This window comes from Helicobacteraceae bacterium, assembly GCA_031258155.1.
Taxonomy (GTDB): domain Bacteria; phylum Campylobacterota; class Campylobacteria; order Campylobacterales; family SZUA-545; genus JAIRNH01.
Genome location: JAIRNH010000001.1, coordinates 1 through 48769, shown reverse-complemented (window position 1 = coordinate 48769; position 48769 = coordinate 1). Strand labels below are relative to the sequence as shown.

Genomic DNA, 48769 nt, shown 5'->3' with positions numbered 1-48769 from the left:
AGATGCTTAATTCTTAGCGACGATGGATTACCTCTTTATCGCGATGACAATCACTTATCCATCAATGCAGGCGGGCGTTTTTTGGTTGAAAAAGTATTAAAGCCGTATTTGGACGAGTAAGCGTCGCGTCGTTTTGCCCTTTGCGCGGTAGGCCGGGGGAGGGAGGGGGAGTTTTACGATCGTATTTACATAAATAAGCGCCTTTGCCGTAAAGAGCTAAGGTGGCGCGGTATAACGCGCATTGAAGCGCTGTCGGCGGTTGCCTTGCCATTTGGCAGTTTTGTCGCGCTCTTTAATGATCGCGTTGCTTGTCATACCCGCGAAAACGGGCATCCATATACGCCGAAAGTGCGAGAAAGTCCGCTTGTGGTATCTGTGTCTTATCGCATACAAATGTTGCAAAAGACGAAATAAAAAAGAAAATTGCAGAGAGTGGATTAGGCAAGGAGTTGCTAAAATACCCTCATTTTATAGGAGCAATCCAAGAATTTGTTGATAAATATCTAGCGTATCCAGCGCTTCGTCATCTTGGATATAAAATGCGAATTGTAGATACAGAACTGGCGAAAGAAAAAATAGAATACTCTTTAATGCCCGGCACAAAAACTTGGCTTTCAAACCAATATAAAGCGTTCGATTTAACACTAACTTCGCTTATTCCACTCACATTTAGAATGCCAAACAAACTTGGCAATACGACCGCAACATATCAAGACTTGTACAATAAAAAGAAAACTTCGTTGGGAAACGGATATTTCTTTTATGACGACATGTATGCTTGCGCAAATCACGCTATTGAAATGTATCCCGATTATGTCCGAAATGTGCGGGGGCGTTTTCCATTAGTGTTCATTGACGAGGCTCAAGATAATAACACACAGGATGTCCTGATAGAGCGCCTTTTCAATGATATATCTTGCATTTATCAGCGTTTCAGTGATTCATATCAAGCGATTTATGACTTTCATAACGCGAACGGCCAAAATACCTTTGGAAATGATGCAAATAGACGATCATCAATAAATATAGGCGACAGCAAAAGATTCCCAGCGCAACACCTTGGTTTAATAAATCAATTCAAACTTTCAACGATAAGCATGACGGCTTTGTCGTCTAATCCGAAATCACCACTCCAGATTATAACTTATTCAGAAACAACAAAATCACAAATTATCTTACACTTTTTAGGTTTGGTAGACACCCATTTTGAACGAGAAGATAATCCCATTGTAAAAATTGTTGGGTTTGTTGGTCAAAGTGATAATCCGCAAAATCATATTGGAAGTTATATTGAAAATTATAAAAAGACGCGCAAATCAGAGAAATCAGACGCTTTGATAGAATTAGTGCATACTTTACGAGCTAATCCTAAACTGAATATGAACAAAGCATTTTATCAAATCCTAGGTTTTATAATCAAAAAACACGAAATATCTTATGAAAACGATACTTTGCGTTTACAGAAAAAATCTTCAATTGGTATTGGAAACAACATATAAAACAAAAAAAGATGTTTCCTGCTGTCTAACCGATAGTCTTTCTAAAAATAAGAAAAAGTTTAAGAAACAGCTCTATGTCGCAACCACTCGTGCAAGATCTTTATTATGTATTGCAGTGGATAACACCATAACATTAAATACCATTAACAATACGCAAAGCATTGCATTCTAAACCACTTCCCATGAACAAAGCATGATTTCCCTCTACTTCGGCGGAGCGCTTGAGGGCACATTTGCGGTCGAAGATGAGAGCGGCGGCTTTTTTATTGATTTCACCCTACTTTTCAAAGGTGTTTAATTACAGGTCAGCGACTTTGGCTTCAGTTTCCTTTATTTCCATACCGACTTGCTCTTTTGCTGTTAAATTCTTTTCTGTATTGAAACGCCTCTTAATATTGCTACTCTTTTTTATTAAGAATAGTATATTTTCTCAAAAAGTATAATTGGTAAAAAGAGAGGGATTTTGTAGTTCTAGGGGCGGCACAGCCCGCTACATATTCACTACATAGAAACTAAAAAGAAAAATTAAAAGCCCACAAACCTAGGCAGTCTGCGGGTTGTCGTTTTTACGCTAAACTATTTTTTATCTTTGCCTGTTTCTCGCAAGCGATCTATTTTTAAACCTATAGATTGTCCGTAGCCTTTTGTTTCGCTTGTCGTAAAACGAGATCTTTACGCTTGTTTAAAAAGAACTTTTCTACGCCGCCTCGCATAGTTTTAGAAGCGTCGTTAAAAGCGCTCTCTTAATCTAACAAATCGACTATTTGCCTTAGCGTCTTTTAGCGCGTTGTTTCCATAACTTTTCAACGACGAGAATGCAAAAGAGAGAGATATGCGGCGGGCTAATTGATCGCCTCTTTGATCGCCGTAGTTTCATCGCGCGCGCGCTTGATCTTTTCGCTTTTTGATAGCGTTTCATCAAGCAAGATTTTAATAAAACAGCTACCGGCAATCACGCCGTTCGCGCCTTTGACGCGCGCTTTCGCCGTGTCGCGATTAACGCCAAAACCTACGAAAACCGGCGTTTGAGAGACGGCTTTGATAGCCGCTAGAGTCTCTTGCAAATCCTCGTTTTGTGCCGCGCCCGTTACGCCCGTATAAGCTACGAGATAGATAAATTTTTTCGCGTTTTGTAAAATTACCGCGACCCGCTCTTTGGGCGTGGTCGGCGCTACAAATTCGATAAGATCGATTTTGTTTGTTTCAAAAATCGCGCGGTATGTTCGCGCCTCCTCGTAGGGCAGATCGGGGATAATAAGCGCGCTAACGCCAAGCGCTTTAGCCTCCCGCGCCGTCTTTTCCATTCCTCGCCGAAAAAACGGGTTTGCGTAACCCATCCATATCAGATCGCGCCCCTTTAACGCGGCGCTAATAGCCGCTAGATCGCTAAAGACAAAACCGTTTTTTAGCGCTTGATGAGAGGCTTTTTCGATTGTCGCGCCGTCGGCTACCGGATCGCTGAAAGGAACGCCAAGTTCTAGCGCGTCCATTCCCGCGTCAAACATCGCGTTAGCTAAATCGATCGTAAAGGCGCAATCGGGCAGTTTTGGAGTCAGATAGCCCGTCAATTTTTTCATAACGCAAACCTCGCGTAAAGTGCGGTATTTTACAAAAACTTAGCCGCGCCGCTACCGCGCGAAAGTTCCAACAAAGCGATCCGCCGCCGTTTTATTTAAAAATTCTCGCCGCCGATCGCAAAACAAAGATCAATCTCTTGCGCAAACAACGCCAACGCCCGCAAACGCGGCGGTTGCGCGCCGCGTTGTTTCGCGAGTAGCTTTTTGGCTTACACCTTAAACTTCGACATCGTTTCGCGCATAGTAACGGCGAGTTTAGCGATGTTATCCGCCGCCGCCGAAGAGCTTTTTGCCGCTTCGGAGTTCTCGTCGGTAGCCTGCGCGACTTTTTCCACCTGTTCGGCTATCTGATGGCTAGCGCTAGATTGCTCTCCTAAAGCCGCCGTAATATCCGCCACTCGCGCTTGCGCTTGCGAAGCGCCTTGAGCGATCTTGTTGATCGCCTCGCCCGCCTGTTCCGCCAGTGAAACGCCTTCGCTTACCATCGACGCCGCGTGCGTCATCGAGGAAACCGCCGTATGCGAGCTTTCCTGAATAGCGCTGATCATAGCTGCGATCTCCGTCGTAGCGCCGGTGGTGCGTTCGGCGAGTTTTCTAATCTCGTCCGCGACGACGGCAAAGCCGCGTCCCTGTTCGCCGGCTCTAGCCGCTTCGATCGCCGCGTTCAACGCGAGTAGATTGGTTTGATCGGCTACGTCTTTGATCGTCTGAACGATTCCTGAAATCTGCTCGCTTTGTTTGCCAAGCTCCGCTATTGTCTCGGACGAGCTTTGCACCGCTTTGGACATATTTTGCATTTCGACGACCGTTTTATTGACGATTGTCGCGCCGCTTTGCGAAAGCTCCATCACGCCTTCCGCCGCTTTGCTTGTTTCTTTGGAGTTTTCGCCTACTTGAGTAATGCTTGCCGTCATCTCTTCCACGCTTGCCGCCATATCGGAGCTGGAATCGCTCGTTTTTTCGGACGCTTTCGCCACTCTAGCGCTTAACTCGGCGAGTTCCGCGCTGGCTTTGTCTAACTGCTCCGTGTTCTTTAATAGCGAAACAAACGCCATTTGCAACGAGTTTAATAGATTGTTGATAGTATCGCCCGTCTTACCCACTTCGTCATGCGCTCTAATGTTTATACGCTTCGTGAAATCTCCCGTTCGCTCTATTTCCGCCGTCATCGCTTGAATTCTGCTAAGCGGTTCTGTGATAGAGACTGCGATTATGAATGCGACGACGCTCATCAACGCTAAGCCGATACAGATACTTACGATTATTTTAACGCTTGTTTCCGAGTATGTAACAGTCGTCTCTTTGTTCATCTCCTCGGCGATATCCTCTTGCATAGCGATCAGTTTTGCCACAGCGTGTTCGACGTTTTCCGCGTGAGCTTTGAATCCCGCTATAAGTTTAATGTTGCCTTGCTCGTCGAAGTCGCCGCGTTTTAGTTGATTAACGATAGGCGTATATACGTCGTTAACAAACGCGTTGTAGTGCGTCTCTATCGTTTCAGAGAGCTTTTTTTCCTCGTCGTTACGCTCTGTTTTTTTATACGCTTCCCAACCTTTGTCAAACTTTTTGCGCCAACCTTCGGCGCTATCAAGATGAACCGACAAGGGGTGATCGGCATGCGCGACCGAAAATCTGCTTCTCGGATCGTGCTGAAAAGCAAGCAACATATCCGCTACTATTTTACCCAAAGCGCCGTTCATCGCGCCAAGCTCCGTCGCGGGCAGAGCCGCCATCTTATACATATTTTCGGCTTGCTCGTCCATCGTTTTAACGCCAAGACCTCCAAACGTTCCTACGGCGATTATTGTCGTTAAACTTACCAACGCCAAGACGATAAGTCGTATCTTCACATTGATTTTTCTAATCACAATATGATTCCTTTTTAGTTGGTTTTAACTTCTATTGTAGCATAATTAAATCCCCAAACTTAAAGAGCGGAGGCGTTTGGTGACAAAAACTACCGTTGAAACGATAAAGGCGGCGAAGAACGCTAGAAAACTCGTCGCGGTTACCGCCTATGACGCGTTGTTCGCGAGGCTGATCGCGCCCGAAGCGGATATTTTGCTTGTAGGCGATAGTTTGGCTATGAGCTTTGGCGGACATAGCGACACGCTCCCAATCACGCTTGAGGAGATGATCTATCATACAAAGGCTGTTTGTAGGGGCGCGGCTGACTCGTTCGTCGTTTTTGACATGCCTTTTGGAAGTTGCCCGAACGCTAAAACCGCTTTAGAAAACGCGATCCGCGTCTATAGGGAGACAAATGCGAGCGCCGTTAAGATCGAGGGAGGCGTAGAGAAAGCCGAAGTCGTAAAACGGCTGACGGACAACGCGATCGCGGTAATAGGGCATATCGGCTTAACTCCGCAATTCGCGCGTCAAAGCGGAGGCTTTAAAGTGCGGGGCAAAGACGCGGAGGCGACTCAAAGGCTAATAGAGGACGCCGAAGCGTTAGAGAACGCGGGCGCGTTTGCAATCGTGCTAGAGGGCGTAAAAGCGTTAGCCGCCGCCCATGTTGTTAGAAGCGTGAAAATCCCCGTTATCGGTATAGGCGCGGGAAAAGAGTGCGACGGGCAAGTGCTAGTCTGGTCTGATCTGTTGGGCTTTTTCGAGGCGTTCAAGCCTAAGTTCGTAAGACGCTATTTAGAAGGCGCGACGCTTGCGAGAGAGGCGATCGCCAAATTCGCCGCCGACGTGAGATCGGGCGCGTTTCCAAACCCTGAAGAATCTTATTAGCGCGTTCGCGCCGCCGCCAAAAGTTATTATCTCTATAAACAATCTTGATAAAATATCGTCAAAATTGATAACGGGGATAATAAAATGGATTCGGTTTTCTTATGCGCGATCAGCAATATAGCAAGCGGCAGTTGTAACGAGGATTGCGGTTTTTGCGCGCAGTCGGCGCGGTATCAGACAAAAATAGAGCGTTTCAAATCCAAGCCGATCGAGCGTATATGCGAGGAGGCAAAATCGGCGGCAAAAGCGGGCGCGGTGGGCTTTTGTCTGGTTACGGCGGGACGCGCTATTACGGATGAAACGCTTGAATACGTCTCAAGAGCGGCGCGGGCGGTCAAAGCGCTTGAACTCGATCTGAAAATTATCGCCTGTAACGGGACGGGGACGAAAGATCGCTTTACGCAGCTAAGGCAAAGCGGCGTCGATCTCTACAACCATAACCTCGAAACCAGCGAAAGGTTTTTTCCAAATATATGCTCGACGCATAGTTGGCGCGAGAGATACGAAACCAACGAAGCCGCCGCGAGCGCGGGGCTTGGACTGGTGCTAGGCGGCATTTACGGCATGGGCGAAAGCGACGACGATCGCGTCGATCTGCTGAAAACAATCGCGTCGTTTAAGCCGATGAGTTCGCCGATAAACTTCTACATCGCCAATCCGGCGTTGCCGATCAAACAACCCGTGATCGATACCGACGAGGCGCTAAAGTGGGTGCGCAAGGCGCGCGAAATCTTGGGACCTCAACCGCGTATTATGCTCGCTGGCGGCAAGGAGCAAGCCTTTGGCGATCGCCTGATGGAGGCGATCGAAGCGGGCGCGGACGCGATGGTGGTTGGCAATTATCTAACCACCGAAGGAATGGACAGCGCGAAACTGCGAGATACGATTATTGGCGCGGGCTACAAGGTAGCCACGCCCGCCGAGTGTAAAGCCGCTTTTGCGGCGATGGGCGCGTAATGACGCGGTGCGGCTGGCATGGACAAGACGAGCTTTACGCCCGCTATCACGACGAGGAGTGGGGCGTTCCCGTATTCGACGATCGCAAGCGGTTTGAGTTTTTAGTCCTAGAATCCGCTCAAGCGGGGTTAAGTTGGCTGACGATTTTGCGAAAACGCGAAAATTACCGCGCCGCTTACGACGGATTCGATCCGCAAAAGGTCGCGCTATACGACGAAAACAAGATCGCCGAGCTAATGGCAAACGCCAAAATCGTTCGCAATCGTCTTAAAATCGCCGCGTCGATTACAAACGCCGCCGCATTTTTAGCCGTTCAAAAAGAGTTCGGTAGCTTCTCTAACTATATTTGGGGATTCACAGACGGCAAAGTCATAACTAACGACGTAAAAACGCTCGCCGATATTCCCGCTAGATCGGAGCTTTCCGATCGCGTAGCCAAAGATATGAAAAAGCGCGGATTTCGTTTTCTAGGAAGCGTGATTATTTACTCTCATATGCAAGCGACAGGGTTAATAAACGATCATCTCGTCGATTGTTTTCGCTATAAAGAGATAAAAGCGTTAAACAAATAGATGCAAGCAGCAAGATCGCGATCAAGCGCCGCTTGCTTATAAACGCTTTTTGGCGCGGTTGCAATGAAAACGCGCCGTCTTTTTGCGGCGGGAGCGCCCGTTAATATCCGTTAGCGAAACGCCGCCTCTACTCGTATTGCTTTACGGCGAAAATACCCGCGTTTGATTGATTGCCCTCCGAATAGCATTTAAGGAAATACTCGTCTTTTATCTCTTTGCTATCGCATATAGCTGAATTGTTGTAAAAATACTTAATAATTCGATTGCGCTCGGTAGTATTACACTTACTTTTGCCGATAAGTTTGCAGGCGTATTACGCTAACTTCGTTTATTCGCGGCGGCTCGGCGCTAAAAAACAGGAGATCGACGCGGCGATGAAAAAGATCGGCAAGGGCGATCTAAGCGCCTACGCCATATAAACGGCGGCTACGGACGCGACGCTTTTTTTTGGTTGCGAGGGTTCTTGCAAAAAGAAACTCGGCGCGTTCTTTCGCGGCTGCCGCCCGCAATTAGCCTCATCAAAAAAAGTCGCGTTTGATCTATTTTTCTTGATCGCCGTCGCTTTATCTCGCGACTAGCCTTATCGCAAAAAAGTAGCGTTTTACGCGCGGTTGTCTAAAACCGCTTTAACCGCCCGTTTTCGCTAGGTAAGCGTTAACCGAGCAGATAGTCCAGCGCCGCCTCAGCCGCAAGCCTAATCGCCTTATAGTTTTCCGTCGGGGCGTTTAGGATTTCGCGTTCGCTTTGAATATAGGGCGCTTCGACTAGTTCGTCGCGGCAGTTTTCCACCAGCAGTTTCGCGCTCTTTGGCGTGGTTTCAAGGTGAAATTGAAGCGCGACTACATGCTTGCCAATCGTAAAAGCCTGATTTGCGCACGCCGCGCTAGAGGCGATACGCTTTGCGCCGTTTGGCAGATCGAAAGTTTCGCCGTGCCAATGAAAAACAAGCGCTTGATCGGGCAAAAACGAGCCGCTAACGGCGGTTATCTTATGCCATCCGATCTCTTTTTGGGCGTTTTTATACACCTTAGCGCCAAGCGACGAGGCAATTAGTTGCGCTCCTAGACAGATTCCAATCGTTTTAACGCCGTTTTGTATCGCTCGTTTTATAAAGGCTTTTTCGGGCTTTAGCCAATCGTATTTATCCTCGTCGTTCGCGCTCATAAAACCGCCCATTATCACAAGCAGATCGATCCCCTCGATCGGCGCGAGCGCGTCGCCTTTATCAAATTGCGTAACCCCTATCTCAAAGCCGCGTTCGAGCAATATCTCGTTGATTGCGCCGCCGTCCTCAAACCAAATGTGTTGCAGAATATGCGCTCTCATAAATTGCGCCCTCCAAAGCGCTCAAACGCGACTATACATAAAAATTAGGTCAAAAAGGCGCTTATTTTATAGCGCCTGCCACTTTTTTATAAAGGTTTCGTCAAACTCCCACAGCCCTTTTTCGCGCAGTTTTTCAATAACGGCGCGGTCGCAATCGACGTCTTTTGGCCATTCGCGATAAAAGCCGTCGCGCTCGTCTTTCGTCGTCGCGTCAAGTAAAATAAAATCGTCGGCGGCTATAAGATCGCGCGCTACGTCGATATTATTGCAAACGCGCCAAAGAGACATATAGGCGTTGTTTACGTCGTTGTTTTTCTCGTCTAAAATTATCGCGATCGATATATGGCTTTTTAGCTTTTCGAGCGCCGCCGCAAACGTTTTGACGGGACGGCTCTTGCGAATTTGAATTAGCGCGATCGGATTTGCGCTGTCTATCCCGTATTGCTTTAAGGCGATCGCTTCGGGGAGCGCGGATTTGATTTTGTCAAGCAATTCAAGATCGCCCAGCGTAACGATCTTCTTTTGCGCTTTTTCGCCCGTAAAATCCAGCCCTAGTTTGCCGCCCGCAAGCGGTTTTGGCGAGCTGTGATCCAAAGCGTCCAAAACGCCGCTTGAAATAAGCATACGATCGGGGGAAAAGCGATCTAAACAGTATTTAAGCAAAGCCGCGTAGTCGTTTAGATCGGGCGCGTCCTCGCCTACAAATACCGCGTGCTTAACGAAGCTCATCTGCCCCGCGCCCCAAAAGGCGTGCGCGGCTTGAAGCGCGTGCGCGTCGTAACATACGCGCAGCTTGGCGATAATCAGATTGTGAAAAACGCCGTTTTCAGGCATTCTGTAGTCGATCAGCTCGGGACAGCTCGTTCTAAATAGCGGCAAAAAGATTCGCTCCGTAGGATAGCCCATATACTTATCCTCGATAGGCGGCTTTCCCACTACGGTCGCCGCGAAAACCGGATCGCGTTTGCTCGTTATCGCACAAACGCGCATAAACGGATAGGCTTCGGGCAACGTGTAATAACCCGTATGATCGCCAAACGGTCCTTCGATGCGCCTTTGGCTGGGATCGTCGATAAAGCCCTCGATGGTAAAGTCCGCGTCGGCGGGGACAAACAGATCGTTCGTAAGGCATTTGACGAGTTTTGCCGGTTTATCGCGGATAAAGCCGTAAAGCATAAGCTCGAAAATACCTCGCGGAAGCGGCGCGGTGGCGCACCACGTATAGAGCGGATCGCCGCCGATCGCGATAGACACGGGCATAGGAACGCCGGCTTTTTCATACTCTCGAAAAAACATATTGGAGTCTTTGTGAATCTGCCAATGAAGCCCTAGCGTATGATCGTCGAAAACCTGAAGGCGATACATGCCCAAATTGCGCGCTTTGCCGTCGAGCGATCGCGTATATACCTGTCCCATAGTAATAAACGCGCCGCCGTCCTCTTTCCATGTCGTCAGGATTGGAAGCGCGCTTAACTTCGCCTCTTTGTCGAGCAGGATTCGCGCCTGAGATTGCCCGCGCCCGTTTAAGCGCTTTGGAAAGCATTTGCGCAACTTGAACAGCTCCAGCGCTTTGGCGATTTTGCCGCGCATGGTAACGGGATGATCGGGCGCGGCTAGTTTTTGAACCCGCGATGCGATTTGCTCTATTTCGCAGCCAAAAATCATCTCCACGCGCTTGCGCGATCCGTAAATATTCATCAAAACGGGAGTTTGAAAGATATAACCGCCTCTTTTTGGCTTTGTAAACAGTAGCGCCCGCCCGCCGTCTTTTTTCTTAACTTCGGCGTATGCGATATGCGCCATTTCAAGATATACGTCAACCTCCTCGTCGATAACGCGCAATTCGTCCGCCGCCGCGAGGCGCTTTATAAATTCGCGCATTCGTTTTCCTTGTAGGTTAAAATGGTTTTGGCGGTGGCGACGTCTTTGGCGATCTGCTCTTTAAGCGCGTCTAGGTCTTCAAAACGGCGATTGCCGCGAAGTCTGTCGATAAACCAAATCGCGACGCGATCGATCGGCGGTATTTGCGCGCCCTCTTCTATGATATGCGTCTCGATCGAAAACGCGCCGTCGGCGCTAAGCCGTCTGCCCACAAAGCTAACCGACTGATAGCTCCTTGCTCCAATCTCCGTGCAAGCGGCGTAAACGCCGTCTTGCGGCGCTAAAAATTTCTCCACCGATAGGTTAATCGTGGGATAGAGCCGTTTTGAACCCAATCCCTGCCCGCGCACGACTTTGCCCTCTATAATATGCGGACGCGCCAAAAGCCGAGCCGCGCCCGATACGTTGCCGTCTAGCAATAACGATCTGATCCGCGTCGCGTGAACCGCCGTCCCGCCGAGCGAAACTTCCGACACGACGATTGTTTCCCCGTCAAATATGGTTTGAAGCTCCTTGCTTCCCGCGGCGCGGTCTTTGCCGAAACGAAAATCGTAGCCGACCACAAGCCGTTTTAAATTAACAAACTCCTCTTTAAGCTCCGCGATAAATTGAACGGGCGTAAGCTCCATAATCCGCTCCAACGGCACGATAATTACGGGGACGGGACAGAAGCGCTCCCTGACGCAATCGGGCGTTAAGCAGACGCGATCATGCTCGATCGCGAGCAACGCGCCGTTTTCGCCGAGCCTTTTTATAAGCTCTCGGTGTCCAAGGTGCAATCCGTCGAAGCCGCCTAGCGCCAGCGCGTTGATCGACGACTTATCTATAACCGAACATATATTCAAAATTACCTCTTTATTTAAAGCGACGACGGAAGTTTAGCCGAATACAGCCCGTCAAAGCGCTAAGGCTTGCGTCGTCCAAGAAAACCGAGGCGGCGGGTTCGGTTTAGACGGCGCGATTAGCCGCGAAATTTTTACGATAAACGCTTAAATCGACGGCGTTAAGCTAGCGCCGATTTTGGAGAAAGCGCGTTTGCTCGCTTTGCGCAGACGCTATCGTGTAAAATACCGCGATGAGCAGACGTTTGGCTTTACTTAAACGCCTGTTGGAGTTGTATCAACTTCAGCGGCTTGGGGACGACTATTTTCAAAACGATCCAATAGCTTCAAGCGAGGAGTTGCCCAGCGATCCAAAGCGACTAGAAGCGATGATCGCGAATTGCCATTTATGCGAGTTATCCAAGCGCCGTAAACGTTCGTTTATCGGGACGGGCGCGATGAAAAGCTCGATCATGTTCGTAACGGACGAGCCTAGCGCGAAGGAGGACGAGAGCGGCGAGCGGTTTTGCGGCGAGTCGGGCGAAATGCTAAAAAATATGATCGAGCGCGCGATGGAGCTTAGCTTGGACGACGTTTACGTAACGGCGGCGATCAAATGCCACTCCTTCGGCGAAAACGCGGACGCGGCTTTTATAGCGTGCAAAGAGTATTTAGCCGCCGAGCTAGAGCGGCTAAAACCTAGCGCGGTCGTCGCGCTTGGCAAACGGGCGTTTAATATGCTTTGCGCCACAAACGACGCGATCGCCGCCGCTCGCGGGCGGCTGTGGCGGTGCGCGTTTGATCGCGCTACGGTCGTTCCTACCCATTCGTTAGGATTTTTGCGCTCCAACCAAAGCGCGAAAAAAGAGACGTTTGAAGATTTGAAACTAGCGCTTTCAATAATTCGCGACTAACCCGCCGCTTTGCTTAGAAAGCCGCGCGACGTTTTGTTATAAAAGTTATTATAAATCATTGAATATATATCATAGCAAAGCGGCGCGGTAACATAGCGCAATTTTATAGTAAGGAGTTTGTATGCCTACGGAGGACGAAGGCGTAAAAAACGGCGGCAACGCGGAAGGCGGGCGGTCCGGTTCGCCGAATTGGCGTCTAAAACCGGCAATCCGTCTGGCGGCGGCAGAGATAACGCTCCGCCGAAAAAATAGCCGTTCGCGACGCGACGAATATAGCAAAAACAAGCGGGCTAGAGCGAATTAAAGGCGGGCGGCGGCTAACTAAACGCCGCGCTAAAGGCGATAGATAACGCGCATTCTGACGCGGACTGGTTCGCTTGGGCGCGGATAGTCTTTATAGGCGACGCGGATCGTATCGACGGCGTGATCGTCTAATAGACTCCAACCCGAACTTTTAATAATCTCAATCGGCGTTATATCGCCGTTTTGCATAAGCGTAAAGCCCAGAATAACCTCGCCTTGCATACCTTTCGAGACGGCTAGGGCGGGGTATCCCCTTTGCCACAAATAGCGTTGCGTGATGGTCTGAATCGGGTTAAGGTTTTGCTCTAAAAACTCGCGCTCTTGCGGGGTAAGCTCGTAGAGCATAACGCCGTATAGATCGCCTAGCTCCGCCGCGATCGCGGTTCGCGGTTCGTTTCTTTCGGGCGATTCGATCGCTGCCGCGCCGTCGGTAGCGATAGGGGAGGGCGCGAATATGGCGTTAAGATCGGCGACGCTTAAAGCGCCGCTCGCGTTTTGTTCGTTTTGCCTTTCGATTGTTTCCGACGCGCCTTTGGAATCGATTTGCTCGATCGGAGCGGCGTTCGCGCTTGCGGCGGGCGGCTCGATAGATGGGATCGCGCTTACTAGAGGCTCTTCAAAAAAACTGATTGCGATCGGGATTAGTTTCTCGCTTTGTCGATAGCGCTCCAATGATTTGAGCGACAACAAAAGCGCCGCTATAATCGGTAAATAGACGACTACGGCGATTACGAAGCTCTTGGCAAAACGAGAATACAGACGCTCTCCTTTCTTTTAACGCGCGGTAGTATAAAATAATATCATTATTTCTGTCTGGAGGGAGAGCTAAAATGGGGCGCAAGATAATCTACAATCCGACTTCCAACGAAGGCGTAAGCGACCGAATGATCATATCCGGCAATCCGACAGGTCTTGTCGAGCTTACCAAAGTCAAGTATCAGTGGGCGATCAACCTTTGGGACCTTATGCTCGCCAATACGTGGTTTCCAAAAGAGGTCGATATGACGCAGGACGCCAAAGATTACAAGGCGTTGCGCCCCGAAGAAAAGCGGATGTACGATCTGGTGCTGAGCCAGCTAATTTTTATGGACAGCATTCAGACCAACCAACTTCAGGACAACATTAACCCGTTCATTACCGCGCCTGAAATTAACGTGTTGGTGGCGCGGCAGAGCTTCGAGGAGGCGCTGCATAGCTCTAGTTACGCGGTGATGGTCGAGAGCATCAGCGAAAACACCGAAGAGATCTACGATATGTGGCGCAAAGACGCGCTTTTATACAAGAAAAATAGCTATATCGCCTCCGTTTACGACTCGCTAGTCAATAATCCGACCGACGAGATGAAGGTGTTGGCGATGTATGCGGTGCAGATACTAGAAGGCGTATATTTTTATAGCGGTTTTACCGCTATGTACGCTTTGGCGCGCGATAATAAAATGCTTGGCAGCGCGCAGATGATCAGATTTATTCAACGCGACGAGATCAGTCATCTGCTTATGTTTCAAAATATGCTTAACTCCCTTCGCAAGGAGCGCCCCGATCTTTTTACTAAAGAGTTGGAGGATAAAGCCTATCAGATGTTTGACGAGGCGACAAAGTTAGAGATCGAATGGGGGCAGCATATTACCGCTAACAGCATTTTAGGTTTTACCGATCAAATCATCGATCAGTATATTAAATATTTGACGGACAATCGCCTGAAAGCGGTGCAGTTAAAACCGCTATATAACGCGCAACATCCGATTAAGTGGGTCGATAAGTTCAGCCAGTTTAACGATCAGAAGAGCAACTTTTTTGAAGCGACGGTAAGCAACTACTCCAAAGGGAGTATAACGTTCGATGACGTTTAGCGATCTGCGCGAGCGATTAAACGAGCTAGACGCGGTTAAAAACGCGCCGTCCAAAAGAGTCGTGTATCATCTATCGCACAACGATCTGGACGGATATAGCTCTCATCTAATCGCAAAGCGGTTTTTTGGCGAGACTAAACGCTTTAATTCGGGTTACGGCGCCGAAGTGGGAGCGAAACTTGCGTTAATCGGATCGCTCGCGGAAAAAACGCCCGCGCGCGACGAAAAAATAATCCTAATTAGCGATCTAAACATAACCAAAGAAGATTGCAAATTAACGGAGAAAATCCGCGATCAATTAACGCGCGCTGGACACAAGATCGAGTTGCAACTGCTAGATCATCATAAAAGCGGCGAAACGTTAGCGGAAGAGTTCGACTGGTATTATCTCGACGTATCGCGTTGCGCTACCAAAATCGTGTATGATTGGTGCGTAGAGCGCGGCGAAAACATTCAGGCGGCAAACGACGAGGCGCTGGCGGAATACGTAGCCTGCGTGAATGCTTACGATCTGTGGTTGCAAGAGGATCGCGATCGCTTCGAGTTTGGCAAAACGCTAAATCGTTTAGTATCCGATTCGCGGGAGATAAGCCCGCTACTATTTGGCTTTGAGGATAGCGACTATCGTTTAAGCGCGTTAAGCGACGCGTTCGCGTATCTGGAGGGTTACAAAAATATCGAGCTAGACGACAATATATTGGCGATCAAAAAACGTTATCTAAGAGACGGCGGCGAAATTGATACGATCGATAATCTAGCGGCGCGGTTTGTCGTAAAACTGCTTGTTAAAAACCGCGAGCGAATGAGCGTGAATTACGACGGGCATAAGGGGATTTTGACCTATCAAGCGGGCAATATCTCGACGCTAGGAAACGCTTTTTTAAGCGAGCGCCCCGATTATCATTTCTTTCTTGACGTAAATCGTTCCGGTTCCATAAGTCTGCGCGCCAACGATAAGATCGACGTTAGCGCTATGGCGGCGAAGCTATTTAACGGCGGCGGACACGCTAACGCCTCCGGAGGCAGAATAAAGGAGTTCAAAGACGTTTTCACATACGAGCAGCTATTTGATCGCGTCGGCGACATACTGGGCGCTTAACTTTGCTATAATGTTTGCCATCATCTAAATAAGGAGCAAGCCTTGAACTTACCTTCTTACCACAAGTTACGCTATGTCGTAATGGCTTTTGCGACGGCGCTTACCATCGCCGTCCCGTTTATAACGATCAACGGAAGACATATCTTCCTGCTATCGTTTGATCATAAGCGTTTAGAACTGCTAGGCGTGGCGTTTGACACGCAAGAGTTTTATTTGATGCCGTTTCTGCTGATGTTCGGCTTTTTGTTCGTATTCGCCGTAACGACTGTGGGCGGGCGCGTCTGGTGCGGCTGGGGCTGTCCTCAGACGATCTATCGCGTTATCTACCGCGATCTGATCGAGGGGCTGATCTTTGGGCTTCACAGACGAGCCAATAGGCAAAAGCCGATCGACTATTCAAAACCGATCAATCGCGTAAAAAAGATCGCGGCGTTTTTGATTTGGGTTGTTTTGGCGCTGTTAGCCGCTTCCAATTTCAGCTGGTTTTTTGTGCCGCCCGAAGATTTTTTCGTCTATATTCAAAATCCGTCCGAACACCCCGTGCTAATCGGTATGATTGCGATTATCGCGCTGTTTTTGATATTCGACATAACCTTTATGGGCGAAAAGTTTTGCGCGGTTATCTGTCCTTATGTGCGCGTTCAATCCTCTATGTATGATCGCGACACGGTCTATACGATCTACGATGAAAAACGCGGCGGCAAAATCTACGACGGCGATACGAAGCTAGGCAAAAAACCGCTTGGCGAAAACGACGAATGTATCGGTTGCGAGGCGTGTACGCTAGTCTGTCCGACGCATATCGATATTCGCAAAGGATTGCAGCTAGAGTGTATTAACTGCCTCGAATGCGCCGACGCATGTAGAAACGTTATGGGCAAATTGGGCAAAATGTCGCTCGTGAATTGGAGTAGCGCCCGCGCGAGTTTGGGCGAGGGCAAAACCCGTTTCGTGCGTTTTAGAACAATCGCTTACGCCGTCTTGCTTACGCTTATTTTGACGGCGATCGCCGTAATCGGCGGCGAGAGAGAGAGTATGCTGTTGGATATTACCAAATCGAGCCGTCTTTATAAGATCGAGACGGTTGGCGACGTTAAGCGCGTTAGCGCCGATTATATCTTTCTGTTCGCCAATACCGACGACAAACCGCATACATACTATTTCGAGGTAGTATCGCCGAGCGGTTTGAAAATACTTTCGCCGACAAAGCCGTTTAAGATTAACGGCGAAGGCAAAAGCAAAGAGATCGTTACGCTATACGCCGACGAGGTTTTAGCCGATAACCCCTCCGAAGACACGAAGCTAAAAGCGCAAATTCGCGCCTACGCGCAAGACGATCAAAACATCAGCGTGTTTAGAGAGGCGGTCTTTATCTATCCCGCGCGAAGCAGGTTGGAGTAGCGGTTATGTTGGAAGAGGAGCTATATTCGCTGTTCTCCTCCGCGCCGTTTATTATAAGTTTCGCGGCGGGGATTTTGAGTTTTTTAGCTCCCTGCGTTTTGGCGATCGTCCCCTCGTATATATCCTATATTTCGGGACTTTCGCTAAAACAGATTCAACATTTTGAGACGCTGAACTTCGTCGAGCATATACGTCTTGTAGCGACGGCGTTTTTATTTGTGCTGGGCTTTTCGTGCGTCTTTATCGCCATCGGCGTTTTTGGCGATCTGGCGCTTGGAAACCTGATCGCAAACCCGTGGGCGCGCGTGATTGGCGGCGCTATTATCGTCGCGTTTGGGCTGCATTTTGCGCATATTATCAATATCCCGTTGTTTAACGTCCATAAACAGGCTAATTTCACCGCTAAAATCGCCTTTTTATCGCCGTTTATTCTTGGCGTAAGTTTCGCGCTGGGTTGGACTCCGTGCGCGGGACCTATTCTTGGCGCGATTATCACGATGAGCTTTCAGGAGGGATCGCGCGGCGCGGCTACGGCGCTGATGAGCCTTTTCTCTCTTGGGCTTGGTTTGCCGTTTTTATTGATCGCCTTTTTTGCCTCGTGGGCGTTCTCGGCGCTGGACAAGATCAAACCCTACTACCGGCGGATAGAGATTGCGGGGTCGATTGTGCTGGGCGCGATCGGGCTAAGCTATATCTACGACGGAATCAAATTATTGGCGCTATGAAGCGAGAAAAGAGGCGCGGTTTTAGCCTGTGGCGCAATACGATAAACTCCGTCGAGGGGCTGATCGAAGTCGCCAAAAACGAAAAGCCGATGAAGGCGGAGATTTTATTGCTGATCGCGGGAAGCGCGATCCTGATATTCTGGGATATAGCGTTTATTTATCGCGCCGTTTTGTTTATATCGCTTCTGTTGCCGATCTTTGCCGAGTTGATCAACAGCGCGATCGAGCGAGTAGTCGATCTGGTTACAAGCGAATATCACGAACTCGCCAAAGCCGCCAAAGACGCGGGTAGCGCCATTGTTTTAGTCGCGCTAACTATTACGGGTTTAATCTGGGCGACCGCGATCTGGCGGCTCTGTTTTACGGATTAAACGCCAAGTTTTAAGGTCGCTTTTTACGCCCGCTATAGCCTTCCTTCGCGCTACGCTTTCATCAATATGTTAGCGCTCGGTAATAACGGAAACGATAAAAGGAAACGCCAAAGCCTATGAATGGCAATCGGGCGCGGCGGTATTTTGTTTTTTCGCGTTCCGTATTATGAATAGACGCGCTTTGCCGCGGGAGTAGCCATAGGGGCTAATTCGCGTAAAACGTTAGTCGCGTATCAGGTTTTCTTGTTCTAAATATTGTAATGTGGCGCAATTACCTAGCTCGCACGCCTTTCTAGCGTCTTTAGTCGCATGTTTAAGGTTATTTAATAATTTATAAGCAAAAGCGCGATTATTGTAAGCGTCTGCGTCGTTTAGGTTGTTCTTGATCGCTTGGTTAAAATCCGCTATCGCTTCGGCATATTCGCCTAGAGCGCCATAGGCGCTTCCGCGGTTATTGTAAGCGTTGGCATAGTTTGGATTTATTTTGATCGCTTGGTTGTAATCGGCGATCGCTTTAGCGTATTCGCTTTGATAAATATAAGCGTTTGCGCGATTATAATAGGCTTTCGCGTAGTTTGAGTCGATTCTGATCGCTTGGTTGTAATCGGCGATCGCTTTTGAATAATCGCCTAATTTGCTATAAACGCTTCCTCGATTATTGTAAGCGTCGGCATAATTTGAATTGATCTTGATCGCTTGGTTAAAATCCGCTATCGCTTCGGCATATTCGCCTTGATTACTATAAGCGTTTCCGCGATTATTATAGGCTTTGACATGATTTGAATTGAGTTTGATCGCTTGGCTGTAATCGGCGATCGCTTTGGCATAGTCGCGCAATTTATCATAAACAACTCCGCGATTGTAGTAAGCGTTAACGTAGTCCGGGCTAATTTTGATCGCTTGGCTGTAATCGGCGATCGCTTTAGCGTATTCATGTAGATTATCATAAGCAAATCCGCGATTGTAGTAAGCCTCCGCATCGTTTGGATTTTCTTTGATAGCGATCGAGAACTGCCGAAGCGCTTCTTGGTAATTTCCTTGTTCAACCGCGGTTAAACCGCGATAAAAAGCGTCGCCTGCCGCAAATACAAAGCCTGTCGTTAGCAATAAACCTAGCAGAGCTTTTGTTATCGTTTTCATCGTTTAGCCTAAATCAAAATTTGGTAGCGCCGCCACAACAAATCTTACAAGCTAACGGCGCGCTTTCGCGGGCAAAAGCCGACCGATAAACGGTCGGCGCGGGGAAGGGGCTAAAGCCCTTTTAGCGTTACGCCCAAAACAAGCAGGACGTAAGAGGCGGAAAGAAACCAAAAAGCGTTTGGCGTGAAGATCGGAATATGAATCGATACTCCGATAACGGATAACGCTTGGTTGGCGACCGCCAAGATCGCTACGACGAGCGAAATCAAAAACACAATCTTTGAAGGCGCGTTAAGTCTCATCAGAACTCCTTTCAATAAAACGCTTTGATTATACCACAACGAGAAAGCTAAGCTATGCCGCCCGCGTATTTTAGAGTTTATTCAAACGGCAAGAAAAGCGGAGGTCGCGCCGACGCGGGCGATTTGCCCGTCCTTTGTCGCCGGTTATTTGTCGGTAATGGTCTGCCCCGAACAGTTGGGGAAACAGAAGCGATAGCCGCGCCGTCTGACCGTTTCAATCGTGTTAATGCCGAGCGGCTTGTCCATTTTTTGGCGAATTTGGTTGATCGCCACCTCGATCACGTTTGGCGTGACGAGTTCCGGTTCCTCCCATATCGCGTCTAGCAACTGCTCTTTGCTGATAATCTGATCGCGGTTTCTAGCTAGATGGGTTAAGACCTCGAAAGGTTTGCCTTTGAGTTCGATCTCGCGTTGCCGATAGTAGATTTTCTCTTCGTCGGGATCGATAATAAGCTCTCCCGCGTCGATCACGTTCGTACCGCCAAAGCGCAGTCTGGCTTCAATCCTAGCCTCCAACAGATCAAATAGCGATTGATCGAGATTGTCGCCCCAAAACGGCGTTTCGCAGTAGTCGTCAGCGCCTCTGTTTAGCGCGTCTATCAACTCGTCCTTGCTTGGGTTATCGGAGACGACTACCAAAGAGACCTGCTTGGCGTTTTTCTTGAGCGACAGCGCGAATGAATCGATTACGGGTTCCGCTATGCGCCAGTCGGATACGACAACGTCAATCTGTTCGGCGTTGAGCGCTTCTTCTCCCTCTTCAATCGTTTGCGCCGTTGTAGTAGCGTAGCGTAGAGCGTTTAGATTTTCGGCAAGAATGCGGCGACGAACCTCCGAGGAGGATAGTATAAGAAGACGTTTCATGCGACTGATCCCTAGCAAATATTAAAGATTTCTTATTGATTATATAGTTTTTTTTAGTATTATGCAAGATTAAGGGTTACCAAATTCATAGGATTAAACCTTATTTTTGTATAGTAAATACAAAAAGATTTAATAAGGAGCGACGGCTTGGAATCGTATTTCGGAGTTTTTTTTCTATTTATCCTTACGTTTGGAGCGTTTTCGGCGACGGTTGCGCTTTCGGCTTGGCTGTTTAACGCCAGATCGGCAAGAGACGATCTGAAACTGAAGCTCTCCCCGTTCGAGTGCGGACCTGAAACCTCGCTTCAGCCCAACCGAATAAGCGCGCGGTTTTTTCTCTTTGCGCTGCTGTTTATTCTGTTTGACGTGGAGATTATATTTATGGCGCCGTGGGCTGCGGCTTACAAGAGCCTAATAGCGAGCGGCAACGGCGCGCTGGCTTTCGGCGGCATGCTGATATTTTTGGGGATTTTGGCGGTAGGGTTTCTTTACGAGTGGAAGAAAGGAGCGCTAAATTGGCAAAGCATCAAATAGATTATCTGTCGAGCGGAGGATTGCCGATCGCGCTGACGACGGTGGATAAGCTGGTAAATTGGGGGCGGAGCAATTCGCTGTGGTTTTTGACCTACGGCTTGGCTTGTTGCGCGATCGAGATGATGGCTTCGGGCGGCGGTCGTTTTGATTTCGACAGGCTTGGCACGATCTTTCGCGCCTCGCCGCGCCAAGCGGAAGTGATGTGTATCGCCGGCACGGTGAGCAAAAAGCACGCGCCGTTTGTGCGCCGATTATACGATCAGATGGCGGAGCCAAAATGGGTGATCTCGATGGGCAGTTGCGCCAATACGGGCGGCTTGTTCAACACCTACGCTACGGTGCAGGGGGTGGATCGCATTATCCCCGTGGATATTTATCTCCCCGGTTGCGCCCCGCGCCCCGATACGCTTATCTATGCGGCGATGATGCTTCAGCGCAAGATCAGAAGCGAGCCGATGAACCGCAAAATTAGCGCCAAAAGGTTTGTGTGATGTTTAGACCATATACGCCAAAGGGCGACGTTCAGAAAAAGCCCTACCATACCGATCGATTCTACGTTCCTAAAGAGATAGCCCAAGAGCCGATAACCGACGAGATCGTCAAGGACGATCTAGAAAAGCTAGAGCGCGCGATCGGCGATACTAAAAGTTTTTTTATGCGCAACGAGGCGATAGTTTATGTTCCCGCGCCTAAAAACAAAGAGGCTCTGGCTTTGCTGCGATCGCTCGGTTACGAGCAGTTGATGGAGCTAAGCGCGATAGACTATCTAGCGACGCGCGGCGAGCTAGAAGTGTTTTACGAGCTGTTAAGCGCGGTAAAAAACCGCCGTTTGCGGCTCAAGGTCGTTATTAAGGAAAAAGAGGCGATCGAGAGCGTCGCGGACATGTGGCGATCGGCTAACTGGTCGGAACGCGAGTGCTACGATATGTTTGGCGTTATATTCAACAACCACCCGCGTTTAAGCCGTATTCTTATGCCCGACGATTGGAACGGACACCCGCTTTTGCGCTCCTATCCGCTTCAAGGCGACGAGTTTGCGCGGTGGTACGAGGTCGATAAGATATACGGCAAGGAGTTTAGAGAGAAGATCGGCGAGGAAAACCGCGATCCCGCGAGAGTCGATCGGAACGATACGCGCAACTTCGCGCGGCTTGGCTACGAGGTTGGAGTAGGCGAAGCGCCCAAAGACGAGATTACGCCGATCAAATATGTGGAAAAACGCTCGATTGTTTTATACGACGACTTCGATCCGCAAAAGCAAAAAGTGTTAGATAAGAGGAAATAATGACGACGCAACTACCCAATCGCCTACAGCCTTTTTATGAAAATATCGCCTTTGAGCGCGACGACAATACGATGATCCTAAACTTTGGTCCGCAACACCCTTCGGCGCACGGTCAGATGAATCTAATCCTAGAGCTTGACGGCGAGCTGATAACAAAATCGCGCCCAAATATAGGCTTTCTGCACCGCGGCGTGGAGAAGATGGCGGAAAATATGATCTATAACGAGTTTCTGCCTACCACCGATCGCATCGATTATATTAACTCCACGTCCAATAACTACGGTTTCGCGCTCGCCGTAGAAACATTGCTCGGCATAGAGGCGCCGCGCCGCGCTCAAGCGATCAGATTGGCGCTTCTCGAACTTAGCAGAATCTGTAGCCATCTGCTGTTTCTCTCCACGCACGCGCTGGACGTGGGCGCGATGAGCATGATGCTCTATCCGTTTCGCGAACGCGAATACGCGCTCGATCTATTCGAGGAGTATTGCGGCGCGCGGCTTACGCACAACTCTATAAGAATCGGCGGCGTTCCGCTGGATTTCACGCCCGAATGGATCAAGCAGTGCGAGGCGTTTTTGGATCATATGCCCAAACAGATCGAAATCTACGACGCGCTATTAAAAGAGAACAGAATATGGCGCATGCGGTTAGAGAACATTGGCGTGATAAGCAGAGAGCTGGCTATGAGCTGGGGGCTTAGCGGCGTTATGCTGCGCGGTAGCGGCGTGGCGTGGGATATTCGCAAGGAGCGCCCCTACGAGCTATATAAAGAGGTAGATTTCGAGGTTCCTATAACCGACGTAGGCGACTGCTACGGACGCTACCGTCTCTATATCGAGGAGATGTGGCAATCCATTAAACTGATCCGTCAGGCGTTGAAAATATACGAGGACTCGCCGCCGGAACTAATGGCAAACGCGCCCGAATATATAAGCGCGCCCAAAGAACAGCTTATGACGCAAAACTACTCGCTTATGCAACACTTCGCGCTGATTACGCAGGGCATGCGTCCGCCAAAGGGCGAGGTTTATGTCGCCACCGAATCGCCAAAGGGCGAGCTTGGCTTTTATATCGTGAGCGACGGCGAGCCGTATCCGCGCCGCGTTAAGGTTAGAGGACCTAGTTTTTTTCACTGCGGGCTGTTAGAGGACCTGTTGATTGGACACCAAGTCGCCGACGCGGTAACTATTATCGGCAACGCCAACGTTATTTTCGGCGAAATAGATAGATAGGACTATATTATGAAACGATTTGATTTACGCGAATTAAAACAAGAGGCAATCGGTAGAATGAAAACAATTATCGCGGACGAGTTAGCCCAAAACGAGGCGGCGCTTTTTATTTTCGAGGCGAAAGATTTTTCTATTGTTCAGAGTAGCGCCGACGCGGTTAAAGAGCTAAATTGCGAATTGCTTAACTCGCTTAAATATAACGAGGTCGATTGGACGGTCTCTATTAGAAAAAGAAACGCTTGATATATGGTTAAGCCGTGGTTTAGCTCTTGGCGCGGCGCGATAATCGACAATCGCGGCAAGCCAAGCGACGAGTATGTTTCAAGCGCGTTAAAATTACCGGACGTTTTCGACGGCAATCGCGCCGTGCGCGCCTTTATCGGTTGGGACGGCGTGGCGATCTTCGACAAGGGCGTGGACGTGGCGCGTCTTGCTTGCGAATACGCTCTGCAGTATCAGAACTACGCTCAGGCGTGCGGGCGGTGCATGCCCGGACGAGCTGGCGGGCGGATACTCTACGATCTGCTAGATAAGATCGCAAGAGGCGAGGGCGAAAACGAGGATATTGAGCGGCTTAGAACCGCCTGCTTAGTTATGCAATCTAGCTCTAAATGCGAGATAGGGCGCACCACGCCAAAGGCGATCTTGCAATTGATCGAGTATTTTCCGCAAGCGTTTAACGAGCGCGTTGTTTTGCGCGAAAAAAGCGCGGAGTATGATAGCGCCCTGCCTATCGTAGCCAAAGTTACCGCGCCCTGTTCGGACGCCTGTCCCGATCGGGTGGATATTCCAGCCTATATCGAGGCGCTTAAAGATCGCCGTCCGCTAAAGAGCTTAGAGGAGACCCGCAAGGCGATGCCGCTTGCGCATGTATGCGCTCGCGTCTGTCCGCACCCGTGCGAGGATAGTTGCCGCCGAAGCCATTTTGACGAGTCCGTAAGCATTATGGAGCTAAAACGAATCGGCGCGGATTACGAGGATAAGCGCGCTCTATCCGATCGCGTAGCGATAAAACGAGCGCCGATCGGCAAAAAGGTAGCGATCGTGGGAGCCGGTCCCGCGGGGCTTACCGCCGGTTACTATCTTGGATTAAACGGCGTGGAATGCGATATTTTTGAAGCGTTGCCCGTAGCTGGAGGCGAGGTGATGACGGGCGTGCCGGAGTATCGAATGCCAAGCGCCAAATATCTAAGCGATATTCGCTTTGCGACCTCCTGCGGCGCCAAGATACATCTTAACTCTCCGATCGACGTTGAAAAACTGATTGAGTTAGAAAAAAACTACGACGCTATTTTGCTTAGCTTTGGCGCTAGAGTTTCTAAAAAGTTGCGTTGCGAAAACGAAAACGAATCCGTAAAGGGCTATTGGGGCGCGATTAGCTTTCTCGATCGGATAAATCTATGGGAGAAATTCAGAATCGGATCGCCCGTCGATTTAACGGGAAAGACGGTCGTATGCGCGGGCGGCGGCTTTACCTCGATGGACGTGGTGCGTTGCGCCGTGCGCGCGGGCGCGAAGCGCGTTATCATGCTCTATCGCCGAAGCGAGCGAGTGATTATTAGGAACACGAGCGAAGAGGAGTATAAAGAGGCGCTAGAGGAGGGCGTGGAGTTTATTTTTCGCGCCGCGATCGCTAGGATTATCGATGAAAACGGCGCGATCAAAAAGGTTGCGTGCAACCGTTACGAGGCGATTGAAGGCGGCGCGGGCGGCTCACGCCAGCAGTTAGTTAAGCTAGAGGGTCAAGATTTCGAGCTTGAGTGCGACTATGTGATCCCAGCGGTTAGTCAAGACCCTGATCTAAGCCTTCTGCCCAAAGAGTGGAATATCGATCTGACAAGCTGGGGGACGATTAAAACGGACGGCAAAACCTTCGCCACAAACCGACGCGGCGTGTTTTCGGCGGGCGATTGCGAATACGGACCTATGACGATTGTAAATGCCGTAGGGCAGGCGCGCCGCGCGGCGAACGTAATGCTAAACTACCTAAAGACGGGCGAAATCAGGCGAAGCGACGACGAGACGATGGAGGATCTGTTGCGCGGCTTTCGCGTGTTTAACAAAGAGGAGAAGCCTACGGGCTATCTTGGCGGTTTTGCGCGGCAGACCGCGCGAAAACTTGAGACGCAAGTTAGAAAGAGAAACCACGACGAGGTTAATTTCGGTTTAACGAACGACGCGGCGTTTAAGGAAGCCGATCGGTGTATGCGCTGTTACTATATCGCTTTGGCGGCGTTGAATGGTTAATTTAACGATAGACAATCGCCAAGTTTGCGCGCGCGAGGGCGATACGATCCTGCGGGCGGCAAGAAGCGTCGGCGCGTATATCCCTACGCTCTGTTTTTTAAGCAAGATTTCGGCGGCGGGTTCGTGCAGATTGTGCGTCGTGGAGATCGAGGGCGCAAACGGCGCGGTCGCCTCCTGTCAAACGCCGGTTAAAGAGGGCATAAGGGTAACGACAAACAGCGCCGCGCTCTTTGAGACGCGCAAACGGATTATGCAGATGATATGCGTAAATCACCCGCTTCAGTGCGGCGTATGCGACAAATCGGGCGATTGCGAGTTGCAGGATAAGGCGCTGGAGTTTGGTTTGAGCGAGCAGATATTTAGCGCCAAAGAGCTCCCGCGCGCAATCGAGGATTGGGGTATATTAACCTACGATCCTTCGCTGTGCGTGATGTGCGAGCGGTGCGTCAGGACGTGCAACGAGATCGCGGGAGATACGGCGCTGTCTATCGAGGCTGGCGGCTATAAATCCAAAATCGTATTTGACGGCGATCGCTGTTCAAACTGCGGCGAGTGCGCGGCGGTCTGTCCCGTAGGCGCGATCGTTACGAAGGATTTCAAATACCGCGCCAACGCGTGGGAGCTAAGCAAAACCCCTTCGACGTGCCTATACTGCTCCCTCGGTTGCGACGCGACGATTGAAACTAGGCGAGGCGAGGTTAAGCGCGTGAGCGCCGACGCGGAAAACGGCTTCTTATGCGCCTTAGGACGCTTTGGCTTTAAGCGAAACGTCGCAAGCGGCGGGTTCGACAAGAGCGCCGAAAACGTTCGGATAAACGGCGACGAGACCAACGAAGAGATATATCTGCTTAACGATATGGGCTATAAACTCGTCAATAACGCGATCGCGGATTTTCAGCGGTTTTTAACGACATACGCCAAAGCGAGCGGCGAGACGCTTTGGAACGCCAAAGTCGGCGATATAGCCGCGAGCGATACGATCTTGCTTTTTGCTCCCGCCGTAAGTTCGGAATCCGCCTTTATCAAATCCGCGCTTATCAAGGCGGGGTTGATCGGCGGCGCGGATATTTTCGCCTTCGCGCCGTTCGAGGACGAGACGATCTCCAAAGCGGCGCGTTTTATCCGCTACGAGACGGGCGCGGAGGAGGGGGTTTTCGCTATGCTGTTAAAAGCTCTCGTTAAGGAGCCAAGCGGCGAATTGAAACGATGGTTAGACGACCTCGACGACGGCGCGTTAAGCGCCGAAACAAACGTCGGCGAGGAGGAGCTAGAGGCGATTAACATAGGCAAAAAGACGCTTATCGTTCTTGGCGGCGAGATATACTCCTGCCGCAGAGCCGAAAATATCGCCGCAATCGCGGGAGCGTTAAGATCGAACGGGTTTGATATTCTGATGATCCCGCCTACGCCAAACGCGCTCGGAATCGCTTTAACCTGCGATATTCATAACGGCGAAAGCGAAAACGTCTTTCCGATCGCGCCCAACGAGGCGAAAGAGGGGACGATCGTTACGATCGACCGCGTAATAAAACCGTTGAACGCCGCTATCGGATACGACGGCGTTAGCGCGGGCGCCCTTGCCAAAGAGCGCGGGCTTAAAATTAAATGGACAATCGACGCTTCAGGTTGGTTGCCGTTTAACGATACGGCATTTGACGATCTGACGCCCTACGAGATAGACAATCCAAAGACCGAAATATCGGTTTTCGCGCCCGAAGGTATCGAGCCGTTCGAGGAGTATAACGGCTCCGTGGCGCGATACGACGCGGTTTATAAGCCGTTTAAGGAGCGAGGCGAGTTGATAGGCTCTAAGCAGTTCGCGGAGGCAAACGGCTTAAAAAATGGCGATAATGTTAAAATCGAAACGAAGTTAGGCGCCGTTGCGAGGAAGTTTATAGTTTCGCCCAAGATGAAGGGCGTAATAGCAAAGCTGGAGGTCTTTGATTTGCCGACAATTCAAGCGAACGTGCAATACCGTTACGAGGTTATCAATCCGCGAAAGGGCGAGTTAAATGGGCGAGATTAGATTAACGATAAACGATCGCCAGATCGTCGCTAACGAAGGCGACACGATTCTTTCGGTCGCTCGCGCGAATAATATCTATATCCCCGCGATCTGCTGTTTGACGCGCTGCTCGCCTACGCTCGCCTGCAGGCTTTGCATGGTGGACGCCGACGGTAAGCGCGCCTACTCGTGCAACGCGAAAGTCAAAGAGGGAATGGTCGTTAAAACGGAGGGCGACGATCTTAGCGCCGATCGCCGCGCCATTATGGAGATTTACGCGATCAACCACCCGCTTCAGTGCGGCGTATGCGACAAATCGGGCGAGTGCGAATTGCAAGATAACGCCCTATTTCAGAGCGTAGCCTCGCAAAGCTACGCGATTAAGGACACGGATAAGAAGCCTGTAGAGTGGGGGCGCGTTCGCTACGATCCCGCTCTGTGCATAGCGTGCGAAAGGTGCGTTACCGTATGCAAAGATATTATTGGCGTAGGCGCTTTAGCTACGACTCCGCGCGGAGGCGACGCGATCGACGAGAAGTATAAGGAGTCGGCGCCCAAAGACGCATATACGATCTGGAACAGAATGAACAAATCGCTGATCGCCCGTTCGCCAAAAGGCGATAACTGCGTCGATTGCGGCGAGTGCGCGGCGGTCTGTCCTACGGGCGCTATGGTAACGAGCGAGTTTCAATATAAAAGCAACGCTTGGGAGCTAAAGCGCGTTCCGTCCTCGTGCGTTCACTGTCCTAGCGCGTGTCATCTGTTCTACGAGGTTAAACAGGGCGGCATAGACGAGCCGGACGATACGATCTACCGCGTTACCAACGACTTTCACTTTCAGAGCTTATGCGGCGCGGGGCGTTTTGGTTACGACTTTGCTAACAAGCGCGTCAAAAAGGACGAGGCGGCGTTTGAGCGCGCGCTAGAGGCGCTGAAAAAGGCTAAAGCGGTTCGTTTTAGCTCGCTAATTACCAACGAGGAGATTTTGATCCTCAATCGGCTTAAAAAACGTTTAGGGCTAAAACTGATCAACGACTCCGCGTTTGCGCTCTCTAAGTTTCTTAAAACCTTTAGCGCCGTTAGCGGTAAAACGCTCTATAGCGGCTCGAAGGATACGATCGGCGATTTTACCGTCTCGATCGGCGTTCGTCTCTCGAACGACAATCCGCAGCTTCGCTACGCGATCAACAACGCGCTCGTCGTCAAAAAGGGCGCGGCGATCGACTTTCACCCGATCGGCGATCCGATCGTCGATACGATGCACAAAAATATGCTTGTTATGCGCGGCGAGGTCGGCGGCGAGGAGATCGCGCTGGCGAAGTTATTAAACCGCTTCGCCGATCGACTGCCCAAAACCTTAAAGGCGAAGATCGAGGGTTTGGTATTTGACGCGGCGGAGCTAGAACAGATCGATAAATTAGTCGAAAACAGGAGCGGCTTTACCCTTATCGCGGGCGGCGATCTCTTCTGCCATCCGCGATCGGAAAACATAGCGCGTATGCTGGGGCTATTGGAAAAGTATTCGCCCTTCAAAGTATTGCTCTCGCCGCTAAAGGGCAACGATCTCGGCGCGGCGCTAAACGCCGATCTGGACGAAAGCGCGAACGGCTACGCGGTAGGCTACAACGCCAAAGGCGATTTTGTATTAACCGCGTTTGGCGCGCAAGGCGCAAACGAGCTGGATACGCCCGCCTTGGTTCAGCAAGAGGGGACGATCGTAAATATCGATAAGCGCGTCGTCGCGATCTATCCCGCGCTTGGCTACGAAGGCTATACGCTCGCCCACCTTTACAACGCGATCGCAAACGACGGCGAGATTATAGAGACGACGACGGATTTGACGGGCGAATTGGGCGCGCCGTTCGATTCGCTTGAAAACGAGTTTGGCGCGGACGGCAAGGAGCGGCGCGGTTTTACGCTAACGGCAAGCGAGATCGAGTCGATCGACGCGCTGGAGAAGCCAAAACCGCTCAAAATAGACGGCGCTATCGTCTATCTAGCTAACGCGATCGACGAGTTTAACGCCCATCTATCAAGCGGCGATAAACTCTTGGCGAGCGATACGTTTTTAGAGAGGCATGGATTGAAGGAGGGCGACAAGGCGAGGGTAACGATCGACGGCGTTTCTTTGGAGCTCGAAGTCAAAAAAGAGGGGTATATTCAAGGCGAATTTGCCTTTGTTAGCGTTTGCGAGGGCGCGCTTACGGGTTGGCGCTTCAAATTGGCGAGTATTACTAAAGGGTAACGATGGACGATCTATTTTCTATTGTAGCGACGATAGTTAAGGCGATTTTAGTCGTGCTGATATTCTCCGCGCTTGCGGGATACGGTACCTATTTCGAGCGGCGGCTGCTGGCGTTTATGCAACGGCGCAAGGGTCCTATGCACGTAGGTCCGCTTGGGCTTTTGCAGATCGTAGCCGACGGCATTAAAATGTTCACGAAAGAGAATATCATTCCTAGCCGCGCGATCAAGCCGATCTTTTTTATCGCGCCGATCATCACCGCCTCCACCGCGTTTATCGCTATGAGCGCCGTCCCGTTCGCGCCGCCCTTCGAGCTGTTTGGGCATACGATCAAACCGATTGTGGCGGACATAAACGTAGGCGTTTTATTCGTGCTTGGCGTGATGGCAAGCGGGCTATACGGTCCTCTGTTGGGCGGTATTGCGTCGTTTAATAAATACTCGCTAATCGGCGGCGCGCGCACGGCGATTCAACTGATCAGCTACGAGGTCGTAAGCATTCTCGCGTTGCTAAGCCCCATTTTGCTGGTCGGATCGCTCTCGCTAATCAATCTAAACGATTATCAAGCGGGCGGGCTGTTCGACTGGATGATCTTTAAGCAACCGCTGGCGTTTGCGCTGTTTATGATGGCGGGCTTCGCGGAGACAAACCGCACCCCCTTCGATCTGTTGGAACACGAAGCGGAGATCGTGGTGGGTTACGCCACCGAGTATTCGGGCATTCATTGGGGTCTGTTCGCCATCGGCGAATACGCCAATATGTTTATTATCAGCTTCTTGATTTCGTTAATTTTCTTGGGCGGTTACAACGATTTTTATATTGTGCCGGGCGCGATCGCGTTACTTCTAAAGGTGGCGTTTTTCTTCTTTTTCTTTATCTTGGTTCGCGGCGCGTGGCCTCATATTCGCCCCGATCAGCTAATGTGGCTGTGCTGGAAGGTCTTAATGCCGCTTGCCGTGATCAACGTTTTGATTACCGCCGCGGTTATTTTGTAGGAGCAACGATGAAACAGGGTTATTTCGACATATCTTTGCCGCCCTATCCGCAAAGCGGCTGGCAAAAATTTAAACAAGTCGTTCGACGCAGTCTTGGCTTGGAGCTACTTAAAGGGTTGTGGGTAGTCTTTAAGGTAATGGTTAAGGACCCGACGCATACGACGGTCTATCCGCTAGAAAGACTGCCCATATCCAAACGCTATCGCGCCGTTCATAGGCTGCTTAGACTGCTTGAAAGCGGCGCGGAGCGCTGCATCGGGTGCGGTCTGTGCGAAAAGATATGCCCCTCAAATTGCATTAGAATGGATACGGGTTTGGGCGAGGACGGGCGCAAAAAGGCGTTTGACTATACGATCAACTTCGGGCGCTGCATCTACTGCGGTTTGTGCGCGGAGGTTTGTCCGGAGCTCGCGATCGTACATGGCGATCGGTTTGAAAACGCGAGCGAGCAGAGGGCGCATTTTTCGATCAAGGACGATATGCTTACGCAACAAGAGGCGATCAAGCTACAAAAAGAGTTCGAGGGTTTCGGCGCGCTCAGTCCTAACGCCGATGAAAATCTCAAGAAAACGCCGTTAGCGTATTAGGAGGCAAGATGTTCGAGGCTATAGCGTTTTATTTTTTCGCGGCGCTGACAATCGTCTGCTTTACGATCGTAACGACGGCGCAACGGACGATCTACGCCTTTACGGCGCTGGCGGCGGGTATGATCTTTATCGGCGCGTTTTTCTTTATGCTGGGCGCGGATTTTATGGGCATAGTTCAGATCGTAGTATATACGGGCGCGGTGATGGCGTTATACGTCTTTGGCATGATGTTTTTTGATTCGACTAAGCCGCTTAACGAGGCGATCGGATCGCAAAAGACGATATTTTTTCTGGCGGCGGCTTGCGCGGCGATTGTCGTAGCTATGATAGCCGCGCCGACTTTCGCGCTCTCTCGCGATAGCGAGCTAGTTAGCGGCGATAACGTAAACGAGATCGGAACAAGCCTATTTACGACCTATATTCTGCCTTTCGAGCTTTCGGGGCTGTTATTGCTTACGGCGATGATCGCGGGTATCGTTTTGGCGAGCAAGCAGATGGAGTATTCGCAAGAGGAGGAGCGCAAAAAATGATCACGCTAACTCACTATATCGTTTTAAGCGCGATTCTTTTCGCGATCGGGCTAGTCGGCGTTATGCGCCGTCAAAATCTGCTGGCGCTCTTTTTTGCCACCGAGATTTTATTAAACAGCGTTAATATCGGCTTAGTGGCGATTTCGCGCTATACGGGGACGATAGAGGGGCAGATATTCGCCTTTTTTATTATCGCGATCACCGCGTCGGAAGTGGCGGTTGGGCTTGGGCTTTTAATCTTGCTGTATAAACGCAAAGGGACGCTTGATCTCAACGTTATCAAGCATATGAACGGATAGGGGCAATATGGAAGAAGCGTTACTGCTAATCGCGTTGTTTTCGCCGCTCGTCGGCTCGCTTTTCGCGGGGCTGTTTTTTGGCGCGAAGGAGAAAAAGATCGTCGCGGGGCTTGCGCCGAGCGCGCTGTTGGCGCTCTCGTTGTGCGCTTCGCTGACGTTGTTGTATTTTGTATATACGCAAGACGTTCGCGTTAGCGTCTCGCTTTTTGATTGGATTGTATCGGGGCGGCTAAACTTGAAGTTTGGTTTTGTGGTCGATGCGATCAGCGTCGTGATGATGTGCGTCGTTACGATTGTTTCCACGATCGTGCATATCTATTCAATCGGCTATATGGCGCACGACAAGAGCTTTAACCGCTTCTTTAGTTATCTAAGCGCCTTCGTGTTTTCGATGATGGTTCTGGTGATGAGCGATAACTTCTTGGGGCTGTTTATCGGCTGGGAGGGGGTGGGGCTATGCTCCTATCTGCTGATCGGCTTTTGGTATCACAAGCCGTTTGCCTCGTGGGCGGCGAACGAGGCGTTTATTATGAACCGCATAGCCGATCTAGGAATGCTGCTTGGCATTTTCTTAATCTATTGGCAGATCGGATCGCTTCGTTACGAGGAGGTTTTCGCTTCGTTGCCTTTTATCGAGCGCGGAGTTTTGATCTGGATCGCGATCTTGCTGTTTATCGGCGCGATGGGCAAATCCGCGCAGTTTCCTCTGCATACGTGGCTTGCCAACGCTATGGAGGGTCCCACTCCCGTTTCGGCGCTGATACACGCGGCGACGATGGTTACGGCGGGCGTTTATCTGCTGGTGCGCGCTAACGCGCTCTATAGCGCGGTAAGCGACGTTAGCGTTATTATCGCGTCGCTTGGCGCGTTCGTCGCCTTTTTCGCCGCGTCGATGGCGCTTGTCGCGACCGATCTAAAGCGCATTATCGCCTATTCGACGCTCTCTCAACTTGGCTATATGTTCGTCGCGGCGGGGCTTGGCTACTATTGGGTGGCGCTCTTTCACCTGACGACGCACGCCTTTTTCAAAGCGCTGTTGTTCTTGGGCGCGGGCAATGTAATGCACGCCATGCGCGACGAGCTTAATATCCGCAAAATGGGCAAGTTGTGGGCGGCGATGAAGCCGACGGCGGTTATGATGACGATCGCCTCGATCGCGCTTGCGGGCATATACCCTTTCGCCGGCTTTTTCTCTAAAGATAAGATATTAGAGGTAGCGTTTGGAAGCTCGCACTTTATTATTTGGGCTACGCTGCTAATCACGGCGGTTATGACGGCGTTCTATAGCTTCCGCGTCGTTATGAGCGTATTTTTTGGCAAAGAGGCGAACTACGAAAAGCTGCATATTCACCCGCACGAGGCGCCGACGTTTATGCTGATCGCCATTTCGCCGTTGGCTATTCTGGCGATTATCGCCGGTTTTTTTGAAACGGGCTATACGAATCTTGTTTCTAAAATGTTAAGCGTGGAGGCGCCGCATTTGGAACACGCGATCGAATACGCGCTGATCGCTGGAACGCTCGCTCTGGTTATCTTAAGCATAGCGTTTGCCATCTGGAAATACGCCAAAGGGGGCTTTAGTCCAAATTGGCAAAATAACCCGATCTATAAGTTTTTGAGCGCCGAGTGGTATATACCGACGCTGTATAAAAAAGCGATTATCGCGCCGTATATGAAGATCGGCGATTTTCTATGGCAAAAGATCGATCTTAAAATCGTGGATTTCGCGGTTGATCTGATCGCCAAACTTACAATGGCGTCCGGCGCGCAACTTAGAAAGACGCAGACGGGCAATCTCTCGCATATGCTTAGGTTGATGGTCGGCGGTCTTGTCGCTCTGCTCGCGATCGCTCTTATCGCGTTAGCGACGACGACTCTTAGCGTATCTATGAAAGGAGCGTGATGTCCTCTTATTTGCTTTCGATTTTAGTGTTTTTTCCGTTATTGGGCGCGTTAGTCGGCTTTGCGATTCCTAAAGATCGCGTTAGGATTTACGCGCTGGTAATCGCCGCGATCGAGTTTGCGCTCTCGCTCTATCTGTGGTATCTGTTCGATTACGACTACAAATTCACAAACGACAGCTTAGGCATGCAGTTTGTCTATTCGCTGCCCGTTATCGAATCGTTGGGTATTAGCTATAAAGTAGGCGTGGACGGCTTTTCGCTGTTTTTAATCATACTTAGCGCCTTTATTACGCTGATTGCGCTGATCGCGCTTGGCGAAACGGAGCGGCTTAAAAACCTTGTCGCCTCGATTTTGATGTTAGAGATGACGATGATCGGCGTTTTCGCGGCGCTTGACGCGATCGTGTTTTATTTCTTTTGGGAGTTTTCGCTGGCGCCTATGCTCTATATTATCGGCGCGTGGGGCAGCGGCAATAGAATCTACGCGGCGGTGAAGTTCTTTATCTACACCTTTAGCGGCTCGCTTTTACTTCTGCTTGGCATACTGTATTTCGCGTGGCTTTTCTATCAGGATATGGGATACGCCACCTTTGATATTATTCAATGGCATAGACACCCGATCGCCTATTCGGCGCAACTCTGGCTCTTTGCGGCGATGGGGATCGGCTTCGCGGTAAAAGTTCCTATGTTTCCTTTTCATACGTGGCTTCCATACGCGCACGGACAGGCGCCCACAATCGGCTCGATCTTGCTTGCCGCCGTGCTGCTCAAAATGGGGACATACGGTTTTGTGCGTTTTAGCCTGCCGCTCTTTCCGGACGCGAGCGTCTATTTCGCGCCGTTTATGGGCGCGATCGGGATTATTATGGTTATCTACGCGGCGATGGTGGCGTTCGCGCAGAAGGATATAAAACAGATTATCGCCTATAGCTCGATCAGCCATATGGGCGTGATTATTCTAGGGACGTTCGCTCTGAACGCGGAGGGTATCGGCGGCTCGGTTTTCTTTATGCTTAGCCACGGGATTATCAGCGGCGCTCTGTTTATGCTGGTGGGCGTAATCTACGATCGCCGCCACACAAAGCAGTTAAGCGAGTTTGGCGGGATCGCCTCCGTTATGCCGATCTACGCGGCGATCTTTATGTTTATGGCGATGGCTTCGGCGGGATTGCCGCTGACGATGGGTTTTGTGGGCGAGTTTTTGTCTCTGCTCGGTTACTTCCGCGCAAGCCCGATTATGGCTTTGTTAGCGGGAACGTCGATTATTCTCGGCGCGGTCTATATGCTTAATCTCTATCGCAAAACCTTCTACGGCGCGGTTACGATAGAGGCGAACAAAACGCTAACCGATCTCAATAGACGCGAGCTTGCGGCGCTTATTCCGCTTGTGTTGGTCGTCGTTTGGCTAGGGGTGTATCCCAAGCCTGTTTTAGCGCCGATCGATAAAGCCTCGATATATTTAGCGCAAATGATGGCGATAAAGTCGGTTCCCAACGAGGACGCTACTAGGCAGAGGCTAGAAAGCCTGAATTCGCCGATGTTTGGAGGCGGGCAATGAGTTCGTTTTCTTTTGTTTCTTTGCTGCCGATCTTGATTCTAGCCGTCGGCGGGATCGTCGTTTTAAGCGTCGATCTGTTTTTCAAAAACGCGGGACGCAACGCGTTCGCCACGATTACGATTGCCGCGCTGCTTATGGCGATCGCGGCGCTTTTTTACCTTGATTTTGTCGAGCGGAGTTTATTCGACGCGCTCTTGATCGACGGGCTTGCCAAAGCCTCTTTATGGGTGATTATCGGCGCGTCGCTACTGTTTATGCCGTTAGCTTTCACGGGAATGCGGTTTTTGGAGTATCAGTTCGCCGAGTTTTACGCGCTGTTTTTATTTATGGCGGCGGGTTTTGCGGCTATGGTTTCTAGCGATAATTTAATCGTGATCGTTATAGGTCTCGAGACCGGCTCTTTGGCGCTCTATACGCTTATCAGCATGCACCGCCGCGACAAGGCGTTGGAGGCGGCGCTTAAATACTTTACGATGGGCGCGCTCGCGGCGGGGCTGCTGATCTTTGGAGTAATGCTGCTTTACGCCGCGACGGGCAGTTTAGAGATAGGCAAGATTCAAAGCGCGTTAGTAACAAGCGGCTTCGAGCATACCTCTTTGATCGTGGCGGCTTCGGCGTTTATTATCGCGGGGCTTGGCTTCAAGCTCTCTATCGTGCCGTTCCACACATGGACGCCGGACGTTTACGAGGGTTCTAGCGCGCCTATGGCGGGCTATATGTCTATAGCGCCTAAGATCGCCGGTTTTGCCGTGGCGATCAGGCTCTTTGATTTTTTAGCGCAAAGTCCGGATCGCGCGGTTTATGCGCTTTTGTATATAGTCGCCGTCGCCACGCTGACGATAGGCAATCTTTTGGCGCTTATGCAAGACGACGTTAAGCGAATGCTCGCCTTTAGCTCGATTAGCCACGCCGGATTTGTTATGTGCGCTTTCGTGATGGGTTCCAGCGAGGCGCACGCGGGCTTGTTTCTTTATTGGGTTTTATTTTTATTTACCAATTTAGGCGCGTTCGCTATGCTGTGGATTTCGCGCCACCCAAGCAAAACGTGGGATATTCGTTTCGATCACCCCTACGGCAAGTTTTCTGGCATGATAAAACTTAGCCCTATGGGCGCCGTGATTATGGCGATCTTTATGCTTTCGCTCGCCGGTATTCCGCCGTTTGCGCTCTTTTTCGGCAAAATCTATTTGATTGGCGAGGCGATAGCGAGCGATCATCTCTATCTCGCTCTTATTATGTTGGTCAATAGCGCGATCGCCGTCTATTACTACCTAAAGTTAATCGTCTATATGTTTTTGCGCGATCCGTCGGATAACGACGGCACGGTTTATTATCAAAACGGCGCGGTTCCGTTGAAGATCGTGCTTGGAGTAGCCGCCGTAATGGTCGTTACGTCGTTTTTCTGGATCGAGCCGCTACTAGGCTCTTTGAACGATCTAATCGTCGCCGGCGGTTATTAAAAGAGACCGCGCGCCGCGATCGTATCTTGCGCGGCGGTTTTATTTGCGCCGTCGATCGGCGGCGCAAAGCGGCGAAACTTAATCTGATATAAATCGCAAAAAACTAAATCGCGTAATTTCAAAAGTCTGGCTTTATATTACATTAAGGTTTGTCGGTTATCATTCCGTTAGATTTGATTCTTACAATCCTACCTTAACAAAAGGAAAAGCAATGACTTTAGCTCGTAGCGTAAATCCACAGCGGGGGGGGGGGGCTTTTAGCTCTAATAACGGCTCTAACTTGTCTAACCTCTCCAATAATAGCCGACGAATCGGCTGAATCAAACAGTTCATTCGCCGCGGCGCAATCAGGCGAAGAGAACGCGAGCGAAAATTCCTCGAGCGCGATAGAACCATCGAAAACCGCTTCCGACGGCAACGTAACCGAGCTTGACAAAGCGAAGATTGTCGTCGGCGGCGCCGGAACATTTGTCTGGAAGAATATCGACGCGAAACTGCCTTCCTTTTATAAGGGGATGTTCTTTTATGAAGGGGTGTTCTTTTCTGAAACGCTCGAAGGCGTTACTTATAGAGAAGCTGAGACATATTGCAAAAACTACCCGTCTGTAATCCCCTGGAGATTGCCGAACCGGTACGAGATGGTAAAGTTGGGGGACTCTTATGAATTCCTTCCTGATAAACGTGAGAAAAGTTACTGGACTAAAACTAAAGATGACGACTATTACTATAAAAAAGATGGCGGTATTGTATACTATGACGCAATAAGCGTCAGTACAATAAATTACTCGAAAGTACGTATTTGGCGTCCAGTAGACTGGCGTGAGCAGGACGACTGGTTTGATAGGACTGCCCGTTATAACGCCATCTGCGCGGTTTCCCCCAGCGATGTCAACAAAGTCAGGGCGGCGCCAACCAGGCTAATGGCGGAAATGGCCAAGAAAGACCTTGCCGGAATCTGCGCCGCTGAAGCGAAGCCGGTCAAAACCGAGGCAACCATTCCGCCTAAGGGCGAATTTGAAATCACCGCGGATTATGACAAAAAGGTAAAATCCTTGCTAGACGACGCCGAAAAGGGTTACCAAGACGCTCTAGCGGCTTGGCGAGAGAGAGACGCTAAACGTAAAAGAGATTGCCGGCAGACCAGAGAGAACCTCAAGAAGAACCAGAGTGTTATCATGGGCTATTACAGCGACGTTTTCCATTTTCTTTACGGCGCCCCGATGTTAGACAAGGTTGAATATAACGCGGATAAACAGGAGTTTTCTGTAATTTTTCGAGCTCAGATCGACCAGAACTTCACTCTGCCCATGCGCGTCCCAGTAAAGATGTCTTATGCTCAGGATTTTAAGCGCATCTTGCAAGCCAACGCCAAGGATATTGAATTGGAGATCCGAGCGGACGGCGATAAATTCACCGCCGTTCCGCCCAGAACTCTCCTTAAGCCGGAACAGTTTGTGGAGGGCTACCTTCTTAAAGAGGCTTCAAACATAGACGAAGTGAAGGCTTTCATAGAGAGTTATCCTCAATCCATCCATCGGGCAGAGGCTGAAAAAAAGTATTGCGATCTGACCAAAACCATTGCCGAAGTGAAGGCGTTCATAGACCTATATCCTCAATCCATCCATCGGGCAGAGGCTGAAAAAAAGTATTGCGATCTAGCCAAAACCATAGACGAAGTGAGGGCTTTCATAGAGCTATATCCTCAATCCATCCATCGGGCAGAGGCGGAAAAAAAGTATTACGAACTGGCCAAAACCATTGCCGAAATGAAGGCATTCATAGAGCTATGCCCTCAATCCGTTCATCGGGACAAGGCGGAAAAAAAATATTACGATTTAGCCAGAACCTCCATTGCCGCTTTGAACGATTTTATAGCCGCCGTTCCGAAATCCGCGCTGATTCCCGCCGCGCAAGAAGACTTAGCGCAATTAAAAGCCGACGAAAAAGCCTATCGGGCGCGTCTGGAGGCTCAGGCTAAAGAAGAAGCTAGATTGAAAGAAGAATGGGAGAAAGAACAGGCGGAGCGCGAACGCAGGAAAAACGAGGCATACATGGCGCGTAAATCTATAGGGGAATTAGTCTGCAGGGATACGACACTCTTGTTTGGCGCTTTATTTCCATGCCAGGCTTTTGTCGAAGATATCAGCGGCGATAAAATACAGATAAGAATACATAACAGTGGCGGTACCTCTTATGACAAGGGTCAGATTCTTTGGGATAATTACTACAATTGGAGAAGGTGCAGTTATTAGTATCATGTCGCGCCGAGCCGATAGGCGAGGCGTTTAGATCGAATATAAGCCCTCGCGTTTACGCGGTCTATCATGTTGGCTACGATCCGATCGTAAAAGGCGGCGTAGCCAACCGCGCTTTTTCAAGCGGCGCGCGCTCTTACAACGAACGCCGTTAGATTTGACCGAAACTAAAGCAAAGATCAACCGCTAAACAGCGTTTCAAAGCGTATGGCAAGCGCCCAATATCGACGTTAAAATCACGGAAAGGTTGAGCGGACAATACGCTTTTACGGGTTCGTATAAGGAGAGATCGGATATTACGGCGGCAACCGCGACGAAAAACAGAGCTTATGCGACAGCGATATAGGCGCGGTTATAAAGTTTAGAGACGGATTGCGGTTCAACGTAGGCGTTTATAACGCGTCTAATAAAAAGATCGCGGGAGCGCTACAGGTTTGTCGAGGGCAGACGAGTAAGCGCGGGCTTTGTTTCGGACATTTAAGGTTTTCGCGTTTGCGTCGCTTTGGCGTAATATCGAAATCGGCGCAACGCAAAACAGCCGCCCTTATCCCGACTCGCCGCTCGCGCTCGCGCCGCCCTTATTTGCGGGCGCTACGATCAATCGCTTTTAATTTTAGCGCGCGCTTTTTGCCTTGTCGCGCCTATATGGTTTTCATAAAATGTCGAACAAGGTAGAGCGCAAAACGATCAGTCTCAATCGCCGCGTTCGCCGATTGTCGCGTTGCCTTGAACAATTTCCGCTATGCTCTTTGCGTCTCTTTTATGGCAACGCTAGCCAGCTAAGTTTAGGCGCGCGACGCTGTTCAATAGTTTGCGAGCCGCAATCGGCTATTATTGGCTTCAAGGAACGCGGTTTGCTTTTTATTTAGGATATGAAACAGTTTTTTGGCGTAATCTTGCCGCTTGTCGTCTCGTCGTTATACGCGCTTGATATTACGCAGACGACGGGCATTATAGACAAAGAGAGCTACCTAGCTCTTACGCTCAAAGAGGATCGCCCATTTTCTTGCCGCGTTAATCCCGCTACGTTATTGGAAGCGGGCAATATGGTTTGCGAGTTTGATCGCGTTCCCGCGCTGAAGCCGCAGCCAATCGACAATCCCTTTTTCAGCGTCGAACCGATTTTAGACCCAAAGCGCTTTACAATAAAGATTGCGTTCAAGCAAAATGCGCTTGTGTATCCGATGGAGACGCCCACGCTTTCCTCGATTCCGATCGCGCCAAACGGCGAAATAACCTCTTCGTCGCGCTGGATCGCGATCGGATACAAAAACAAGCCGCCTGTTTTACGCGCGTCAAGCGGCGGCGGATTAAACTTTCCCGTCGTTTTTCCGCCGTTTGAACCTCCCTCCGTCGGCGCGCTTGATCTAAACGGCGCTCCGATCGCCAATCGCGCCATAAGCGAGGACGGACAGGAGTTTTCGCGGATTTTAGCGCAGTATGAGGCTGGATTTTTGACCGACGCGCAGCGAATGATCGACGACGCGCTGGCGCGAAGCGACGGCAAACATCTGTTTATGCCGGAGCTTCTTGCGCTTAAGATAAAGATTTTAGACAAGCTCGGCGATCAGGACGAAGCGCTAATAGCCGCCGCTAAGCCTTGGACGGAGGCTTACGCCTTTCATAAAGAGACGCCGGAGATTTTACTGCTCCTAGCCAACGCGCAAACGCGACTAGGGCTTATCGCCGACGGGCGGTATCATTACGATACGCTCATTCGTGAATATCCCAAAAATCCTCTTTCCGACTTCGCGCGAATCTACAAAGCGGATCGCGCCATGATCGAAGGCAAGGCTTTCGACGCGAAGTTAGGTTACGAGAGCGTTTTGTTTAACTCGCAAGACGTTTCCGCCGCCGCGCTCGCCGCCTCGCGTTTGGCGGATATGGCTATTCGAGAGGACGATATTCCAAAAGCCGCCGAGTTTTACGAAAAGATATTAAAAAGCGCTCCGGAGTTTTTTCTGGATAAGCTAGACGAAAGCGAGCGCCTCATGAACCTGATGGCGGAGCAAAAACTATACGTCCCAGCCGCGCTGTTGGGCGAGATTGTTCTAGAGCATATCGACTCGACGTCGCAAACGTATGAAAATTCGTTGTTAAGTCTGGCTAGATGGCAAAACTTCGCGCATATGAGCGAAAAATCGCTGATCACTTACGAGCGTTACCTTGCCGAGTTTGATTTTTCGCCGCAAGCGCCGTTAGCCAGAAAAGAGCGCGATCTGCTGGAGTTCTCGATAGGCAGACAGACGCAGGAGGCAAATCTGGCGCTTTATGACGAGATTATTACAAAATATCCGGACGACGAAGCGGCAGACCGCGCGTTATACGAAAAGTCTAAATTGCTTGTTCGGCTTGGTCGTTACGCCGAAGCAAGCGAGATTTTACCAAAGTTAGACAAGCTGGATAAGGCTTTGTTTCACAATTTCGACGCGCAAATGCGACAGATGGAGCGCTCGCTGTTAGACGCTTTCTTGCAAGCGGGCGATTGCGCCGCCGCCGCGCGGTTTAGTCGCGATCGTAGGCTCGGCGTTTCTATCAGAAGCGACGAGGCTTATTTTGACTGCGCTTACAAGGCGCGCGACTTTAACCTCGCGCTGGAGATCGCGCAAACCAACATTCGCAAATATTCGCCGGCTAAAGGAGCGAAGTGGTCGGCTAGACGGCTAGATACGCTCTATGCTATGGCGGACTATCCGAGCTATATCGACGGCGAGGAGCGCTATATCAAAATGCTTCGCGCCCTAAAAGAGCCGATCGGCGCGGATCGCTATATCCGCCTGTTTGACTCTTACCGCCGAACCGGTTTTGAGCCTAAACGAATGGGCGAGATAGCCGCGATCGTCGAATCGCAATTTCCCAAAGAGCCGCGCTTGATGGATATATATGCCGCTATGATCGTTTTAAGCGCCGATCAAAACGACTCTAAGAGCCAATACGACTACTCCAAAAAGCTCGTTAACCGAACGCGATTAACGGCTGTTAAGGCGTTTACGCCCGAAGCTGAGATGGCGTTCGCCCGCGCCGCGCTTAAAGAGGGCAAGCCAAACGAGGCGATCTTGGTTTTGCAAACGCTATTAAACGAAGCGCTAGATATTCGCGATCGCTCCAAGGCGCTATTTACGCTCGGCGAGGCTTTAGAGCAAAACGCAAGCGTCGATCTGGCGGCGACAGCGTTTCAGCGTTGCGCCAATCTTGAAATTAACGATGATCCGTGGAGCAATCTCTGCCGTGAAAAGATAGCGGCGCGCTAACGACGACTTGCCGCCGCGAAACATGTAACCTTTAATAAAAACACGCGATCGTATTGGGAAAGGGACGCGAGCCAATATCTTGCGCTATAGCGCCGCGAAGTCGGCGGCGCTAATCTTGCGCGGGGTAGGGCGGGCGCCAACAAATCGGCGGCGATCTGGCAAGGATAAAAAAGCGCAGAATTAAGCGGGGCGTTTGATAGTCTAAGCGTAAGGTCTAAAAAGCGATATGCGTAAATCGTATATCTCATTTTAAGATAGCGTTACTCTCTTTTTTTACCAAAAGGTAAAAAACGACAGGTTTCCATAACCGAATCTAACCCCTCAAACTCTGGTCATATCGCAACAACCTTCTTTGTCGTTCCCGCTTCTCCAGTTGTTCCCGCGAAGCGCCCGCGCGAGTAGGAGCGCAAGGCGGGCGGGGCAGGGCGGGTATCCACTTCTGTCAAATAATCGTAATGTAAGCGCGTTGCATGGTTTTTGACCTTTTATGGATTCCCGCGTGCGCGGGAATGACGGAAGCGCGGATTCCCGCTTTGGCTGGAAAATGAGTCGTTTTTGGCGCGCGTATTTCGAGCGCCTCTCTCCGCGCGCAAGCCGTAGGCGGTCAATCCTTTGTTAAAAAGCGGCTTGTTTGTTAGCGTTAAACTTTGACGGACGTTCCGCTTGCGCTACGGATACATATGAGCTGACCACTATATCGTTGGGAGTTTAAGTCGCCAAGCGATTTTACGCCGTCGGATGGTTTTTCGCGCATTTGTTGGTTAAAACCCGTCGGCGGCGCGGCGAGGGCGATCCGATTATTACGCTTACAACAAGGCGTAAATCCACCGTCGGTTGGAGCTTACATGCCGCGCTTATACGGGCAGCAAAGACGCGTATCTCAGGAAAGCCCCGCTAAATGATTTTCTTGGCGGGCGGGTTCTTGCGTATGAAAAAGCGGTTTATTGATTTACGAGATAACGATAACGAGCGTTAGAGACGGCAAGCCGCCGCTTAAATACGCAGGTAACGACCTAATTTTATTGCGCGCCAAAACGATTTTGCGCGTCCTAAATACGGACTGTATCGCAAAATCGCAAAAGAACTTAAAGACGAAGTTTTGCGCTTTGCCGACTTCGAGCTTATAGAGATAGGCGCCAAATAGGGTTCTGCCGCTCGCGCTAATTTAGCTAGTAAATCGCCTGTAAAACGTAGCGCGAAGAGATCGAAAGTAATCAAACAAGCGGATTGCTAGAGCGCTACGTTCGTTTAGCGCGAGGCTTGCTAGAAATTCGGCGGCGGCATAATTTGCCGATCGATTTTAACGACCGCGGCGGCGAGCGCCCCGTCGATACGCTCAGCGCTTTGGCGCTTTGGCTATTGCGCCGCGTAGCAATAGGGTCGATTTTACGTTTTGGCAAAAAACTTGGCGTAGCGGCGCTATAATCCGCTCATATTTTGGCAAGGATACCGCCTTTGATTACACTTAAAGAAGCCTTAAAACTACCCAAAGAGGCGTTGCGCGACTTAAAAGAGGACTTACAAAAAAAAATCAACGAAAACAGAGCGATCGGCGCATATGTCGAACAACTGACAAACGAGCCTATCAACGAATACGGCGAAGGCGCTTTTGTATTGATAAAAGACAACATTCAGGTTAAGGGCTGGAGCGTAACCAGCGCCAGCAAGATACTGCAAGGCTATGTCGCGCCATACGACGCAACCGTCGTGCAAAACCTGCTCAAAGCGAATATCGCGCCGTTTGGACGCGCCAACATGGACGAGTTCGCTATGGGAAGCTCGACCGAGACGAGTTTTTACGGAAAAACGCTCAACCCGCGCAATCTCTCCCGCGTGCCGGGCGGCAGCAGCGGCGGCAGCGCGGCGGCGGTGGCGGGCGGCTTCGCGATCGCCGCGCTTGGAAGCGATACGGGCGGATCGATTCGCCAACCGGCGGCTTTTTGCGGTTGCGTGGGCTTCAAACCGACTTACGGGCGGGTGAGCCGCTACGGTTTGGCAAGCTACTCGTCGAGCCTCGATCAGATCGGTCCTATAACGCAAAACGTAGAGGACGCGGCTATTTTATTCGACGCGATCGCTGGTTTTGACCCTAAAGATTCCACAAGCGCGGCAGTAGAGGCGGCAAACGTCTCCAGAAAACTCGATCCAAAGCGTAAGCTAAAGATCGCCGTTATAGAGAACTATATCGAGCAGACCAATCCCGACGTGGCGAAGGCGCTTAACGAGGCGGCGAAAACGCTTGAGAGGGCGGGGCATACGATTGTAAAAAAGACGATGGGCGACTGCGCGCACCACGTGGCTACTTACTACGTGTTAGCCGCCGCCGAAGCTAGCGCCAACTACGCGCGATACGACGGGATTAGATACGGCTTTAGAGGCGAGGGCGGCGATCTAAAAGAGATTTACGACTCGACTAGATCGCAAGGCTTTGGCGACGAGGTAAAGCGCCGTCTGCTACTAGGGGCGTTTGTGCTCTCTAGCGGATATTATGAGGCGTATTATCGCAAGGCGCAAAAAACGCGCAAACTTATCGGCGACGAGTTTGCCGCCATTCACGACGAGTGCGATCTAATTTTCGCCCCCGTTACGCCGAGCGTCGCTTTTGAGTTCAACGCCAAGAAATCGCCGCTCGATATGTATCTAAGCGATATTTTTACCATTTCGGTTAATCTAGCGGGGCTTCCGTCTATCAGCGTTCCGATCGGAAGCGGCGCGGATAATCTGCCCGTCGGCGCGCAGTTGATCGGCAAGCCGTTTGACGAGCGAGCGGTTTTCGACGGGGCGCTTAGCTTAGAAAACGCGCTTAAATAAGGATTGTTATGGCGTTAAATATACTAAAAAGAGCTTTCACTTTCGACGATCTGCTACTCGTTCCGCGATATAGCGCGGTGTTGCCCGTAGAGGTCAATCTGCGCACGAAGCTAAGCAGAAATATCCCGCTTAATATTCCGATCGTTTCGGCGGCGATGGACACCGTTACCGAGTTTCGCGCGGCGATCGCCGTAGCGAGGCTGGGCGGAGTCGGCGTTATCCACAAAAATATGGATATACAAAGCCAAGCGAACGAGGTAAGAAAGGTCAAGAAAAGCGAGAGCGGGATCATTATCGATCCCGTGCATATTACGCCCGACGCGACGCTTGGCGAAGCGGAAGAGATTATGCGCGAGTTTAGAATCAGCGGCGTGCCGGCGATCGACGAACACGACAGGCTCGTCGGAATTATCACAAACCGCGATATGCGTTTTGAGACCGATATGGGGCGGTTGGTAGGCGAGGTGATGACCAAAACGCCGCTTATTACGGGCAAAGTCGGCACGAGCTTAGACGAGGCGGCGGAGATTATGCGCGAGCATAAGATAGAAAAGCTGCCGATCGTGGACGAGGGCGGCTATCTTAAAGGGCTTATCACCATAAAAGATATTAAAAAGCGCAAAGAGTATCCCGATTCCAACAAGGACGATTTTGGACGGCTTCGCGTGGCGGCGGCGATCGGCGTAAGGCAGTTTGAACGCGCCGAAGCGCTGGTGAAAGCGGGCGCGGACGCGCTTGTTTTGGACTCCGCGCACGGACACAGCAAGGGCATTATCGAGACGATCAAGACGATCAAGGAGCGCTTCGCCGTCGATCTGATCGCGGGGAATATAGCCTCTGCGGAAGCGGCGAAGGCGTTGATCGAGGCGGGCGCGGACGGGATTAAGGTGGGCATAGGACCTGGCAGTATATGCACGACGCGGATCGTGGCGGGCGTGGGCGTGCCGCAATTAAGCGCAATCGACGAGTGCGCCAGCGTCGCTAAACAATACGACGTTCCCGTCGTAGCCGACGGCGGGATCAAATACAGCGGCGATCTGGCTAAAGCGCTGGCGGGGGGCGCTAGTTGCGCGATGATCGGCTCGCTTCTGGCTGGGACGGAAGAGTCCCCGGGCGAAACGATTATGTTTCAAGGTCGCCAATATAAAAACTATCGCGGCATGGGTAGTCTTGGCGCGATGCAAAGGGGCGGCGCGGATCGCTACTTTCAAGAGGGTATGGCGCGCGATAAGCTGGTGCCGGAAGGGATCGAGGGTAGGGTGCCGTATCGCGGCAGGGTAGCCGACGTGATTCATCAGCTTATCGGCGGGCTAAGAAGCTCTATGGGTTATCTAGGCGCGAAAGATATTCCGACCTTCGCGCAGACGGCGCAGTTTGTGGAGATCACTTCGGCTGGGCTAAAAGAGAGCCACGTCCATGACGTGGATATTACCAAAGAAGCGCCGAATTATCACCGCTAGATTTAAGTAAGTGGGCGATCTTAACCTAAGAACAAAAACCGCGTCGTTCAAAAACGCGCTCTATTTGGAGAGCGGGCGGATTTTGGAGCCGTTTGAGATCGTCTATGAGACCTACGGGACGCTTAACGAAGCCAAAGACAACGCAATCGTCGTCTGCCACGCTTTGAGCGGCAGCCACCACGCGGCGGGGCGCTACGAAAACGACAAAAAAGCTGGTTGGTGGGACGCTCTGATCGGAAGCGGCAAGGCGATTGACGTTGATCGCTTTTTTGTGATATGCGCGAACGTGATCGGATCGTGCTACGGCTCGACGGGACCAACTAGCCCCGCGTATCCGAGTTTGGAGCCGTATCGCTTTAAGTTTCCCGTCGTTACGGTCAAAGATATGGTCAAAGCCGAAAGATTGCTTATCGATCGGCTTGGGCTAAATAGTATCCACGCGGTTATCGGCGGCAGCATGGGAGGAATGCAGGCGCTACATTTCGCCGTCGATTACCCCTCTTTGGCGAAGCGTATAGTCGTTATGGCGACTACGCACGCGACAAGCCCTTGGGCGATCGCGTTTAATAAGGTCGCTATGGAGGCGACGATCAGCGATCCCGCGTTTGAAAACGGCGCTTACGATATAGAGGCGTTGCGAGAGCGCGGGTTAAAGGGCGCGGCGATCGGGCGAATGGCGGGGCATATCAGTTTTCTTAGCCCCGAATCGATGAACCGCAAGTTTGGTCGCGATTTTACGGGCGCGGAAGGTTTGTTTGATCTATTCGGGCGCTTTCAGATCGAGCGGTATCTCGACTATAACGGCGGCAACTTCCCTAGATGGTTTGATCCGCTGTCGTTTTTGTATATTATCAAGGCGATCAACATATACGATATATCGCGCGGCTACGACTCCCTAGAGAGCGCTCTATCGCGCGTGAAATCGCGCCTGCATCTGTTTGGCTTTGATCGCGATCTGCTCTTTTTGCCGCGAGAGCTACAGGAGATCGACGCGACGATGAAAAAGATCGGCAAAGGCGATCTAAGCGCCTACCACCATATAAACAGCGACTACGGACACGACGCTTTTCTGGTTGAAACGGACAAGTTCGCGGACATATTAGCCGACGTATTGCGCTAACTTCCTTTATTAGCGACGGTTAGCTCGTATTACCAGCGACTACGGACGCGACGTTTTTAGTTAAGGGGATTTTTTAAGAAAAGAGATTCGGCGCGCTCTTTCGCCGTTGCCGTTTATAAATATCTTTGTCGCAAAAAGTAACGTTTTACGCGCCGCTAAAGCCGCTATTCAAACCTTCGTAGGCGAATTGTGTGTTGCAATCGCTTTGCTACAAGCGGCGCCTCCTCTGTCATACCCGCGCAAAGCAAGCGCGAACGCTTCGTAATCAAAGGCGGGTATCCATATACGCGCCGAAGGCGTCAAAGAGATGGATTCCCGCTTGCCTCCGCGATTACGGGCGGTAAACCGCCCTATCGCTCCGCGCGGGAATGACGAGGATGGTTTTCCGCCTTCCTGCGCGCCTTGCGCTCCTATCGGGGCGCTTACGCGGGAAAGACGCGAAGGGCGAATTGGCGTTGTTACGTCTCCTTACGCGGCGTTATTTTAGTTTTACTATCCAATAGTCGTAACGGTCGGTAGCGCCATGATGACCCGTTACATCGCCGTCGTTAGAGAGGCTTCTGCCCGCGACAATATAGCCGTCGTCGCTCGTCTGTTGGATGGAATAAGCCTCGTCGTCGGCGCTGCCGCCAAGAGTTTTATCCCACACGAGC

At 50.7% G+C, this 48769-nt stretch carries 40 protein-coding genes; 30 read left to right on the top strand and 10 right to left on the bottom strand.

Going from position 1 to position 48769, the window contains the following annotated elements; genetic code table 11:
• Positions 1 to 449 precede the first annotated feature (449 nt).
• The gene (locus LBF86_00200) at positions 450 to 1499 is read left to right on the top strand and encodes a UvrD-helicase domain-containing protein (GenBank protein MDR0663937.1); all 1050 of its coding nucleotides are present in this window, start codon (positions 450 to 452) and stop codon (positions 1497 to 1499) included.
• Between the two features lie 842 nt (positions 1500 to 2341).
• On the opposite strand, the gene trpA is transcribed toward LBF86_00200, so the two are convergent.
• The gene (gene trpA, locus LBF86_00195; protein MDR0663936.1) at positions 2342 to 3076 is read right to left on the bottom strand and encodes a tryptophan synthase subunit alpha; all 735 of its coding nucleotides are present in this window, start codon (positions 3074 to 3076) and stop codon (positions 2342 to 2344) included.
• A 209-nt stretch (positions 3077 to 3285) separates the two neighbouring features.
• Positions 3286 to 4944: a methyl-accepting chemotaxis protein gene (locus LBF86_00190; protein MDR0663935.1), complete on the bottom strand. Its 1659-nt coding sequence runs from the start codon at positions 4942 to 4944 to the stop codon at positions 3286 to 3288.
• Between the two features lie 79 nt (positions 4945 to 5023).
• Between LBF86_00190 and panB the strand changes: the two genes are divergently transcribed.
• The 3 genes from panB (at position 5024) to LBF86_00175 (ending at position 7341) form a co-directional block, all read left to right on the top strand.
• Positions 5024 to 5812, top strand: coding sequence for a 3-methyl-2-oxobutanoate hydroxymethyltransferase (gene panB / locus LBF86_00185; GenBank protein ID MDR0663934.1), 789 nt, complete (start codon positions 5024 to 5026; stop codon positions 5810 to 5812).
• Positions 5813 to 5896: 84 nt separating this feature from the next.
• Entirely contained in the window at positions 5897 to 6769 is an 873-nt protein-coding gene (locus tag LBF86_00180; protein ID MDR0663933.1) for a biotin synthase, read from the top strand.
• Positions 6769 to 7341: a DNA-3-methyladenine glycosylase I gene (locus LBF86_00175; GenBank protein ID MDR0663932.1), complete on the top strand. Its 573-nt coding sequence runs from the start codon at positions 6769 to 6771 to the stop codon at positions 7339 to 7341. Before LBF86_00180 ends, LBF86_00175 begins: the two co-directional genes overlap by 1 nt.
• Positions 7342 to 7995: 654 nt before the next feature.
• Here LBF86_00175 and LBF86_00170 read toward each other — a convergent pair.
• From LBF86_00170 to LBF86_00160, 3 genes are all read right to left on the bottom strand, one after another.
• Positions 7996 to 8667 (bottom strand): hypothetical protein, encoded by a 672-nt coding sequence (locus LBF86_00170; GenBank protein ID MDR0663931.1) that lies wholly within the window; start codon positions 8665 to 8667, stop codon positions 7996 to 7998.
• A gap of 66 nt (positions 8668 to 8733) precedes the next feature.
• Positions 8734 to 10548 (bottom strand): menaquinone biosynthesis decarboxylase, encoded by a 1815-nt coding sequence (locus LBF86_00165; GenBank protein ID MDR0663930.1) that lies wholly within the window; start codon positions 10546 to 10548, stop codon positions 8734 to 8736.
• Positions 10533 to 11393 carry a bifunctional riboflavin kinase/FAD synthetase gene (locus LBF86_00160; GenBank protein MDR0663929.1) on the bottom strand — a complete coding sequence of 287 codons (861 nt, stop codon included), beginning with the start codon at positions 11391 to 11393 and terminating at the stop codon, positions 10533 to 10535. Before LBF86_00160 ends, LBF86_00165 begins: the two co-directional genes overlap by 16 nt.
• Positions 11394 to 11623: 230 nt before the next feature.
• Between LBF86_00160 and LBF86_00155 the strand changes: the two genes are divergently transcribed.
• The gene (locus LBF86_00155; protein MDR0663928.1) at positions 11624 to 12283 is read left to right on the top strand and encodes a uracil-DNA glycosylase; all 660 of its coding nucleotides are present in this window, start codon (positions 11624 to 11626) and stop codon (positions 12281 to 12283) included.
• A 333-nt stretch (positions 12284 to 12616) separates the two neighbouring features.
• On the opposite strand, the gene LBF86_00150 is transcribed toward LBF86_00155, so the two are convergent.
• On the bottom strand, positions 12617 to 13273 hold the full coding sequence (locus tag LBF86_00150; protein MDR0663927.1) for a TonB family protein: 657 nt from the start codon (positions 13271 to 13273) through the stop codon (positions 12617 to 12619).
• A 143-nt stretch (positions 13274 to 13416) separates the two neighbouring features.
• On the opposite strand from LBF86_00150, the gene LBF86_00145 reads away from it, so the two are divergent.
• The 5 genes from LBF86_00145 to LBF86_00125 are packed head-to-tail and all read left to right on the top strand — an operon-like array spanning position 13417 to position 18032.
• Positions 13417 to 14436, top strand: coding sequence for a ribonucleotide-diphosphate reductase subunit beta (locus LBF86_00145; protein MDR0663926.1), 1020 nt, complete (start codon positions 13417 to 13419; stop codon positions 14434 to 14436).
• Complete coding sequence (locus tag LBF86_00140; protein ID MDR0663925.1) at positions 14426 to 15535, top strand: hypothetical protein; 1110 nt, start codon at positions 14426 to 14428, stop codon at positions 15533 to 15535. The genes LBF86_00145 and LBF86_00140 overlap by 11 nt, the downstream gene beginning before the upstream one ends.
• Positions 15536 to 15577: 42 nt before the next feature.
• On the top strand, positions 15578 to 16936 hold the full coding sequence (gene ccoG / locus LBF86_00135; protein MDR0663924.1) for a cytochrome c oxidase accessory protein CcoG: 1359 nt from the start codon (positions 15578 to 15580) through the stop codon (positions 16934 to 16936).
• 5 nt (positions 16937 to 16941) lie between these two features.
• Positions 16942 to 17661, top strand: a complete 720-nt coding sequence (locus LBF86_00130; GenBank protein MDR0663923.1) for a cytochrome c biogenesis protein CcdA — start codon at positions 16942 to 16944, stop codon at positions 17659 to 17661.
• Positions 17658 to 18032 (top strand): diacylglycerol kinase, encoded by a 375-nt coding sequence (locus tag LBF86_00125; GenBank protein MDR0663922.1) that lies wholly within the window; start codon positions 17658 to 17660, stop codon positions 18030 to 18032. The genes LBF86_00130 and LBF86_00125 overlap by 4 nt, the downstream gene beginning before the upstream one ends.
• 222 nt (positions 18033 to 18254) lie before the next feature.
• Here the strand turns inward: LBF86_00125 and LBF86_00120 are convergent, their stop codons facing one another.
• The 3 genes from LBF86_00120 to hsrA form a co-directional block, all read right to left on the bottom strand.
• Positions 18255 to 19172, bottom strand: a complete 918-nt coding sequence (locus tag LBF86_00120) for a tetratricopeptide repeat protein (GenBank protein ID MDR0663921.1) — start codon at positions 19170 to 19172, stop codon at positions 18255 to 18257.
• Positions 19173 to 19282: 110 nt separating this feature from the next.
• Complete coding sequence (locus tag LBF86_00115) at positions 19283 to 19474, bottom strand: hypothetical protein (protein MDR0663920.1); 192 nt, start codon at positions 19472 to 19474, stop codon at positions 19283 to 19285.
• A 144-nt stretch (positions 19475 to 19618) separates the two neighbouring features.
• Complete coding sequence (gene hsrA, locus LBF86_00110) at positions 19619 to 20338, bottom strand: homeostatic response regulator transcription factor HsrA (GenBank protein ID MDR0663919.1); 720 nt, start codon at positions 20336 to 20338, stop codon at positions 19619 to 19621.
• A 147-nt stretch (positions 20339 to 20485) separates the two neighbouring features.
• Between hsrA and LBF86_00105 the strand changes: the two genes are divergently transcribed.
• From LBF86_00105 to nuoN, 15 genes are read left to right on the top strand one after another with little or no spacing between them, the layout of a single operon-like run.
• Positions 20486 to 20872: an NAD(P)H-quinone oxidoreductase subunit 3 gene (locus tag LBF86_00105; protein ID MDR0663918.1), complete on the top strand. Its 387-nt coding sequence runs from the start codon at positions 20486 to 20488 to the stop codon at positions 20870 to 20872.
• Positions 20854 to 21363, top strand: coding sequence for an NADH-quinone oxidoreductase subunit B (locus LBF86_00100; GenBank protein MDR0663917.1), 510 nt, complete (start codon positions 20854 to 20856; stop codon positions 21361 to 21363). Before LBF86_00105 ends, LBF86_00100 begins: the two co-directional genes overlap by 19 nt.
• Positions 21363 to 22157 carry an NADH-quinone oxidoreductase subunit C gene (locus LBF86_00095; protein ID MDR0663916.1) on the top strand — a complete coding sequence of 265 codons (795 nt, stop codon included), beginning with the start codon at positions 21363 to 21365 and terminating at the stop codon, positions 22155 to 22157. Before LBF86_00100 ends, LBF86_00095 begins: the two co-directional genes overlap by 1 nt.
• On the top strand, positions 22157 to 23389 hold the full coding sequence (gene nuoD, locus LBF86_00090) for an NADH dehydrogenase (quinone) subunit D (GenBank protein ID MDR0663915.1): 1233 nt from the start codon (positions 22157 to 22159) through the stop codon (positions 23387 to 23389). The genes LBF86_00095 and nuoD overlap by 1 nt, the downstream gene beginning before the upstream one ends.
• A 9-nt stretch (positions 23390 to 23398) precedes the next feature.
• Positions 23399 to 23632: an NADH-ubiquinone oxidoreductase subunit E family protein gene (locus LBF86_00085; GenBank protein MDR0663914.1), complete on the top strand. Its 234-nt coding sequence runs from the start codon at positions 23399 to 23401 to the stop codon at positions 23630 to 23632.
• A 3-nt stretch (positions 23633 to 23635) separates the two neighbouring features.
• On the top strand, positions 23636 to 25636 hold the full coding sequence (locus LBF86_00080) for an FAD-dependent oxidoreductase (GenBank protein ID MDR0663913.1): 2001 nt from the start codon (positions 23636 to 23638) through the stop codon (positions 25634 to 25636).
• A complete protein-coding gene (locus LBF86_00075) occupies positions 25629 to 27662 on the top strand; it encodes a (2Fe-2S)-binding protein (protein ID MDR0663912.1) in 2034 nt (677 codons plus the stop codon). Before LBF86_00080 ends, LBF86_00075 begins: the two co-directional genes overlap by 8 nt.
• Positions 27649 to 29886, top strand: coding sequence for an NADH-quinone oxidoreductase subunit G (locus LBF86_00070; protein MDR0663911.1), 2238 nt, complete (start codon positions 27649 to 27651; stop codon positions 29884 to 29886). The genes LBF86_00075 and LBF86_00070 overlap by 14 nt, the downstream gene beginning before the upstream one ends.
• A gap of 2 nt (positions 29887 to 29888) precedes the next feature.
• A complete protein-coding gene (gene nuoH, locus LBF86_00065) occupies positions 29889 to 30881 on the top strand; it encodes an NADH-quinone oxidoreductase subunit NuoH (protein ID MDR0663910.1) in 993 nt (330 codons plus the stop codon).
• Between the two features lie 8 nt (positions 30882 to 30889).
• Positions 30890 to 31468, top strand: a complete 579-nt coding sequence (gene nuoI, locus LBF86_00060; protein ID MDR0663909.1) for an NADH-quinone oxidoreductase subunit NuoI — start codon at positions 30890 to 30892, stop codon at positions 31466 to 31468.
• An 8-nt stretch (positions 31469 to 31476) separates the two neighbouring features.
• On the top strand, positions 31477 to 31998 hold the full coding sequence (locus LBF86_00055) for an NADH-quinone oxidoreductase subunit J (protein ID MDR0663908.1): 522 nt from the start codon (positions 31477 to 31479) through the stop codon (positions 31996 to 31998).
• Positions 31995 to 32297 (top strand): NADH-quinone oxidoreductase subunit NuoK, encoded by a 303-nt coding sequence (nuoK, locus tag LBF86_00050; GenBank protein MDR0663907.1) that lies wholly within the window; start codon positions 31995 to 31997, stop codon positions 32295 to 32297. The genes LBF86_00055 and nuoK overlap by 4 nt, the downstream gene beginning before the upstream one ends.
• Positions 32298 to 32304: 7 nt before the next feature.
• Positions 32305 to 34200, top strand: coding sequence for an NADH-quinone oxidoreductase subunit L (nuoL, locus tag LBF86_00045; GenBank protein MDR0663906.1), 1896 nt, complete (start codon positions 32305 to 32307; stop codon positions 34198 to 34200).
• Complete coding sequence (locus tag LBF86_00040; protein ID MDR0663905.1) at positions 34200 to 35759, top strand: NADH-quinone oxidoreductase subunit M; 1560 nt, start codon at positions 34200 to 34202, stop codon at positions 35757 to 35759. The genes nuoL and LBF86_00040 overlap by 1 nt, the downstream gene beginning before the upstream one ends.
• Positions 35756 to 37219, top strand: coding sequence for an NADH-quinone oxidoreductase subunit NuoN (nuoN, locus tag LBF86_00035; protein ID MDR0663904.1), 1464 nt, complete (start codon positions 35756 to 35758; stop codon positions 37217 to 37219). The genes LBF86_00040 and nuoN overlap by 4 nt, the downstream gene beginning before the upstream one ends.
• A gap of 217 nt (positions 37220 to 37436) precedes the next feature.
• Here the strand turns inward: nuoN and LBF86_00030 are convergent, their stop codons facing one another.
• Positions 37437 to 37655: a hypothetical protein gene (locus LBF86_00030; protein MDR0663903.1), complete on the bottom strand. Its 219-nt coding sequence runs from the start codon at positions 37653 to 37655 to the stop codon at positions 37437 to 37439.
• A 79-nt stretch (positions 37656 to 37734) separates the two neighbouring features.
• Between LBF86_00030 and LBF86_00025 the strand changes: the two genes are divergently transcribed.
• From LBF86_00025 to LBF86_00005, 5 genes are all read left to right on the top strand, one after another.
• Positions 37735 to 39471, top strand: coding sequence for a hypothetical protein (locus LBF86_00025; protein ID MDR0663902.1), 1737 nt, complete (start codon positions 37735 to 37737; stop codon positions 39469 to 39471).
• An 875-nt stretch (positions 39472 to 40346) separates the two neighbouring features.
• Positions 40347 to 42725: a tetratricopeptide repeat protein gene (locus tag LBF86_00020; GenBank protein ID MDR0663901.1), complete on the top strand. Its 2379-nt coding sequence runs from the start codon at positions 40347 to 40349 to the stop codon at positions 42723 to 42725.
• Positions 42726 to 44180: 1455 nt separating this feature from the next.
• The gene (gene gatA, locus LBF86_00015) at positions 44181 to 45536 is read left to right on the top strand and encodes an Asp-tRNA(Asn)/Glu-tRNA(Gln) amidotransferase subunit GatA (protein MDR0663900.1); all 1356 of its coding nucleotides are present in this window, start codon (positions 44181 to 44183) and stop codon (positions 45534 to 45536) included.
• Positions 45537 to 45544: 8 nt separating this feature from the next.
• Positions 45545 to 46996 (top strand): IMP dehydrogenase, encoded by a 1452-nt coding sequence (guaB, locus tag LBF86_00010; protein MDR0663899.1) that lies wholly within the window; start codon positions 45545 to 45547, stop codon positions 46994 to 46996.
• A gap of 10 nt (positions 46997 to 47006) precedes the next feature.
• The gene (locus LBF86_00005) at positions 47007 to 48116 is read left to right on the top strand and encodes a homoserine O-acetyltransferase (protein MDR0663898.1); all 1110 of its coding nucleotides are present in this window, start codon (positions 47007 to 47009) and stop codon (positions 48114 to 48116) included.
• Positions 48117 to 48769: the final 653 nt, after the last annotated feature.

What these genes read in the sequence shown, in the direction of transcription:
- LBF86_00145 (MDR0663926.1), top strand. Translation starts at nt 13,417, where the DNA reads ATGGGGCGCAAGATAATCTACAATCCGACTTCCAACGAAGGCGTAAGC.
- LBF86_00085 (MDR0663914.1), top strand. Translation starts at nt 23,399, where the DNA reads ATGAAACGATTTGATTTACGCGAATTAAAACAAGAGGCAATCGGTAGA.
- nuoD (MDR0663915.1), top strand. Translation starts at nt 22,157, where the DNA reads ATGACGACGCAACTACCCAATCGCCTACAGCCTTTTTATGAAAATATC.
- LBF86_00055 (MDR0663908.1), top strand. Translation starts at nt 31,477, where the DNA reads ATGTTCGAGGCTATAGCGTTTTATTTTTTCGCGGCGCTGACAATCGTC.
- LBF86_00075 (MDR0663912.1), top strand. Translation starts at nt 25,629, where the DNA reads ATGGTTAATTTAACGATAGACAATCGCCAAGTTTGCGCGCGCGAGGGC.
- LBF86_00120 (MDR0663921.1), bottom strand. Translation starts at nt 19,172, where the DNA reads ATGAAAACGATAACAAAAGCTCTGCTAGGTTTATTGCTAACGACAGGC.
- guaB (MDR0663899.1), top strand. Translation starts at nt 45,545, where the DNA reads ATGGCGTTAAATATACTAAAAAGAGCTTTCACTTTCGACGATCTGCTA.
- LBF86_00180 (MDR0663933.1), top strand. Translation starts at nt 5,897, where the DNA reads ATGGATTCGGTTTTCTTATGCGCGATCAGCAATATAGCAAGCGGCAGT.
- LBF86_00170 (MDR0663931.1), bottom strand. Translation starts at nt 8,667, where the DNA reads ATGAGAGCGCATATTCTGCAACACATTTGGTTTGAGGACGGCGGCGCA.
- LBF86_00115 (MDR0663920.1), bottom strand. Translation starts at nt 19,474, where the DNA reads ATGAGACTTAACGCGCCTTCAAAGATTGTGTTTTTGATTTCGCTCGTC.
- nuoI (MDR0663909.1), top strand. Translation starts at nt 30,890, where the DNA reads ATGAAACAGGGTTATTTCGACATATCTTTGCCGCCCTATCCGCAAAGC.
- nuoK (MDR0663907.1), top strand. Translation starts at nt 31,995, where the DNA reads ATGATCACGCTAACTCACTATATCGTTTTAAGCGCGATTCTTTTCGCG.
- trpA (MDR0663936.1), bottom strand. Translation starts at nt 3,076, where the DNA reads ATGAAAAAATTGACGGGCTATCTGACTCCAAAACTGCCCGATTGCGCC.
- LBF86_00040 (MDR0663905.1), top strand. Translation starts at nt 34,200, where the DNA reads ATGTCCTCTTATTTGCTTTCGATTTTAGTGTTTTTTCCGTTATTGGGC.
- LBF86_00125 (MDR0663922.1), top strand. Translation starts at nt 17,658, where the DNA reads ATGAAGCGAGAAAAGAGGCGCGGTTTTAGCCTGTGGCGCAATACGATA.
- LBF86_00175 (MDR0663932.1), top strand. Translation starts at nt 6,769, where the DNA reads ATGACGCGGTGCGGCTGGCATGGACAAGACGAGCTTTACGCCCGCTAT.
- LBF86_00140 (MDR0663925.1), top strand. Translation starts at nt 14,426, where the DNA reads ATGACGTTTAGCGATCTGCGCGAGCGATTAAACGAGCTAGACGCGGTT.
- LBF86_00080 (MDR0663913.1), top strand. Translation starts at nt 23,636, where the DNA reads ATGGTTAAGCCGTGGTTTAGCTCTTGGCGCGGCGCGATAATCGACAAT.
- LBF86_00165 (MDR0663930.1), bottom strand. Translation starts at nt 10,548, where the DNA reads ATGCGCGAATTTATAAAGCGCCTCGCGGCGGCGGACGAATTGCGCGTT.
- LBF86_00020 (MDR0663901.1), top strand. Translation starts at nt 40,347, where the DNA reads ATGAAACAGTTTTTTGGCGTAATCTTGCCGCTTGTCGTCTCGTCGTTA.
- nuoN (MDR0663904.1), top strand. Translation starts at nt 35,756, where the DNA reads ATGAGTTCGTTTTCTTTTGTTTCTTTGCTGCCGATCTTGATTCTAGCC.
- LBF86_00025 (MDR0663902.1), top strand. Translation starts at nt 37,735, where the DNA reads ATGTTCTTTTATGAAGGGGTGTTCTTTTCTGAAACGCTCGAAGGCGTT.
- LBF86_00130 (MDR0663923.1), top strand. Translation starts at nt 16,942, where the DNA reads ATGTTGGAAGAGGAGCTATATTCGCTGTTCTCCTCCGCGCCGTTTATT.
- nuoL (MDR0663906.1), top strand. Translation starts at nt 32,305, where the DNA reads ATGGAAGAAGCGTTACTGCTAATCGCGTTGTTTTCGCCGCTCGTCGGC.
- LBF86_00070 (MDR0663911.1), top strand. Translation starts at nt 27,649, where the DNA reads ATGGGCGAGATTAGATTAACGATAAACGATCGCCAGATCGTCGCTAAC.
- hsrA (MDR0663919.1), bottom strand. Translation starts at nt 20,338, where the DNA reads ATGAAACGTCTTCTTATACTATCCTCCTCGGAGGTTCGTCGCCGCATT.
- nuoH (MDR0663910.1), top strand. Translation starts at nt 29,889, where the DNA reads ATGGACGATCTATTTTCTATTGTAGCGACGATAGTTAAGGCGATTTTA.
- LBF86_00095 (MDR0663916.1), top strand. Translation starts at nt 21,363, where the DNA reads ATGTTTAGACCATATACGCCAAAGGGCGACGTTCAGAAAAAGCCCTAC.
- LBF86_00155 (MDR0663928.1), top strand. Translation starts at nt 11,624, where the DNA reads ATGAGCAGACGTTTGGCTTTACTTAAACGCCTGTTGGAGTTGTATCAA.